Consider the following 57,671-nt stretch of genomic DNA (forward strand, 5'->3'; position numbering starts at 1 on the left):
CCGCGACGACAGCGGCCAGTGGTACCGCGCCTACGGCAACGAGAACTGGGAGTTCGCCGAGGACGGCCTGATGCGCAATCGCCACGCCAGCATCAACGAACAACCCATCAGCGAAGCCGAGCGCAAGTTCCGCTGGCCACTGGGGCGCCGTCCGGACGATCACCCGGGCCTGAGCGACTTCGGTTTCTGAAGACCGACACCGGAGCAGCGGGGCCGCTCCACGGCCCCGTTTCAGGTTTGGGAAACGGACTACGCGGTCTGGGGAAACAGTGAGCCCCGTGCAGTGCCAGTGGACTCGTACTTCGCCTCGGTGATCGCCGACTTCATCCGCCAGCGTCTGCTGGAAGCGAAGCAGAGTTTCACCTTCGAAAGCGTCATGTCGCACCCAAGCAAGATCGAATTCATGCGCATGGCACAAGCCCAGGGCTATCGCACCTACCTCTATTTCGTCTCGACCGAAAACCCGCGGATCAATATCGAGCGGGTCGCCATTCGCGTGCGGGCTGGCGGCCATCCCGTCAGGGACGATCTGGTGCGCAGCCGTTACGAGCGCTCCCTCGACCTGCTCCCGGAGGCCATGCCGCCAGCCATCGTGCCTATGTGTTCGACAACTCCGGGCAGAGCGCGGTGTGGCTGGCGGAAATCACCGATGGCGTGCAACTGGAGTACCGCAATGAAGATATACCCGACTGGTTCTTCGAGGCCTACGTGGATGAAGTGGAGCAACCGGCGGACGTATAGTGATGTTGGCGGGCAAGGCGGATTGTTTCGTCGAGCAGTACGCTGATCTCACCGCAGCGCAGCGCTTGCCGGCCAGCGCTGCAACTCTTCCCACAGGCTGGCGTAGCGCGCCTGTACCGCAGGCGGGCAGGCCAAGGTGAACTCAGCGTTGTCCAGCACCGCCTGAGGGATATTCAGCTCGGGCGCTGTCTTCAGGTGCTCGGGCAGAAAAGCATCGGCGCCTTCGATGCCTGTGGCATAGCCGTGAAACGTCGAATTGAGCGCGGCATTGCGCGGCTCGAGCACAAAGTCCATGAACAACCGCGCATTCTCCACATTGCGCGCCTGCGCCAGCAGTACCAGGCTGTCGCTGAACACCTGTGTCCCCTCGCGCGGCAGGCCAAAATGAATGTGGGCATTGGCCAGGCGCTGGCGCAGGGCCGCGCCGTTCCAGTCGATGCTTGCCTGGAAATGCCCGCTGGCCATCATTGCCACGCTGCCGTAGTCCAGCGCCTTCCAGGCCGGCCTCGCCTTGAGCAAGGTCGTCCGCACCTTGGCCATCAGCACGGGATCGGCCTCGCACATGCGCCCGCCATGCAGGCGCACCGCGGCGTAGATCACTTCGTTGAGGTCGGCGCCGATATTGATGGTGCCGACCAAGGCCGTCGGTGGGTCCAGGACCACCGACCAGGTATCGATGTCACCGCTGTAGCGGTCGGCATGCACCGTCACACCCACCACACCCCAGGCCCATGGCAGCGAATGCTCGCGCCGTGGGTCGAATGGCGGATCGGCCCAGGCGGCCTGGACATGCCGGAAGTTGGCCAGGCTAGCCGCCTCGCTTGGCCGCAGCAGGCGCGCCTCGCGCCAGGCGGGCAGAAAGTTGCTGGCGACCACCGCCAGGTCCGCCTCTATCTTGCCCTCGCGCAACTCGGCCAGCGCCGCTTCACTGGTGCGGTACTCGATCAGCCGCACCTTGATGCCGTGGGTCTGCTCGAACCTGGCCAGCAACTCAGGGCTGGTGTAACTCTCCCAGTTGTACAGCGTCAGGCTACCGGCAGCACTGGCCAGTCCGGTCAGCAGCAGGTTGCACACACCAGCCAGCAGGCCAGTGCACAGTGTGTTGAGCATGGTGCGCTTCCTTAGCGGGGTTCATGGGTCAGGCCATGGGCAGCAGGATACGGCCCAGCGCCACCTGCTCGGCGCGCTCGTCCGTCCCGTCCAGCGTGGAGTAGGCGATCGAGGCAGAAAACAGCATCAGCATCACCGAGGCTGTGCGCAGGAAAGTGCCAGCATGCATAGACCAGGCGCTGCGCAAGGTCAGCAGGTGGCCGAGGCAGGTCCACAGGCTGCCGATCGGGACCAGCACCAGCAGGAACACCCCCATGAACCAGGCAAACTGCTGCACCGAATGGAACGCCGACAGCGGAAAGACGCTACTGGCGAACAGAAAGGCCTTGGGGTTGAGCAAGGTCGCCAGGAACACCTCGAAACGCCCCGCGCTGCGTCGCTCCGCCACCAGGCGTGCCGCGCCACAACGCCATAGCTTGATCGCCAGCCACAGCAGGTACAGCGCGCACAGCCATTTCATGCCACTCAGCAGCCAGGGCCGATCAGCCGCAACCACCAGCAGGACGCTGCCCCAGGCCAGTATCGACAGGCCATAGCCTGCCGCCTCCGCGCCGACCAGGGGCAAGGCGCGGCGCAGGCCAACCTGCAGGCCAGCCGAGAACAGCAAGGTATTGGTAGGCCCCGGCACCACCAGGATCAGCGCGGCAAGCAGCGCCATGGGTAACAGTTGTTCGAGCGTCGGCATCGCAAGTCCTCGCTGAACTGGCCTAGGGTGCGGTGAAAGGTAGTGAGGTGCGCAGCGGCTCGACGCTGTCCAGCCCCAACCCCATGCGACACAAGCGCTCGATCCCGATGCCGAAACCGGCGCTGCGTGGCGGTACGCTGCCGTCGCGCATCAAGGCGCACATGATCGCGTCCTCAGGGCCGAAACTGGCCAGGTGACCGGCTTGGGACTCGAAGCGGTCCGGGTCGTCCTCGTCGGTATAGCCGTGGACCACTTCCACGCAATCGATGAGTATCTCGAAACGCTCGACGATCGCGCCAGCGCCGTCACGCCGCCTGGCACGTACCTCCGGCAGCAGCGGGAAGTCGGTCACCACCATGCAGCAGCCACGCGACAAAGGCTCGATCTGCTCGGTGATGTAGCGGTCGATCAACCACAGCGGCGAGATATCCGGCTCGTCATACAGCTGGCGGAACGTTCGCACCAGCGCATCCCCGGCCGCCGGATCGGCGAACAAGTCGATGCCCAGGTCATCACGCAAGTGGCTGGCGAACGACAGCACCTGGATCGGCCCCGGATAGAAGGCTTGCACCAGCCGGCAAGCCAGGTCCAACATTTCACCAAGGCTGGCATCCTGGCGATAGAGATCGAGCATGGTGAATTCGGGCAGGTGGGTGGCATCCAGCGCATCCGGCCGGAAGCACGCCGCCAGTTCGTAGACCGCCGGCGCGTATTGCAGGTTGCAACGCAAGGCAAAGGCCGAGGATTCCCGCAGCCAGCGACCATCGCTCAACTGCAGGCGAGGACGGTCGGCATCACCGGGATAACGCCGCAGGATGGGGGTCATGATCTCGAGGTAGCCTGCGCTGTCGAGCATCTGGCGGATACGCCGCAGCATCAGCGCCTTGTAGAGCACCGGATGGGTGTCGGGGGACATGCACACTCCTTGTGGCGGGCCGCACACGGCCCGCAGTCAGCTCAGGGTTGGGGGTCGATCTTCCACCAGCGTGGACGGGACGATGTGAACGAGTGGGAGGTCGGACGCAGCGCCTTGTCGCCCTTGGCGTCAAAGCAGCCCAGCAACAGGCCCACGGTGGGCGCGTCGTCGATGGCGCCGATGCTGCTACCGCACGTGGGGCAGAACGCCCGGCTCGAGTGCTCCGAAGAGCGGTACAGGGCCGGCATGCCACCCTCTCCCACCCACTCCACGGCGTCCTTGTCGTACTCCACCCAGCACAGCGTCAAGCTGCCCGAGTGGCGTTGGCACATGCTGCACGAACAGGTATGCGGAAAACGCGGCACGCCAGTGGCGATGAAGCGGATGCGGCCGCACAGGCAGCCGCCTTTGTAGACGGTGGTTTTCATCGGGCTACCGGCTCCTTGCCATCGCGTGCCGCGTCGACCATGGCACTGAGTTCCACCCACTGGTCGACGAAGGGGTTGAGCATCTGCAGGAAGCCGTCGATCACCTGCGGCTGAAGGAAGCCGAACAGCGGAGCCTGGCGAATGAAATGGGCAATGCCGTCCTGATGCCCCTGCTCCACCGCCACCTTGCCGTTGGCTGCGGCATGCTCTTCATCCAGGTGCATGCGGTAATAATCGTGCAACCGGGGGAGATCGGCGCCGCAGCCACGCCCCAGCACTAACCCGAGCCGGTCGGTGATGGCCTGCAGCAGGCGGGTCTCGGCGATAGCCACCGCCTCGGTGGCGTAGTACATGCCAAGGATGGTCGAGGGGCAGTGCGACCACGCCAGCACGTCGATCAACGAAACCAGGCTACGGGTGGAGGCCGCCCTGGGCATCCAGCCGTTGACACGCAGACCAAGGTCGGCGATCAACGCACCACTGAACACCACATAGTGTGCCGGCAGCTTGCCGCGCTCGCCGCCCTCCTCCAGGTAGTTGCGTGTCAGTTCCTGGGCCAGCTCCGGACAGAAGCCGCGCACTGTGTCGGCCGCCCGCAACAGCAAGGTCGAATTGTAGCGGGCGAACACCGACAGTTCGCCGATGTACAGGCGCGCCTCGTCCGCACTCAGTTGCAACGGGCCGACCCGCTGCCAGATCTGCTGGTAGACACGGGCAATCAATGGGTCGAAATGTTCGCTGATAAGGCTTTGCCCGGTGATGACTGCGTGGCCTTGGCCAATCGCTTGCTCGAACACCTGGCGGGTAGCGCTTGCCTGGTCGAGGTCATCATCCACCAGGCTGGGAAAGTCTCGGTACATGCTCAACGCTCCTTGTTCATGTTCAGAACGCTTCCAGGCAGCCGGTGCGCGAGAGCACCTGGCCGACCACACACTGCTGCTCGGTAAGCACCTGCAGGGCATCATGGTTGTTCAGTTGCTCCAGCCATGCCCCATGGCTGCCGTCAGGGTCGTCCAGCACCACGCTGCGCGCGGCAGCGAAGACCCGCCGCTGTCCAACAGCACAACCTAACGCCGCCTGCTGACTGATGCGGAACGGTTCGCGCAACCGAATATGCTGCCCTATCGTAAGCGCCAGCGGCTCGTGCAAAGGGCGTTCCTCGCGCACCTGGGCCGAGATGGCCCGCGGCAGCTCCCAACCACCATTGCTGACCAGGCGATGCCAGTGATAGCCGAGGTACTCCGGCAGCGCACCGTCGCTCCAGCGCCGCAATGTATCGTCGAGCAGTTGCCCGAGCGGTAACAGCAGCGGGTTGCGACTGCCGAATGGCAGCAGTGCCGAAATGCCTTCCTGATCGAACGGCAGGCTTTGCTCACTGAGGTCGGGGATCACCCGGCGAGCGAGAAACCGGGTCAGCGGATAGGTATAGAACGGCAGCGCCACCGACACGGAATACTGGTCCTGCCGGCCAATGTGATAGACCGAGGCAGGCAGATACAACACGTCACCAGGCTTGAGCACGAACAGCTTGCCGGTCTTGAGCAACGCCTCGTAGGCGCCGGCATCGGCAAAGGTCGGTGCACGCCCTCCGGCGAGGGCCAGGTATTCTTCACGGGTCCAGCAATAGAAGTCCTTCACCCCGGGGCCGAGGTGGCAAAGGAAGGCATGCTCGAAGCCTTCATGGATACCGAAGGCCGTGCCGGCATAGTTGCCACAGAATGCGGCCTGTTCCACGCCGCCAATCGGCATGCCGCGGAACTCGAAGAACGAGCGGATGAAGCGACCGAAGTCTGCCGCCAGTTGCGGGCTGATTTGTTCAAGGTTGTTGATCACCAGGCTGAAGCGTTGCTTGCCGGTGAGGCGCTGCATGAAGGCGACCAGCGACTCGTTGTCGAGGCGAGGCTGCTCATGGGCCTGGTCGATAAGTTCATCCCGGCGTGCTTCGCCATCATAGACCCGAATACGGCAGTCGGTACTTTCGCGCAAAGTCTGCTCGGCCAGGGCATAAAACGCTTGCTCTACTTTTTGCGGCCCGGCAAAGCCTTCACTCAATGGCAGGACCGATTCAAACAAGCAAGGCGCCCGCCCGTTTGCGGTCTTCTGGTCAAAACCATCCCACAACTTTACGTCAAACATAGACAGACATTCCCTTGCGCCAATGAATAACAACGTTACGGTTGTATAAGCCGGTCACCGGCGGTTCCCGGTGGCCGGCTCTGGCAGCAATCAGGCGTCAGGACGCACGCCTGCCTTCATCGCGTCTGGCCGAACACCAGCCTTCATGGCATCCGGCCGCTCCCCGGCCTTGAGCGCATCCGGACGAACACCGGCTTTCAGGGCATCAGGGCGTACACCAGCTTTCATCATGTCCATTTCGAAAGTCATCATGCATGTTCCTTCTTGATGATTGGCAAACTAAGGTTGCCCGCACGCACAGGTACAACACTGGCCCCGGCAAAACTTGGAAGTTGCATCCAGTTCCACCACGCCAACTTGCTCAGGCCATTTGTTTTTGTACTTGCTGGTACAGACAGTTGTTTCAAACACGCTGTCGAAGTGGGGTTCGGCGGCGTCGGAGAAAAACTACCTTTTGCGTAGGAAATTACCAGAGCGGAAAGTGTTTCGACTTGTTTTAAAGTGCTCAACACATTGATTCAGCATTGAAAAAAGTCAAAAAAAGATAAAAGTCGGCAGGGCATCGGCAGGTGTCGAAGATGAGCGTTGCAGGTCTGTTCCAGGGTTTGTACGCAAAGCCGCTCGGGCACTTTTCGTACAAACCCTGAAACGCGCCTGCTGTCACGGCATGCCTGGTCTTGCAGGAGCAGGCATGCCTGTGATGTGACACACCATCTTCAGGACGTCAGGATAAAGTCCGCCGCCGTCACGCTGGTCGCGTCCCCCACCCCAACCAGGCGGATGGAGTCAGGCCCACCGAAACTCACCAGCGTATCGGCACCCACATCGGCAATGCTGACACTGACGGCAAAGGTCGCCGCGGTAATGCTCAGTGCCGTGATATCCAGCCGGTCCTGGCCGCCTGCCGGGGCGGCGTCGAAACCGAACACCTGATCGGTGCCGAAGCCCGCCGCGAACTGGAAGATATCGTTGCCGTCGTTGGCGACCAGCGTGTCGTTGCCAGCCCCGCCACTGACGATGTCGTCACCGGCACCGCCATCGACGAAGTCATTGCCGTTGCCACCCTGCACCACATCGTTGCCGCCCCCGCCCAGCACCGTGTCGTCGCCATCGCCACCGGCCAGCACATCGATGCCGACGCCACCATCGAGGTTGTCGTTGCCGGCCCCGGCCTGCAGCGTATCGTTGCCAACGCCGCCATTGAGCGTGTCGTTGCCGTCACCGCCGTCGAGGCTGTCATCGCCACCACCACCGTTGAGGCTGTCCGCGCCAAGACCACCGATCAACTGGTCGTTGCCGGCATCGCCATTGAGCGTGTCGTTGCCCGCGTTGCCGATAAGGGTGTCGTTGCCGCCGTCGCCGGTGAGCGTGTCGTTGCCGCCACCGCCGGTGATGACGTTGTTCAGCCCGTTGCCGGTGCCGACGAAATTGCCGACGCCGGTGTAGGTCAGGTTCTCGACGTTGGCACCCAGGCTGTAGCTGGCCAGCGCGGTCAGCACGGTGTCGGTACCACCACCGCCTGCCTCGACCACCACATCCGAGGCAGAGTCGACAATGTAGGTGTCGTTGCCGGCACCGCCTACCATTCGGTCACCACCTGCCCCGCCATCGAGCCGGTCGTTGCCGGCAGCACCCGTGAGGGTGTTGGCCAGTGCGTTGCCTAAACCTGCGAAGTTGCCGTTGCCGGTGTAGGTGAGGTTCTCGACATTGGCGCCCAGTTGGTAGCTGAGCAGGCTGGTCTGCACCAGGTCGGTGCCGCCACCGGCCACCTCGATGACACTGTCGCCTACATTGTCGACCACGAAGGTGTCGTTGCCGAGGCCACCGTCCATGGCGTCCGCGCCAAGGCCGCCGTTGAGGGTGTCGTTGCCGTCCTCCCCGAACAGTAAGTCATCGTCGTCGCCGCCGTTGAGGATGTCGTTGCCCACCCCGCCGAACAGCTGGTCGACGGCCCCCAGGCCATTGAGCGTGTCGTTGCCGCCCAGGCCACGCAGCACATCGTTGCCGACGCCACCGGTGAGGGTATTCGCCGCATTGGTACCCACCAGCGTGACGCCACTCAGCAGGCGCACCGCGGTGGTCGCCGCGGAGGTCACCGTCTCCTGGGCGCCGAAGCCGTCGGTGTAGCGCACGATCACCCGCAGTTGCTGGTTGCCCTGGGCGAAGCCCGGGGTGTAGCTAGCTGCGGTGGCGCCGGCGATGTTGACGAAGTTGCCAGCCACGCCCTGCTGCCACTGGAAGCTGAAGGCCCCCAGCCCGTCGAGGTCGGCGATGCCGGCGGTTGAGGCAGTCAGCAGTTGCCCCTGGTCCGGCGTGGTATCGCTGATCAGCACCGCGCCGGTCGGCGCGTCGTTGACGTTGGCCACCGGGCCGAGGATGTCGCTGGCGGCGCGCTCGGCCACGCCGAAGGTGTCCACGTAGCCCACCTGCACCCGCACATGCTGGCCGACCTGGGGCTGGCCGAGGGTAAAGGTACTGGCAGTAGCGCCGCCGATGTCAAGCCAGCCCCCACCGTTGTTCATCTGCCATTGGAAGGTGAACGGCGCGCCACCGATACCATCGGCGTCGACGATGGTAGCCGGGTTGGCGGTCAGTACCTGGTTCTGCGCCAGCAGCCCGGCCACGGCGGGCCCGCTGCTGGGCGCGCTGTTGGCCGACGAATCGACAATCTCCAGAGTGCCCTTGGCGTCCTGGTAGACCGCACGTACACGAATGTTCAGGCCGGCGACATCGTCCGCCACCCGATAAGTGCTGCCGGTCACCCGCGAGGCTTCGCCGGCGGCAACGAAGGTGATGTCCTCATACACGCCCGTGCCGGGGATGCTCTCGACCTGCCAGTAGTAAGCCACCGGCCCGTTCAGCGCGCCGTTCGGGTTGCCCGCGCCCTGGTTGTCGGCATCGTGCACCGCCAGGTTGCTGACCCGCAGCAGTTGGCCCGCGACCGGTGTGTCATCGCGCAGGCCGCTGGCATCGTCGACGATCGCCAGGTGACCGGTAGGGCCGTTGTTGATGGCGCTGCCCACGCCCGAGGCCAGGGCGCCGTCGGCGAACTGCAAGCGCTCGATGCCAGTCAGGCGGTCGGCGCCGTCGCGCCCGACCACCGTGTCGGTGACGATCACGGTGTTGCCCTCGATGACGATACGGTAGTCGGTGGCAATGCCCGAGAACAGCGCGGTGTCGTACTGGTCGGTACCGCTGAGGATCTCCCGCACGATCACCAGCTGGCCGGGGTTGTAGGTGCCCTTGAGCATCAGTGGCACCATCGGTTCCATGCTGTCGAACGAAGCGATTTCCGCCCCGCTGCCGTCGTTGTTGGCACGCACGCTGATGCGCACGTTCAGCCACTTGTCGCCATCGAGGATGTCGTCGCCGCCACGCCCTTCGATCAGGTCGCTGCCGCTGCCGCCGAGGATGATGTTGCCGCCGTCGTAGAAGGTCGCGCCGGCGCGCAGCAGCCCGGCCAAGCCGTTGATCAGGCTGATGTTGGTGAGCACGCTGCCGGTGGCCCCGGCAGTCGGCAGCGAGGTGGCGTCCTCGTTGTCGCCGCGCAGGAAGTCGCCATGCGCCGAGCCCGAAAGGCCTTCCATGATGTCGAAGCGCACCAGCGCCGAGGCCCCCGAGCCCGGAACCGGCGGCACATCGAAGAAGCGGTCGCTGTAGTCGATGCTCACGCCCTGGGCCAGGCCCTTGAAGGTTGCCCAGTCATAGCCCGAGCCGCCGATGTAGCGATCGCCGAAGCCGAGGCTGCCGACCATGATGTCGTCACCGCCCTCGCCGTTGAACTTGTCGTTCTCGTTGCCGCCGACGAACACGTCGTTACCGATCACCGGGTCGTTGCCAAGCGGGTCGAAGTTGTCGCCGGGAGCCCCGTCCGAGGTACCCTTTTCGATCCAGTCATCGCCTTCGTTGCCCATGTCCTGCTCGTTGGCCTTGCTGCCGAGGATGAAGTCGTTGCCCTGGCCGCCGATGGCTTCGGAGGCATCCTCGCCGGTGACGATGAAGTCGTTGCCGAAGCCGCCGATGATCAGGTTGACGCCATTGCCACCATGCAGCACATCGTTGCCGTCTCCGCCCTGGATGTTGTCGTCGCCGCCCATGTCGCTGATGATGTCGTCGCCGGCGCCACCGCGCAGCTGGTCGTTGCCGTAGCCCCCTTCGATACGATCGTTGCCGCCATCACCCCAGACCGTGTCATCACCTTCGCTGGAAACGAGGATGTCATCGCCCTGGGTGCCGCCCAGCACGATGTGCTGGTCACCGGCATAGCGGATGTAGTTGCTGTCGGGGCCATCGGTCAGCGGGCTGTCGCGGAACACCACTTGCTGGCCGTTTTCACCCAGCGGGTCGGCGTTGCCCAGGCCATCGTTGTACTGCTTGTCGCGATCCAGTTCCAGGTAGAAACCGGGATCGGAGAACACCAGCCCCGGCAAGTGGGTGGCCGAGGTGTTGGCCATGATCAGCTTGGCGAACGAGTTGCTCTCAAGCTCCGCGTTCATCGACAGGCCGGCGGTGCGCTCCAGGTAGTAGAAACGGTCGCCGTCCTGGAGTTTCTCCAGCTGGTTCTCGAACACGAAATTGAAGGTGCTGCCGAGCATGCCGCCGAACGGCGTCTTGGCCTCGGCCAGACCGCCGATCCACAGGTCGATGGCATCGACGCCGGTCACCGTCACACCCTTGAGGTCATCGGCAGTGCCCATCACCCCATCCTTGCCGGCCAGGGCCACGTTGGCCCAGGTGCCGCTGCCGTTGAGGAAGTCCAGGCGGTCGCTCGGCGCGCCAGCGCCGCCGAATACCAGGGCCAGCGCCGCGGCACGCTTGTCGTCCAAGGTGATGGCCGAGGTGATGCTGCCGTGGGTGCCATAGGCTGCAATGAAGTTGATCAGCGACTCCGGATGCTTCAAGTGCTGCACCAGGTCGACCCAACTGGTATAGGGCTTGAGCTGGGTGTCTCCGGTCTGCCCGAAGATGTCGCGGCGCACGGCGTTGAGCGATGGGATGCCGACATCGCGGCCACGGGCGATGTTGATCGCCGGCAGGTCCAGTGGCAGGCCGAGCAGGTTGTTGCGCAGCGCCTCGGTGACGAACTCGTCGATCTCGTTGCCGGCCTGGCGGGTCACCCCACGCACGATGGCGCTGGTCGCCTCCTCCGGCGTCACGCCGCTGGCGGCATACGCCAACGGGTTGAGGAATGCCGCGATCAGGCCGAGCTGCTGCTCGGGGTTGGCGCTGGTCGGGTCACCGATCACTTTGAAGTCGATGTCGAAACGGTCGACGGTTTCGGTCAGCATCGAGTGACCGAAGCGGTACACGGTGTGCGCGAACTCGGCGACGATCGAGGCATCGAGGTCGACGTCGTAGACCTGGGTCGGGGCGAAGAACAAGTCCACGCGCGGCTGGATGGTACGGGCAAACTCCTCGAACACCAGGTGCTGGTACTGCATCTCGGTGCCGAACTTGGCCGCCTGGAACAACCGCTCGCCGTTCCACACCAGCGCATCGACCTCTGCCTGGCTGACAGGCAAGGCGCTGACCGGCGCGAGCAGCCATTCGTTGAGGAAGGCCAGGTCGCCCGAGTCGAGCACGGTGTCCTGGGTCTGCGCTACCAGCCGGTTGTGCTCGGCGTGGAAGATCGCATGCACCGCCGTCAGACCGATGTTCTCGTTGACCCGGCCATCGCCGGCGATGTAGTGGGCGTCCAGCAGTTCGTTGTCGTAGGCCAGGTTGGCGCCGGTGTGCGGGTTGACCGGCACGGCATTGCCGATGGCAGCGTCGGCGTCGGGAGCCAGCACTCCACCGGTGAACACTGGCACGGCATTGTGGGCGATATCGGCAAGGAACTGGTGGCCGGTGCGCACCGCGTTGGTCAGGTCGATCGGCGCCAGCGGGTTGCCTTCGACCAGCACGTCGTCAGCAGTGCCGCCCAGGCCGTCGGCGCCCTTCATCACCACCATCGGATAGCCATGCGGCCCTTTGATGAAGTTGCCATAGGCGTCAGTGGCCAGCAGCGGCACATTGTCGACGTCGGCGTCGGTCAGGCGGAGGCCGAGAATGTCGTTGGCCTGGGCCTTGACCACCTTCCAGGTGGCCATGCCACCGATCTCGCTGTCGTCGCCGGTACCGAACTTGCCGTCGCTACCCAGGTCGCGGTTGGTGATCAGCCGGCCAGTGGCGATGGGACCGCTGGCGGTGAGCTGGTAGCCACGCAGGAACACTTGGTGCGAGGGGTGCGAGCTGTAGGTCTGGTTCTGGTCCACGAACGGCGTGGTGGTGTTGCTGTGCTCATGGATGTCATCGGCGGTGCCGAGGATGCCGTCCGGCCCTGGCAGGTTGGTGGCTCGGGTCAGCACCATGAAGTTGGCGGCGCCGCCTGGCACGTACAGCGGATCGTCCGGCTGCAGGGGGATGAAGATGGTCCCCGAACCGCCCTTGGTGACCAGGTCCAGGCCATGGTCGAAGAACTGGCCGAAGAAGGTCATCCAGGCGTTGAACGGCGCCGACAGCCCGGCATCCGCCGAGGTGTTCTCGAACAGGAAGACATCATGGTCGTCGCTGGTGCCGAACTGGCCGTCCATGCCCGGGCTGGCGACCACCCGCACACCGTCCTTGAGCTGATCGTCATTGCCGGGGGTGCCGAAGTCCAGCACGCCGTTGGCGCCGGGGTCGTAGGCACTGGCGTATGCCGCCGGGTTGTTCGAGGTCTGGTCGACGATCAGGTTGCTGATGGTGCGTGGCTGCGAGTCGAACACGTAGCCGCTGGTCTGCTGGTAGGACGAGCCGGGAATGGCCGGCGAACCCGGACCGAAGAACCCGGCGGGCGCGCCCTCGGCAGCGTTGAACACAGGGTCGGTCAGACGCGGGAAGACATGGTCGGCGGCGCCGTAGCCGGTGTGGTCGTGGCCATTGAGGTTCATCAGGTTGTTGTTCGAGCCGTCGACCGCACGCAGGCCCAGGGGCGCGCGGATGTTGGGGATCAACGAGAGGATGTCGTGCCCGGCGGCGTCCGCCTCGGCGATCTTGATCTGGGCCAGGATGAAGTTGAGGTCGGAGCGGACCATGTGCAGGCCATCGCCCCCCGCACTGGCATCGACCACCGGCGTCGGCGCAGTCGGCACCACGGGGGCACCGGCCTCGACCACGCTGGTGGGCGCGCTGAACAGTACCTCGGTGGTGCCATGGCCATCCTGGTAGATCGCCTTGACCCGCAGCGACAGCCCCGCCAGGTCCGGCGACACCTTGAACGCGGTGCCATCGGCGCTCTGGAACGCCAGGTCGCCGGCCGGCAGCAGGATGATGTCCTGGAACACGCCGCTGCCGGGATCGGCCTCGAACTGCCAGTAGTAGGACACCGAGGCATTGGCCAGGGTGCCCAGCGGGTTGCCCGCCGTGACATTGTCGCCATCACGCACGCCGGCCATGCTCACGCTGAGGATATCGCCGACGGTGATCGCACCACCGTTGCCGTCGCTGAGGCTCGGGCTGCCGGTCGGCTGCGCGTTCAGCCCCGGCACCAGCACGCGCTGGGCATCGGCGAACTGCAGGCGCTCGATATGCAGCAGGGTATCGGTGCCGTCACGCCCGGCCACGGTGTCGGTGACGGTCCACACATCGTCCGCCAGGTCGGCGGTACCACGGGTGTCCTGGGTCACCGCGTACTCGGCCTGCACCCCGGAAAAGACCGCGGTGTCGAAGGCGGCGCCGCCGGTCGAGGTGCCGGGCAGGATCTCGCGGATGGCCTTGAGCTGGCCCGGGTTGTAGGTGCGATCGAGCATGAACGGGATCATCTCGACCATGCTGTCGAAGCTGGCGATCTCGGCCCCTGTGTGGTCGACGTCATCCGCGGCGTAGACCGCGATGCGCACGTTGAGCCACTTGTCACCATCGATCAGGTCGTCACCGCCACGGCCTTCGATCAAGTCGCTGCCATTGCCGCCCAGCAGGATGTTGCCGGTGGCGAAGCCGGTAGTCGGCAGCCCGGCGTCGGCAAGGAACTGCGCCAACCCGCGGATCAGCGCAACATTGCTCAGAGCACTGCCCGTCGTGCCGCCATGGTTGAGGATGGTCACCGCATCGACGTCATCGCCCTTGAGCACGTCGGCGAAGCGCGAACCGGACAGGCCCTCGACCTCGGCGAAGCGGTCGAGGATCGACGCCGGCGAGGCGCCGACCGGGTTGAACACCCCGGCGTTCTGGTTCGGCGCGTTGCCATGGGGCTGCGCCAACGCGGCCAGGCTCAGGTCGGCGGTGACGCCGACCTGGTCGTTCTTGTAGGTGACCCAGTCGAAGCCGGACATGCCGTCCATCTTGTCCTGGGCATCGCTGCCGACGAAGATGTCGTCGCCGCCCTCACCGATCATTTCGTCGAATCCGCCGCCACCGACGAAGATATCGTTGCCCACCACTTCATCGGTGAGCAGCGGCGCGAAGTTGTCGCCCGGTGCGCCGTCCTGGGTGCCCTTCTCGATCCAGTCGTCGCCCTCGTTGCCGGTGGGCGGCAGGTTGGTCTTGGCGCCAAGGATGAAGTCGTCGCCCTGGCCGCCGAAGGTGGTGCTGATGTCTTCGGTGGTGATGATGAAGTCCTGGCCATCGCCGCCAAGGATCAGGTTGCCGGCAGCAAGCATGCTGCCCGCCACGATTACATCGTTGCCGGCGTTGCCCTCCAGGCGGTTGTCGCCGAACGCATCGGTGATGATGTCGTCGCCTGCACCACCGAGGACGGCGTCGTTACCGGCGCCGCCCTCGAGATAGTCGTTGCCGCCATCGCCATACAGCGTGTCGTCGCCTTCGCCGGAGATGATGATGTCGTCGCCCGAAGTACCGCCGAGCACCACATGGTCTTCGCCGGTGTAGTGCAGGTAGTTGCCATCCGGCCCCACGGTATCTGGGTTGTCCCGAATCACCAGCGGCACGATCTCCACGCCGTTGATCTGCAGGCCGCCGGTAGGGTCGGCGCGACCGTCACCGCCCAGCCCGGTGAACTGGTTGGCCTGGTTTACCTCCAGGGTGAAGGTCGGCGTCAGGAACACAGTGTTGGACAGGTGGGTGACATCCGAGTTGGCCATGATCAGCTTGGCGAACGAGTTGTTTTCCAGCTCCGCGCCGAAGTTCAGCCCGGCGGTACGCGCCAGGTAGTAGAAGCGGTCGCCGTTCTGCAGGGCCTCCAGCTGGGTCTCGAAGACGAAGTTGAAGGACGAGCCGAGCATGCCGCCGAAGGGCATCTTCTGTTCGGCCAGGCCGCCCACCCAGAAGTCGATGGCATCGACCCCGGTGACCGTCACCCCGGTCAGGTCGTCCGCGGTGCCCAGCACGCCGTCCTTGCCGGCCTTGGTCACGTTGGCCCAGCTGCCGGTGCCATTGAGGAACTCCAGGCGGTCGGCGGGTGCGCCGCTGCCCCCCAGCACCAACGCCAGCGCCGCGGCGCGTTTGTCGGCCAGAGTCGCCGCCGAGGTGATGGTGCCATGGGTGCCATAGGCGGCGATGAAGTTGACCAGCGACGCCGGGTGCTTGAGGTGGTCGGCAAAGTCGACCCAGCTGATATAGGGCTTGAGCTGGCTGTCGCCGGTCATCGCGTAGAACTCGCGCCGCGCCTCGTTGAGCGAGGGGATACCGGTATCACGACCACGCGCCAGGTTCAGTGCCGGTAGGTCCAGGGGCAGGCCGAGCAGGTTGTTGCGCAGTGCCTCGGTGACGAACTCGTCGATCTCGTTGCCGAGCTGGCGGGTCACGCCGCGGATGATCGCCCCGGCCGCTTCATCAGCGGTGGCACCACTGCCGGCGAAGGCCAGCGGGTTGAGGAAGGCGGCGATCAGGCCCAGTTGCTGGTCCGGGTTGTCCGGGTCGCTGAGAATCGGGTTGAACGCCGGATCGAAGCGGTCGACGGTCTCGGTCAGCATCGAGTGGCCGAAGCGGTACACCACATGGGCGAACTCGGCGAGAATCGCCGGGTTGATCGAGGTGTCGTAGCCGTTGGGCGCGAGGAACTCGTCGATCTGCGGCTGGAGGGTACGGGCGAACTCCTCGAACACCAGGTGCTGGTACTGCATCTCGGTACCGAACTTGGCGGCCTGGAACAGGCGCTCGCCGTTCCACACCAACGCGGCCACCTCGGCGGGCGTAGCGGGCAGTGCGACCACGTCGATGGCCAGCCACGCGTTGAGAAACGCCAGGTCGCCGGAGGCAAGCACGGTGTCCTTGGTCTGCTGGACCAGGCGGTTGTGCTCGGAGTGGAACACGTGGTGCACGGCGGTCAGGCCGATGTTCTCGTTGACCCGGCCGTCACCGGCGATGTAGTGGGCGTCGAGCAGTTCGTTGTCGTAGCTCAAGTTGTTGCCACCCGGGCCCATGGGCTGGACATTGCCCACGGTAGTATCGGCGTCGGCCTGCAGCACTCCGCCCACCAGCACCGGCTCGGCGTTGTGGGCGATGTCGTCGAGGAAGCCGTGGCCCGTGCTCACGGCATTGGCCAGGCTGATGGGCGCGGCGCGGTTGCCTTCGACCAGCTGGGTGACGTCGTCGGCGGTCCCGGCAATGCCGTCGGCACCATTGCCCACGCGGATCACCACCTGCGGCATGCCGTTGGGCCCGCGCAGGAAGTTGCCATAGGCGTCGGTGGCCAGCAGTGGCACCCGATGCACGTCGGCGTCGGTCAGGTTGATGCCGAGAATGTCGCGGGCCTGGGCCTTGACCACGGCCCAGGTAGCCATGCCGCCATTCTCGGCATTGCCGTCGTCGCTGGTGCCGAACTTGCCATCGGCGCCCAGGTCGCGATTGGTAATCAGACGCCCGGTCGCCACCGGATGGCCGCTCGCGTCGAGGGCGTACTCGCGCAGGAACACCTGGTGCGAGGGGTGCGAACTGTAGGTCTGGCTCTGGTCGACGAAGGGCGAGGTAGTGTTGGGCTGGCCATCGTCGGCGGTGCCGAGCACGCCATCGGCGCCAGCCGTGCGCACGGCACGCGACAGCACCATGAAATTGGTCGGACTGTTGGCCACGTAAAGCGGATCATCAGGTTGCAACGGGATGAACACGATCTCGCTGCTGCTCTTGGTGACCAGGTCCAGGCCATGGTCGAAGAACTGGCCAAAAAAGGTCATCCAGGCGTTGAAACCGGCGGTCAGGCCAGCGTCCGGCGACTGGTTGGGGATGAAGAACACTGCTTTGTCGTCCGCGGTGCCGAACACCCCGTCGATGCCGGGGCTGAGCACCGGCGCAGCACCGCCGTTGGCCTCGACCGCGGCCGGGTTGCTGGCCGTCTGGTCGACGATCAGGTTGCTGATGATGCGTGGCTGGCTGTCGACCACCATGCCGGTGCCGGCATAGGCCGCCCGGTACTGGGCATCCATCAGGCGCAGGAAGGCGTTGTCGGCGGCGCCGAATTCGCTTTGCCCGGCCACCAGGTTGTTGTAGCTGCCATCGACGGTGCGCAGGCCAAACGGCACCTGGCTGTTGGGCAGCAGGTCGATGAGGCTGGCGCCGTTGGCATGGGCCTCGGCGATGAAGATCTGCTGGAGGATGAATTGCAGGTCGGACTTGCTGAAATTGGCCATGTTGGCTGACCTCGATCTGTCGGGCGGCGGGCAGGCGCAGGCGCTCGCCACGCCCGGTCATTGGCGTGCACGGTTATGCGGTTCGGTTGCCTAGTGGCGAACACGGGCGCAGCCCGCCGAGCGGGATACGAACCTGGAATTCGCGGGGTTCAGGGCTCGCCGACGATCAGGCGCGGCGCTCCCGGGCCCTGGGTGGGCCATGGTTTCGCGAGTAGGAGGGGAACATCCTGTAGAGCCCATTCACTCGGCACAAGAACAGGAAACGAGTCATGTTCTGCTCCTACAGGAATGTCGACGGAGGATTCGCGGAGGGGTCGGGGCGACAGCAGGCCTGCGGCGAAAGTTCCCACGAACTGATTAAGACTAAAGTTGCGCTGCAAAATCTTGTCAATATTTCGTCAGAAAAAAACCTTGCCAGCGATAATGGTTATCAACCCACTGTTTTTAATAGGAACTTGAAGGAATCCATAGAGCAAAAAGATATTACAAGATGTTTCTGAGGAACCTACTCTGCTGCTTGTGGGCTGCTTGCACTGTATTCGGAAAACGCGCCAAAAGAGCGACCAACCTTTCTGCAAACCAGCAACCACAAGGCTTCTAGCCCGACCGCCGCAACGGCGGACGGCTTTTGCGCAGAGGGAGGCTCCCCCCGATGACCAGGCATCCAGGTACCCGCTCAGAGCTGGCCGAGGCAGTGTTTCATTTGCGACGCAGCTTCTATGCCCTGGCGGTGTTCAGTGGGGTGATAAACGTCATGATGTTGACACCTGCGGTGTACATGCTGCAGGTGTACGACCGCGCGTTGGTCAGCCGCAACCTCACTACCCTGGGCATGCTGACGGTGCTGGTGACGGGCCTGTTCCTGCTGATGACCGCTCTGGAGCTGCTGCGCAGCCGAGTACTGGTGCGGGTTGGCAATCGCCTGGACATGGCGCTGAACCGGCGCCTGTTCAGTGCCGCCTTCGAGCGCAACCTCAGCCGTGCCGGCGGCAGCCCCGGCCAGGCCCTGCAGGACCTGGCACAGGTGCGCCAGTTCCTCACCGGCAATGGCCTGTTCGCCTTCTTCGACGCGCCCTGGACACCGATCTACCTGCTGGTCGCCTACCTGATCCACCCATTGCTGGGGCTGGTCACGCTGGTCGGCTCGCTGATCCTAGCGGCCCTGGCCTGGCTCACCGAGAAAGCCACCAAGCAACCGCTGTCCGAGGCCAACCACGCCGCCCTCGCCTGCGCCCACTACGCCAACAACAACCTGCACAATGCCGAAGTGATCGAGGCCATGGGCATGCTGCCGTCGATCAGCCAGCGCTGGTTCCAGAGCCACCTGCGCATCCTGCAGATGCAGACCCTGGCCTCCGACCGCGCCGCCGTCATCGGCAGCATCGGGCGCTTCGTGCGCATCACCTTGCAGTCGTTGATCCTCGGCACCGGCGCCCTGCTGGCCATCGAAGGCAAGATCACCCCCGGCATGATGATCGCCTGCTCGATCCTCACCGGCCGTGCGCTGGGCCCGGTGGAACAGGTGATCGCCGCGTGGAAACCGCTGCTCGGTTGCCGTCTGGCCTGGAGCCGCCTCAACGGCCTGCTGCAAGACTACCCGCAGCGCCCGCCGAGCATGTCGCTGCAACGGCCCGTGGGCATGCTTGCCGTGGAGAACGTCTACGCCGGGGCGCCCGGTACCAGCAACACCATCCTGCGCGGGGTCAGCCTGAGCCTGTTGCCGGGCGAAAGCCTCGGCGTCATCGGCCCCTCGGCGTCCGGCAAGTCGACCCTGGCCCGGCTGCTGGTCGGGGTATGGCCAGCCCAGGCCGGCAAGGTGCGCCTGGACGGCGCCGACATCTTCACCTGGAACAAACGCGAACTGGGCCCCTGGCTCGGCTACCTGCCCCAGGACGTGGAGCTGTTCGAAGGCAGCATCGCCGACAACATCGCCCGCTTTGGCGAGGTGGACAGCGACGCGGTCATCCGCGCCGCCAGGAGCGCCGGCGTGCACGACATGATCCTGCGCTTTGCGCAGGGCTACGACACCCGCCTGGACAGCGACGGCAGCCCGTTGTCCGGTGGCCAGAAGCAGCGCATCGCCCTGGCCCGCGCCTTGTACGGCGAACCCAACCTGATCGTGCTGGATGAGCCGAACGCCAACCTAGACGACGTCGGCGAAAAAGCCCTGGTCGACGCCCTGGCCGAGCTCAAGGGCCGCGGCGCCACCGTGGTGCTGATCTCGCACCGCCCCAACGTGCTCTGCGCCGTCGACAAGGTACTGATGCTGCGCGATGGCGGCGTGCAGATGTTCGGCAGCCGCGACGAAGTGTTCGCCGCCCTGCGCACGGCCAGCGTCATCCCCGCTGGCACCGCGCCCCCACTGGCCGCCGTCAAGGCAAGGGAGTGACCGATCATGTCCACCACCGCGCATACCGAACTGCTTGCCGCCAACACCGAGCTGCTCGACCTGGACGTTGGCAAACCCGTGCGCTGGGGCCTGTGGCTGGTGCTCGCCGGCTTCGGCGGCTTTCTCCTGTGGGCCTGGCTGGCGCCGCTGGACGCCGGCGTGGTCGCCACCGGCACGGTCAAGGTCACCAGCAACCGCAAGGCCGTGCAGCACCTGAGCGGCGGCACCGTGGAAGCGATTCTCGTGCACGAAGGCGAGCGGGTCGGCAAAGGCCAGCCGCTGGTGCGCCTGGATGCCCTGCATGCCGTGGCCGAACATGGCGCGGTCAGCGCCCAGTACATCGTCAGCAAGACCGTGGAGAACCGCCTGGAAGCCGAGCGAGATGGGCGCGACACGGTCATCTTCGCCCCCGAACTGCTCAGGCAATACGCAGGTGACCCGCGCCTGCTGGCGGCCATGGACCTGCAACAGCGCCTGCTCGATACGCGCCGCGCGGGGCTCGCCGGGGAGATCAGCATCCTCGAGGAAAACCTCGCCGCTTCGGCGGTGCAGCTCAAGGGCCTGCAGCAGGTGTACGGCGCCCGCGCCTCGCAGATCGGCTTCCTCGGCCAGGAGCTGCAAGGCACGCGCATGCTCGCGGCCGAAGGCTACGTGCCGCGCAACCGCTTGCTGGAGCTCGAGCGCAGCAATGCCGACCTCTCCGCCGGCCAGGCGGAGAACCTCAACAACATCGCCCGGGTGCGCAGCCAGGTCACCGAGCTCAAGCTGCGCGTCCTGCAACGTCGCCACGACTACCTCAAGGAAGTGCAGTCGCAGTTGACCGACACCGCCAAGGAGAGCACCACCCTGGCCGACCGCCTGCGCGCCCTGGACGACGAGGTGACTCACACAGTCATCCGCGCGCCCATCGACGGTATGGTCCAGGCCCTGGGCATCGCCACCGTTGGCGGGGTGGTGCAGCCCGGCGCGCGGATCATGGAGGTGGTCCCGCTCGACGAGCCGCTGCAGGTCGACGCGATGATCCCGGTGCAGGCTATCGACAAGATGACGCCGGGGCTGGCCGTGGACATCGCCTTCCCCGCTTTCAACCATGCCAGCACGCCGAACATCCCCGGGCGCGTGCTGACCGTCTCCGCCGACCGCCTGCTCGACGAGGAGAGCAAGCAGCCGTTCTACCTGGCCCAGGTGGAGGTCACGGCCGACGGCATGGACCTGCTCGGTAGCAACCATATCCGCCCGGGCATGCCGGCCACCGTCACCATCAAGACCGGCGAGCGCAACCTGCTCAGCTACCTGCTCAAGCCCCTGCTTGAACGCGTCGACGCTGCGTTCAAGGAGCAATGAGATGAATCGCCACTGCCTTGGCCTGTGCCTGCTGGCGCTGGCGTTGCCGGCCGCCGCCATGGACCTCAGGCAAGCTTGGGACCTGCTGCAGTACCAGGGTCCGATCTACCGCGCCGCGGTGCATGAACAGCAGGCCGGCCTGGAAAACCGCGCCCTCGGCCAGGCCGGCCTGCTGCCGCAGGTCAATGCCTCGGCCTACGCCAACCGCATCGACGGCAGCCAGCGTCAGCACGGCATCGACAATGACCTGGACTACGACGCCACCGGTGCCAACCTGCGCCTGCGCCAGCCGCTGTTCAACAAGCAGAAGATGGCCGAATACCGCCAGGGCCAGCAACGCGCCGACTACAGCGTGGCGGTGTTCGACGCCAAGAGCCAGGACGCCGCCGTGCGCCTGGCAGACAGCTACTTCGACGTGCTCCTGGCCAGCGAGACAATAACCCTGGCCCGGGCCAAGCTCGGCGCCTTCGAGGAGCAGCTCAGCTCGGCCAGGCGACGCATGCAGCTGGGTGCCGGCACCATCACCGACATCGACGAGTCCCTGGCCCGGCGCGACCTCGCCGAAGCCGAACTGATCGAGGCCCAGGACAACCTGGCCAATGCCAGCCGCAAACTGGCCGAATACATCGGCGAAACGCCCGCATCGCTGACCACCCTGCAAGCGGACTTCGCCACCCCGCCGCTGCTGCCGGACAACCTGCGCGACTGGCTGACCCGGGCCCAGGCCGACAGCCCCTTGATCCATGCGCGCCAGCACAGCTACGCGCTGGCTGAGGAAGAGGTCAAGCACGCCAAGGCTGGCCACTGGCCGACCCTGGACTTCGTTACCGGCTACACCGCCGGCAAGAGCCAGTCGATTTCCGAGCTCAACCAGCGTAACCACTACAGCTCGATCGGCCTGGAATTGAACATCCCGCTGTACAGCGGTGGCGGTGTCAGCGCACTGAGCCGCCAGGCCAGTGCCAACAGCGCCAAGGCCTTGGACGAACTGGACGCCACGCGCCAGGAGGTCATCACCGGCACCACCCGCGAGTTCCGCGGCGTACAGAGCGGCGCCCTGCGCGTGCACGCGCTGGAAAAGGCCGTGGCCTCAAACGAACGCTCGCTGCTGTCGGCACGCAAGGGTTTCAGTGCCGGCGGCACCAGCACCAATGCCGATGTGCTCAACGCCGAGGAGTTGCTGTTCGTGGCACGCCATGACCTGTTCGAGGCCAAGCTTCGCTACCTGATGTCGCGCCTGCGCCTGGCCTCGGCGGTGGGCAGCCTGGGGGACGACGACATCGACCAGATCAACCGGTACCTGGGGCCAGAGCTGTTGGTGAACAACTAGGTTGAGCTACACCCCCACGACATCCGCCCTCGGATTGGCGATACTACGCGGCCCTCATCCCTGAAAAGGACTTCGCTGATGAAGCGACTGCTTGCCCTCACCCTCCTCACCTTGGCCATCGCCGGCTGCGACAAGGCCGACCAGACCACCGCAGTGTCCGGCCAGTGCGCCAAGGACATCGACTGCAAGGGTGAGCGTATCTGTGACAGTGGCCAGTGCGTTAACCCGCAGCCTCAGGCCGCGCTACTGGCCAAGCCCGCCGTCACCGCGCCGCTGGCGCCGAGCATCGCCTATGAGCCGCTGCCGATCAGCGACGAAGGCGCCGGTCCGTTCACCGTCCAGAGCATGGAGCTGGGCACCGCGCTCAACTACCAGTCCCGGGCAGGGGTGATGAACGTCATGGAGTCCATCGTCGCCGACGCCGAAGGCACCGGCTACGTCGCCATAGAGAAGGCCTATGCCTTCGGCCCGAGCCGCTATGTGCTGGTGGTGTCCACGGGGGAAGGCGGCAATGCCTGCCCAGCGTCCACCTATGTCTTCAGCTTCGACACCAGCGGCGAGTACGTGGACGGCAAGACCGAGGTGGACGGTTGTTCGGAAATGGTCGAAAGCATGGCCGAGGGCAACAAGCTGACCATCAAGAAGGACGGCGCCGCGACCGTGGTGTACAACGGCCAGGTGAAGTGATCAAGGGCGGTCAGGTGGCCCGGCTCGCGCCAGCCGCAACGCACTGAAGTCGTTGATGATTCCGGCATGGGCCCGGCAGAACTTTTTCCGTTTTGCCGGTCTATTGAGTGAGTGCGCCACGCAGTTGTCCTGGCAATCGCTGGCCACACGCTCAATTGCCCACAGAGGTTGTCTTCACTGATGAAAATCCCTGCCCCATGCATGCTGCTCGCTGGCCTGTTCGCGCTCGCGGCAGCCGGCTCGGCATCCGCCGCACCGATGAAGACGTCGACACCTCCCGCCCAGGTCCTCGACACGGCGAGCCACCACTCGCCGGAAAACCCCTGGCCAAGCCTGGCAACCGCACCAACGGCACCGCTACTAGCCCATGACGACCGCTACCGCCACGACGAGCGCTGGCATGATCACCGTGACGACTGGCGCCGGGAGCAGTGGCGCCGCGAACAATGGCGCCGGGAGCAGCACCGCCGGGCAATGGAGCGGCAACGCTACTGGGACCGCCACCATGATCGCGCCCAGCACCATCGCTATGACGACGACCGCCGCTACTATCGCCGTTGAGCAGCAGCCCTGTGTATTCAGCCCCGCGCTAAAGCTCCACTGGGGCTGGAGGCCATCGCGACGCTTCGCTAGAACATCTTGAAAAATCCTGCAGGCCCGACCGGTTGGTGGCAATCTATGGCGCGCAGCAAACCCTCTTCAGGATATTCAAGGGAGTCATGCACTCATGCCTGCAATGGATCGCATTTTTCATGACCTTCACCAGCAAGAGCTGTTGATGCTGGCCAATGTGGCGGACGCCGGCGGTGCACGCCTGGTCGGGAGCGTTCGAGTAGCCGCCTTCGATATCCACGGTTTCCTCCACGGTGCCATGCGCGGCCTGATCCAGCGCTTCCTGCAGAGCGGGCAGCTCGAGACCAGCGGGTTGAAGGCCCACAGCAATGCAGAACTCAACGCACTGATGGCACCTCCCCAACGGTAGGGAAAGCCTGTAAATGCTGAAAAGCACCTGACCCTCATGGGTTCGTGTGAGCTGGTCAAGGCCTTGCTCTACCTGGACGGTGGCGGATGTTCTAAACGGAAGAGCAAGCGCTCCACTACCGTGGGCTGTTCACCTTCGGTCCCCTGGACGAATAGCCGGAATCGCCCTAGCATCGGCGCCCCCACGGCTTCACTCACGGACGATCATGCCCCCCATCGCTCACCTGCTTGCCCTGTTCGCACTGTCCGCCCTGGTCAGCGCCTGCAGTATCAATGGCACCTACATCGACAGCACCCGCCCGGATGCCGCCAAGCTGCGTTACATCTCGGGCAATGGCAGCGCCACCCTCGACCTGTTCGACAGCGCGCGCTGTGAAGCCCGAACCACCGGCATGCTCAACAACCTGTTCGTGCCCGACTCGCGTCGGCGGGCCGACATGAGCGTGCCGCCACCGGCAAACAGCAACAGCTACTACGAGATCCGCCTCGAACCCGGCCAGCCGGTACATGTTCGCGCCAACACCCAGGGCGCCACTACGGTCTGCTCGGCCTCGTTCACCCTGACACCGCAGGCAGGCTCCGAATATGAACTGCGCTTCGACCAGTCACCTGGCTACTGCCAAGCGGCACTGGTGCGTCTGCAACGCGTCGAGGGCAAGGACCAGCGCCAGCCCTATCCGATGATCGACACCATCCCAAGCGCCTGCCGGGGTACCTCAGCGTTGTTCCCGAAACAACCCACACCGCTGCCCGATACCCCCCGGCGCACCGCGTTGATCGATAGCATCATCCACGACAGCGTCACCCCGGAGATGGAGCAACTGACCACGTCGCGCACTGCCGTCGCCATCACTCGTCAAACCTCTCCCGAAGCCCAGGTAGCGGCACGCAAGCGGGAACTGGGCCTCGATCTTCCAGAGGCCTACTGGCAGCAGTACCAGCAGAATCTGCAGAGGCTCGCCGAGGCGCTCGCCAACCTCAAGGCACGTACGCTGGAGCGCTACGACGCCGACAGCCGCGCCTACCTGCGTAGCGTGCGCGACGAGCAGTTGCAGGTCTGGGCCGGTGGCAACAACGACGTAGGCCTGCGCAGCAAGGCCCAGCGCATGCGCGACATGGCGTACTACTACAACTATGTCCTGCAGGAGACGGTCGCGCAGATCAGCCTCGAACACTTGCGCAGCATGGCTGAACTGGATCAACGCGAAGGGGTTTGCAAGCGCTTCGCCGGATGCTGGAGGCTGTAGGCAGTCACCCGAGCGCAAGTCTGTCCCATGCTAGTGATCGCCGCCCCCTTGAACCTCGGCCTCAGCTCCCTGAGGCCAGCCACCAACCCGCCGGCTCCATCAGCCTAGGCGCAGCCCGGCACTTGCCTGCGCAAAGGCCACGCCCTGCGCCCGGTCACTCTCGCCTTGGGGGACAGGGTACGCGCCGCCAGACTGCACCATGCAGGCTTTGCTTGCTCACAGGTAGTGTGCCCCGCCCCCGACCCTGTGTATGCTGCACGGGCGCGGCAAGCGGCCCACGGCGGCTTGCAGGACATCGCGCGGCCGCCCTGCGTGATCGGACCATGACCGGGCTACCCGTATCGGATACCCCCGCCCTATGCCCGTCGACCTGCAAGCGCTGTACCCCAGGCTGATCCACCTGATGCTGGACACCGTGTTCGTGGTCGACCAAGACGACACCATCGTGTTCGTGAGCGATGCCTGCGAGGCCTTGCTCGGCTACCGCGCCGACGAGCTGACCGGCACCCCGATCACCCGCTACATGCACCCGGATGATCTGGAGGCCACCCGCGCCTCGATCGTGCGGGTGATGAACGGCAACGCCCACTGTGACTTTCGCAACCGCTATGTGCGCAAGGATGGCGAGATCGTGCACATTCTCTGGGCGGCCTCCTGGTCCGATGAAGTCGGCGCGCGGATCGGCGTGGCCCGCAACATCACCGCCCTCACCCAGGCCGAGCAGGAACTGCGTTTCCTGGCCCATCACGACCCGCTGACCAAGCTGACCAACCGCTCGCTGTTCAACGACCGCCTCGCCACGGCCCTGCGCATGGCTCGCCAGCAGCAGCGGCGGCTCGCCTTGCTGTTTCTCGACGTCAATGATTTCAAGGGTATCAACGATGTGCATGGTCATGCTGCTGGCGACCGCGTGCTGTGCACCATCGCCCGCCGGCTGCAGGACAGCGTGCAGGCGGCGGACACCGTGGCGCGGATCGGCGGCGACGAGTTCATCGTGCTGCTGACTGACGTGCCCTCGGAGGATGACGTGTACGAGATGGTCGAGCAGATCGCCAGGGTCATGGAGCAACCGCTCGGCGCCGAATTCGGTGAGGTCAGGATGCCCTCCTGCAGCATTGGCGTGGCCTGCTACCCCAGCGATGGCGAGGATGCCGACACCTTGCTCAGCCATGCCGATGGCCAGATGTACCTCAAGAAACGGCGGCGCGTACGCGTGGGGTGAGCCGACCTCATCGCGGGGCAAGCCCGCTCCCACGCGTTCGGATAATGGTCCGAGCGATTGCTCAGCCCTGCCAGGCGTCCACCACCACCCGCGTGGCTGCCGCGATCGTCTCGCTGTTCCAGGGCGCATCCGCCTTGGCTCCACGGCTGAACACCACCAGGATCCACGGCGCCCGGCCTTTGGGCCAGATGACCGCGACATCGTTGGCCACACCGTAGTCACCCGACCCGGTCTTGTCGCCCACCACCCAATCCTTCGGCACGCCGGCGCGGATACGGGCATCGCCCGTGGTGTTGCCCTTGAGCCAATCCTGCAGCTGTTGACGCTCGGCAGCAGCCAGGCCGTCGCCCAGCAACAGGCGCTGCAGAGTCACGCCCATGGCCAGGGGCGTCGTAGTGTCACGCGGATCGCCTGGCAAGGCGGTATTGAGCGTCGGTTCGTTGCGGTCGAGGCGGAACGTCGGGTCACCCAGGCTGCGGGCAAACGCCGTAAGCCCCGGCGGGCCACCGACCAGCTCGAGCAACAGGTTGCCGGCGGTGTTGTCGCTGTACTGCACCGCGGCGGCGCAGAGCCCGGCGACGGTCATGCCGGCGCCCACGTGCTTTTCAGTGACCGGGGAATACACCACCAGCTGTTCGGCGCCGTAGGCGATGCGCCGCTTCAGCAAGCCCGGCTCGGCCTGGCTGCGGTGCAGGATGGCGCCGGCGAGGACGGCCTTGAAGGTGCTGCAGAACGCGAAGCGCTCCTCGGCGCGCCAGGCCAGTTGCTGGCCGCTGCCGGTGTCCAGGGCCCACAGGCCGATCGTGCTGCCGGTGGTGGCCTCCATTTGCTGCAATGGCTTGCGCAGCGGGTCATCCGCCCAGGTTGGCAGGGCCAGCAGGGCCGAGCAGCCGAGCGCGCCCTGGAGCACGCGACGGCGGCTGAGGGTGGGAGTCATGCGGGTATTCCTTACGCCAATGAGCAAAACGCGAAGGCTAGAACGTTTTAGCATGCACGCCAAGCAGAGGAAGCGGCCAGGCCTGCCTGCGCGGCGCATGGCACGCGCTTGTGCTGCGAGCGAGCCTGGCCAACTGTTTTTCGCGCCACCGCCCTGACTACCCTTGCGCTGACCGGCAAAAGGCAGGACAGTAACCGGGTATTCCCGCAAAGAAACGGAGATTCGCCTTGACTACCGATCGCCTGAGCCTGCTCCAGTTCGAGCACCTCAGCCTGAAACCCGCCGCCGCCAGCCAGTTCGCCCTCTCGTTGAAGGAGCTTGAACAGCTGACCCTCCCCGAGCGCTATGCCTTCCGCGCAGCCCACTACCTCGGCGACCTGGCCGAAGCGGAGAACAGCCAGCAGCTGGCGGTTGCCAAGGACCAGGGCATCGGCTTTACCCAGGGCCTGCTCACTGCCGCGGCAATCGAAGACGCACTGGCGAAAAGACTGATCGAGGTCTTCAATAACGCCAGCGAACGCGCCCACAAGCTGTTGCCTCAGTAATACCTTCAAGAGCCCGGCGCCATGCCGGGCTCTGCCCTGCCCCGATCTTGCACTAGTGTGGTGTTTTGCAAATACGACCAATAAATCGCGAGCGTTTTTTGCGCTCAGGCAAGGCGTCGCGACGAGTCGTAGCCCAGCTACGGCGAGGAGCGACAACGCCGCATGAGCGCAAAAAGCGCCGCGAGTTATGGTCGTTATTTGTGAAACACCACACTAGCGATCAACATCTGCCCCAGTAACTGACGTCACCGTGCAGAAAGAACGTCCTGTTTGGGCATGAGGAACCGGGCGAACAATTCCGATTGTGAACGGACATTCAACTTGGCATAGAGGTTACGCCGATGAACCTTGATGGTCTCCACCGAGAGCGCCAGCTTGCCGGCCACTTCCTTGTTGGAATAGCCACTGAGCAACAACCTGAGCACATCGCTTTCGCGCGAGGTGATCTGCGTGGCCAGCTGAGCAACCGTTTCAGGCCATGACAGTGGCTCGGCGAGGTGTTCGTTCGCGTCGACTTCAAAGGCCATGCGCTGGTGCATGAGCGCAGTTACCCAGGGCTTGATGATATCGAGCAGGGTAATTTGCTCCTGGCTGAAACGTACCTTGCTCCCGATGGACATGCACAATGTTCTATCGGGGTCGAGCTGGACATTGTATTGGACTTCATCCGCCGAAATATAATGAGCGAAATACTGCTGATAGTATTCAGTTTCGACGAAGTATTCCGGCGCTATGTCCAGCAGATGAAAGAAGCCACTCTGCGGGTTTTCCCGATTGGCGATATAAAACGGGTCCAGCAGGTAAAGCCCCTTCACATAGCGATGAATGAACGCATCGACCTCCTGCGCATCCGCCACCTCAGGAAGAGCCACCACGTCCACCTGCTGCTGGCTGAAGATCAACACCACCCAGTTGTCGATCTGCACGTACTCATTCAATACCCGCACCAACGAACTCCAGAACGCGGGGCGGTCCAGCTGCATGATCAGCTTGCCGATCGAACGGTGCCACGCCAGGCCATGAAGGTCGAACGGCATTTTCTACCCCTTTTGGGTTAGGAATCAGCAGGTCAGCGCTACGTAATCGGAGGTATTTACTATCCGGGCCTGCCCGGTATAGTCGCTGTCTGGGCTCAGGACGGGCCAGAAGATACATCGTTTCGATAAGGATGTTGCATGAGAACGTCACGTTTGCGAACCCTTTTTGCCGCCTCGCTGCTCGGTGCGGCAATCAGCACCTCGGTGGCCGCGGCCCAGCCCGGCATGCACCTGTACAACTGGTTCGGGCTGCTCGCGCCAGAGACCCCCAAGGCCTTCGAGCAGGCAACTGGCACGCGGATGCGCATGGATGCGTTCGACAGCGCCGACATCATGCAGAGCAAGGTAATGGCCGGGCGCACGGGGTATGACGTGGTCGTGGCCACCTCCAACGTATTGCCCAGCCTGATCCAGGCGGGCGTGCTGCAGCCCTTGGACCGTGAGCAACTGAGCAACCTGGCACATATCGACCCGGCGCTGCTGGCCCAGGTCGCGGTCAATGACCCTGGCAATCGTTACGCGGTGCCCTACCTGTGGGGCACCACCGGCATCGGCTATGACGTCGACAAAGTCAAAGCGGCATTGGGTGAACAGGCGCCGGTGGACAGCTGGGACCTGATCTTCAAGGAAGAGAACATCAGCAAGCTGCAATCCTGCGGGGTGGCGATGCTGGATTCCCCGAGCGAGATCATCTCGATTGCCTTGCATTACCTGGGGCTGCCCAGCAACAGCAAGAACCCGGACGACTACCAGAAGGCCCAGGCGCTGCTGTTGAAGATACGCCCCTACGTCCTCTACTTCGATTCCTCGCGAATCGACACCGACCTGGCTGACGGTAATATCTGCGCGGTTGTCGGTTGGGCCAATGGTGCCCTTGCGGCAAAGGCCCTGAACGAAAAGACCAACACCGGGCGCCGGATTTCCTACAGCCTGCCGCGCGAGGGCGCGCTGGTCTGGTCGGAGAACCTGGTACTGCTCAAAGACGCCCCTCACCCCAAGGAAGGCATGGCGTTCATCAACTACATGCTGCGGCCAGAAGTCATTGCCAAGACCTCGAACCACACGCTGTACCCCAACGCCAACAAAGACGCCACCGCGTTTGTCGAGCAGAAGCTGCGCGACAATCCCTGGATCTACCCGGACGCCACGACGATATCCACGCTGATCCCACTCGAGCCACTGCCGTTGAAACTGGAGCGGATCCGCACCCGGGTCTGGACCAAAGTGAAGAGCGGTGTTTGACCTGAGGTAATGGGGTGTCTGCTGCCCCCTGCCAGCCCTTGATCGTGTCCATTGGCGTGCAGCGCGCTGCGCGCCAATGCCTGTTGCTCAATTGAGTCCGACCTTGAAAAGAGAACAGTGGATGTTCAGCCCAGCCCAACAAACTCGATTCAGTTTGACGATCGACGGTATCGATCACGCTTTCCACGTGCTCGCATTCAAGGGGGAGGAAGCGCTCGGCAGGCCGTACTACTTCAATGTGGATCTGGTCGCCGAGCGGGCTGACCTGGATCTCGAATGCCTTTTCGACCGTGAGGCTTTCCTGTCCTTCGACAACAATGGCAACGGCATTCATGGCCGGGTCTACCACATCGCTCAAAGCGGTAATGCACAAGGCTCGAAGCACTACAGCATGACCCTGGTACCGCACCTGTCCTACTTGCGCCATCGCATCAACCAGAGAATCTATGAACAGTTCTCGGTACCGAACATTGTTGCCTTGATCCTGGAAGAGCACGGGATCGTCGGCGACGCTTATCGGTTTCATCTAGGCTCGAGCTACCCCGAGCGCGACTACTGCACCCAGTACGACGAAACGGATTTGCACTTCATTCAGCGCCTGTGCGAGGAAGAAGGCATCCACTTCCATTTCCAGCACAGTGCCGAGGGCCATGTGCTGGTGTTCGGTGATGACCAGGCGGTGTTCCCCAGGTTGGGGCAACCTGCCGCCTGCAACCAGGACGGCGACAATCCGCTCGATTTTCGTGGTCTGGCAGATCATCAAGCTGAAGGGCAAAGTGTCCAGACCCATTTGGCCAGTGGCCATGTGCTGGACGTTTGCGGGCATCCGCACCAGGCGTGGAACGCCCCGTGGCTCCTGACACGGGTCATTCACCAGGGCAGGCAACCCCGGATAGCCGGTGAGCGCGGCGCCACTGACCACGTGGATGACGTTACTCAGGGATACCGCAACCACTTCATGGCTATTCCCTGGGAAGCGCCCTACCGCCTGCCTTTGACTCACCGCAAACCTGAGCTACCCGGCAACCAGACCGCTGTCGTCATCGCGGTGGAAGACGAGATGTCCCAGCGTGACCGGCGCCTGGCAAAGATACAGGTCAAGTTCCCCTGGGACCGCGAAGACAGGTTCGACGACAAGAGCAGTTGCTGGCTGAGCGCGTCCTCCAGTTGGAGCTGTGCGAGCACGCCACCGCACACGGGCATGGAAGTCATGGTCACCTTTGTGGAAAACGACCCCGATCAACCGCTGATCAGCGGTTGCCTGTGTTGCCGCTGACCGAGCCCGCGACAATTGGTGTACCGTTGCCGCGCCGAACCGATGTTCAGCCCTTACCCTGATCGATGGAGCACGCTCGATGGCCAACGCGCCGTTCTTTCCCCTGCAGCCCCTGGCGGACGAACTGCTGCCCTGCCTGCCCGGCGCCTGTACCGACGGCTCCCACGACCTCGCCCATGTGCAGCGGGTGTGGAGTAACGTCCGGCGCATCCAGGCCAAGGAAGGTGGCGACCTTGAAGTGCTGCTCGCCGCCACCGTGCTGCACGACTGCGTGGCGGTGGAGAAGAACTCGCCTCTGCGTAGCCAGGCCTCGACGCTCTCGGCCAAGCGGGCCGCCGCGATCCTCACCGACAAGGGCTGGCCATCGGCACGCGTCGAGCAAGCGGCCCATGCGGTGCAGGCCCACAGTTACTCGGCGGGTATCGCGCCGCTGAGCCTGGAGGCGAGGATCCTCCAGGACAGCGACCGCCTCGATGCCCTCGGCGCGGTGGGCGTCGCTCGTTGTTTCTATGTCGCAGGGCGCATGGGCTCGTCACTGTACGACTTCGAGAATCCCACTGCCGAAGGGCGGGACCACCAGGATAACCGGTACGCCATCGAGCATTTCCACACCAAGCTGCTAAAGCTCGCCTCGGGGTTCCAGACCACCGAGGGGGCTCGCCTGGCGACGCTCCGGCATGAACGGCTGGCGTCGTTCCTGGACGACTTCATGGATGAGATCGGTGTGGCCTGAGCTCAGGTCGCCGGCACCTGCAACCCGGTCTTCACATTGCTCATCGCCACCAGCGTCTTGAAGTGCTTCACATTGTTGCTCTGGAAGAACAGCTCCCGCGTCAACTGGGTGTACTGCGCCATGTCCCGCACCAGCAGGATCAGCACGAAGTCGCATGCCCCCGCCACGTGATAGCACTGCTGAACCTGCGGGCAGGCCATGAAGGTGCGCTGCATGGCGTCGAGCAGTGCGCGGTCGAAGGGGTCAAGGGTCATGGGAGTGGGCCCTGTCAGGCGTGTGTCAGCGCCACCGACGGCAACAATGGCCGCGCCCTGGCCGCCGCCGCGCAGAGCGTGGGTTGTCGCTGCGTCAGCGTCCTGCACGCCCACGTCAGCGTGGAGCGCGGTCACGGCAGCAGGCGTGGAATTGAGTATCCCAGGCATGCAAACGTCAGAACCATGAAGGCCGGCAGTCGTCTGGGGTTATCATGCCGACACGCTGAACCCGCCCCAGGACATGGAGTCGCCATGAACATCGAAAAACTGCAGAACCGCCTGGACTTCCTGCGCCAGGCCGAACAACTCAAGAGTGTGCTGCGCAGCGCCCATACCTCCACCGGCCGTGCCGAAAGCACCGCCGAGCACACCTGGCGGCTGTGCCTGATGGCCATCACCTTCGCCGACGAACTGGGCGACCTCGACCTGCTCAAGGTCCTGAAAATGTGCCTGGTCCACGACCTCGGCGAGGCCATCAGTGGCGACGTGCCCGCCGTCAGCAAGCAGGGCTTCCCCGACAAGAGCCAGCAGGAGCGCGACGACCTGCTGCAATTGATGGCGAGCCTGGATGCGCCCCTGCGCGAGGAGATCATGGGGCTGTGGGAAGACTACGAAGCCGCGACGTCCGCAGAGGCCCAGGCGGTCAAGGCCCTGGACAAGCTGGAGACCCTGTTGCAGCACAACCAGGGCCGCAATCCGCCGGGCTTCGACTATGCCTTCAACCTCAACTACGGCAAGCGCTACACTGCCGCCACACCGCTGTTCGAGGCCCTGCGCGACCTGATTGACGCCGACACGCGCAGGCACCTGGACAATGGCATCGCCCTGCGCGACGAGCGCCCCGAAGACATCGACGCCATCGGCCAATTGACCGAAGCCGCCTTCGCCGACGCCGAACACAGCAGCCACACCGAGCAGTTCATCGTCACGGCGCTGCGTCGGGCGGGGCAGCTGACGGTTTCGCTGGTGGCCGTGGAGGCCGGCGCTGTCGTCGGCCATGTGGCGATTTCCCCGGTCACCCTGGCGTCGGGCGCCAGCGGCTGGTTCGGCCTCGGGCCGGTTTCGGTGTCGCCGGCACGCCAGGGGCAAGGCATCGGCTCGGCGCTGATCAATGCCGCGCTGGCCCGGTTGCATGGGTTGGCCGGCCAGGGCTGCGTGGTGCTGGGCGACCCGCGCTACTATGCCCGCTTCGGCTTCAAGGCCCAGCCGGGCCTGACCTTGCCGGGCGTGCCTGCCGAGTACTTCCAGGCCCTGGCCTTCACTGGGGACGTACCGCAAGGCGACGTGCAATACCACGCCGCGTTCGAGGCAACCTCCAACGCGTAAAACGCGGTCACTGCAGGCGCGGGGCAAGCCTGCGCCTGCAGGTCACGCATCATCACAGGAATCAACGCCGGCAGATGTGCTCCGCAGCCAGCGACCATCGTCTACCTGAACGTTTTCGACCGCGTCTTTCCTCCGCACCAGGTTTTCCGATGCAAGCACTCCTGCAAGAGATCCTCGACCACGTCCGCCCCCTGCTCGTCCAGGGCCAGGTGGCGCAGTACATTCCCGCCCTCGCCCAGGTCGACCCCAACCAGCTGGGCATCGCCGTGCAGAGCCTGGACGGCCAGTTGCACTGCGCCGGGGATGCGCGAACGCCGTTCTCGATCCAGAGCATCTCCAAGGTGTTCAGCCTGGTGCAAGCGATCAACCACAGTGGCGAAGACATCTGGTCGCGGCTGGGCTACGAGCCTTCGGGGCAGGCGTTCAACTCGCTGGTGCAGCTGGAGGTGGAAAAGGGCCGGCCGCGCAACCCGTTCATCAATGCCGGGGCGCTGGTGATCTGCGACATCAACCAGTCGCGCTATGCCACCCCCACCCTGTCGATGCGCGACTTCGTCCGCCGCCTGGCGGCCAATCCGCGTATCGTCAGCGACACGGTGGTGGCCGAGTCGGAGTACCAGCACCGCGCACGCAATGCGGCCATGGCCTACCTGATGCAGGCCTTCGGCAACTTCCACAATGATGTCGACGCGGTGCTGCGCAGCTACTTCCACCACTGCGCGCTGTCGATGAGCTGCGCCGACGTCGCCCGTGGCTTCGCCTTCCTGGCCAACAGCGGCTACTGCCCGCACAGCGGCGAACAAGTGCTCAGCCCGCGCCAGGCGCAGCAAGTGAATGCGATCATGGCCACCAGCGGGCTGTATGACGAGGCCGGCAATTTCGCCTACCGCGTCGGGCTGCCGGGCAAGAGCGGCGTGGGCGGCGGCATCGTCGCGGTGGTGCCGGGGCGCTACAGCATCTGCGTGTGGTCGCCGGCGCTGAACGCCTCGGGCAACTCGCTGGCGGGGTTGCGGGTTCTGGAGCTGTTGAGCGAACGGATTACCGGGTCGGTGTTTTCGGCGGTCTGAACGTTCGCGGGGCAAGCCCGCGCCTACAGGGATAGCAATCGCCTGTAGGCGCGGGCTTGCCCCGCGATGGGCCGCAGAGCGGCCCCGTCAGCCTTTGTTGGTCAGATCATCAAGCTGCCCCTCGACCGTCACCGGCCCGACCTTCAGCTTGCCGTCATCCAGCGACACGCTGGGCAGGCCGGCTTCAGGCAGCTTGGGCAGGTCGAGGGTGGCCTTGACCTGGTAACCGAGTGGTTTCACCTCGGCCCCGACCGTGTTCCCGCCCTGCTCCACGCCCTTGACCTGCAGCCCCAGCTCGCGCTGCGCCGTGATCTGCGACGTTTCCTGGACCCCGGCCTTGCGCACGAACTCGCCCTGGGCATTGAACGACGGCGTGTAGCCGAAGGCGGGCTTGGCTTCGCCGTCCTTGGCCTCGCCTGGTTTGCCGACAAGGCCGGCGCCCAGGTCGAGACGTACCGAGGTGGTGGTGTCCTGACGCTCCTGGATACTGAGCCCGCCGTCGAGCTTGCCGCCGATGTGCTGGCCTTCGACACGGGCGCCGCTCAGTTGCGCCGCGCCCGTGCTGTTCAACGCCACCGTGTCGGCGGCGATCCGGCTGTTCTGCTGGGTGGTGCCCTGCAGATGATCCACGTGCACCTTGCCGCCGAGGTCGAAGTCTTGGGACGCAGTGGCCTGCTTGCCGGCGTCGACCGGGATATTGCGGCTCAGGTTGCCGCCGGCCTTCAGCTCGACGCCCCAGTTGTTGCGGCTCTGGGTGGACTGCGCCGACTCCAGCGCCAGGCCACCCTCGCCTGCGCCGACGTTGACGCCCGCAGCAGCGACCTGCGTGCCCTGCAGATGCACCGACTGGCCGGCCAGGTCCACATTGGCGCGGCTGTTCAGCTGGCCGCCGCTCAGGGTCTGCGAGCGTTCGTTGGTCTGGCCCACATTGAAGTTGCCGCCCAGCTTGCCGCTCAGGTCGCGGCCCTGCTCACCGGTGGCTACCTTGCCGCCGAGGTTGAGACCGCCGCCCAGGTGGCTGCCGCTGACAGTCCGGGTGTCGCTGGCGGCCTGCAGGTCAAGAGCGCCACCGGCCTTGAGTTCGACCGGGCCCGTCGCGTCGATGCGCGTACCTTGCAAGGTCTGGTCGCCACCGCTGCCCAACCGCACCGGGCCGCTGCCGCTGATGCTCGCCACCTGGGCCTTGCTGTCGGCACTGTGTTCGCCGGCATGGTCGAGTTGCAACCCGGCGCCCAGGTCGACCTTGTCACCCACCGGCAAGGTGCCCACGGTCAGCGAAGCGCTGCCACCGAGGCTGCGGGTGTCGCGACGCTCATGGTTGCTGGCCTGCTCCAGGGCCAGCTTGCCGCCAGTGTTGACGGCCACCGCGCCCTGGCCACCGTCGAGGCGGCTGCCTTCGAAGCGGGCATCGCCGCCGACCTGGATGTTAAGGCCCTGATTGCCACTGAAGGTGCCGACCACGGCAGTGGAACGGTCTTCGGCCAGGCTCTTGCTTCCCCCCGAACCACTGGCGGTCACATTCAGGTCCTCGCCGGTCTTGGTGTAGACCCGGGCGGATACATCGGCATTCACCTGCTGCTCGCTGCGGCTGTGGGTGTTGCTGGCGGCCTCGGCCTGCAACGCGCCGGCCTTGACGTTCAGCGCGCCGCCGTTGGCGTTGTACTGGGTGCCCTGGTCCTTCAGCGCACCAGCCACATCCAGCTGGACGCCCTGGCCGTTGAACTGGCTGACCACCGCGGTGCCGGTCTGCTCACCCTGCTGCTGGCTGGCATGGCCCACGGCCAGGTCGACGCCCAGGTTCGGCGTGCCGAGCTTGCCCAGGGCGTCGGTCAGCGAGGTCTTGCCGGCAAGCACGTCCTTGACATCGCCCAGCGGCAGCTTGCCGTCGAGCGCGTCCTTCACCGACACCTTGCCGTCCACCACATCCTTGACCACCCCGGCGATCGGCCGGGCGATGTCCTTGTATTCGACATTGACGCCGACATCCGCCGTCCAGTTGCTCTGCTGGTGGCTGCTGCTGGTGGTGTCGCGAGCCGCGCGGTTGTCCACCTGGTTGGCGCTGACGCTCAGGGTGCCGGCGCTGTTGACCTGGGCGCCTTCGCTGGCCAGGGTGTCGGCCTTGATGGTCAAGCTGCCGGCGCTGTCGATGCCGGTGGTCTTGGCAGTGCTGCTGCTTGCGGTGTCCTGCTGGGTGCCATGGGCGAAGTCGACCCCGGCGCCGGCACGGTCGAGGCCGGCGGTGAGGTAGACGCCACCCCCGGTGTGGCTGCTGTCGCGGGACTCGCTGCGGCTGTCCTGCTCGGCCAGCAACGACACCTGCTTGCCGGCCAGGGTGGTGTCGCCTGCCGTGGACTTCACCGCTGCGCCCTTGACGGTCAGGTCAGCGCCGGCGGTCAGCTGAACCTCGCTGCCGCTGAGGCTGGAACCCTGCTGGCTGACCTGGCTGCCAGTGGCGCTCTGGCGATCGCTCGCATAGCCGACGCCGGCGCGATACTGCCCCGAGCCCGGCGCGGTCTCCTTGGCCGAGGCCACGAAACCACGGCTGCTGCTGGCGCTGCCGTGCTCGCGGGTGTCCTGGGCCGAGGCGACCTTCAGGTTGCCCGCCGCGTCGGCGTTCAACGCGCCGGTGGCCTTGACCGTGGAGCCGACCACCTCGATGCCTTCGGCGCTGTTCAGGCCAACGCTGCCACCGGCCACCAGCTCGCTGCGCACGGCGGTGCTTTCCCGGCTGTTCTGCTTGGCTTCGTTGTGGCTGACGCCGAAGAACTTGCTCTGCTGGTTCTGGCTGTCGCGCTGGTCGGTGCGCGAGGCGTTGCTGATCTGCACCTGCTTGCCGGCAATGCGGATGTCCTGGCCGCTGGTCAGCTGGGCACCTTCGGCCAGCACCGAAGCCTTGGCCCGCAGTTCGATATTGCCGCCCTTGAGCTGGCTGGTGACGCTGCGCTGGGTTTCGCTGCGATTGTCCCAGTCGGCCTTCCAGAAGCCCTTGGTGTGCTTGCCCTGGTCGCTGTTGACCTGGCGTTCGGTGGCAGCGGTCAGGCGCAGGTCGCCCCCGCTGTTCAGGCTCAGTTGGCCGGGCGCCTCGATGCTGGCGGCATTGACGGTGACATCCTGGCCGGCGTTCGCCCGAGCATCACGCTGGGCCACGACCTGCACCCCATGCTCGCGGGTATCGCTGTCGGTCTGGGTGCGCTGGTAGGTTTCCCAATCGATGCCCAGTGCACCGCTGCGCCAGCTCTCGCGTTTTTCCTGGAGCTTGCGGCTTTGCACGGTGCTCAGGGTGAGGTTGCGCCCGGCGTCGAGCTTGACGTCGCGCCCGGCCACGTCGGCGGCGGCCAGGGTCAGGTCCTGGGCACCATGCAGTTGCACATCGCCCTGGCTGCTGCGCACGCCCGCACGGGTCGCTTGCAGCGAGTCGGCCACGGCGGCGCCGCTGATGTTCAGGTTACCCGCCGAGTCGATGCGCACGCCGTCGCGGCCTTCGATCTGCCCTGGCCCGACCCGCACCCCGGCACCCTGCGCGGTGCTGACGATATTGATGCGCCCGGCCTGCATTGCGCCGAACAGGCTGGCGTCGATACGCTGCTCGCCGCTGGCCGCGCCGCCGTCGAGCACCTTGACCTGGCCGCTGGCGTAATCCACCTGGTTGCGGCCCACGGTGAGGTTGAGCTGGTCCCGGGCATCCAGTCGGCCCTGGCTGTCGATGCGCGGGGCGATCAGGTTGACCGAACCGCCGTCGTTGCGCAGGCCGGCGCCCTGCACCTGCAACTGGCCGTTGGCGTCCTGGGTGCCCAGGGCCTTGAGCCGGCCCGCGTCCAGCTCGGGTCGGCCCACCACCAGGCTGGCATTGGGCGCGTTGATGAAGCTGGCACCATTGACCGAGATGCCGTTGGGGTTGGCCAGCACGTAGTCGGCGGCACGGCCGAAGATTTCCTGGGCGCCATTGATGGCGGAGGCATTGCGGCTGACCACTTCATTGAGGATCACGCTCGCCGCCTGGCCCTGGAACTGCGGGTTGGCCGCCAGCTCGCCGGCCAGCTGCGAGTGCCCGGCCTGCAGGGCGTTGTTCAGTACCAGACCCTGGCGGTCGACGTTGTAGTCGAGGAACTGGTTATGCGACAGGCCCGCGCCGTTGGGGGCGACGATATTGACGATGGGCACGCCGCCCTGGGTCTGCAGTTGCGCCGTGCCCCCGGGCCCGGGGGCGACCACCACACCGCCGGCCAGCGCCTGGGGCAGGCTGGTGGCCAGCAGCAGGCTGGCGATCGCCCAGCGCAGCTTGCCTTGCGGGGACAAATTGAAGGTAAAGGGGGTCTTGGGCATAGGTCACTCTCCATGTAGGTACTGCTAAATCGGTGCGCTCAGATCTGCACGGCGGCCCTGAACAGCCAGACTTCAGGCTCGCGCTGGTAACCGCGGGGAGTGTTGAGGCTGCGCTGGTAGTCGAGGTCCAGCTGCAGCGCCTTCCAGCCCAGGTTCACGCCCAGGCTCGCGCCGCTCAGGCGCTGGCTGGCGGCGCCGTGGTCGGCCTTGATCCAGCCGTGGTCCAGGCCCAGCCGTGGGGTGACGCTCAACGGCCCCTGCGCCCGCCACGGCAGGCGGAGGGTGTTGCGCCATACCGCCCCACTGGCCCCGGACAGGCTGCTGATGCGGTAGCCGCGCACGGCCGAATCGTCGGTGCCGAGCAACTGCTCGATGGCCGGCAGCGGGTCGGGGCTGTACTGCAGGTTGAGCTGGCTCTGCCACTGCCAGGCCTGACCCAGCAGCTGGCCATTGCGCCACTGGCTGAGCCCGGCGCGGTACCTGTGGAACTGCGCCCTGGGCAGGTCGGGCACCGGGCGATCGGCGTCATCGTCGGCACCGAACCAATGCAGCCCCTGGGCATAGTTGAGGTCCAGGTTCCACACCGCGTGGTCGAGCCAGAACAGGTTGAGCCCGGCCTCGGCCACGGTCAGCGTCGGGCTCTGCACGTCCAGGCGCACCTTGGCGAACTCGCTGTCGACATCCTTGTGCGCCAGTTGCAGGCTGGCGCTCAGTTGATGGCGCTGGTCACGCCACAGCACGCGCTCGCCGCGCAGGCTGAGCTGGTCGGTGATGCCGCGGCTATGCAAGGTCAGCGTGCTGAGCTTGACCGGCGAGCGGTACTCGGCATGGCTGGCGAACAGGCTGAAGGTCCAGTAGCCATAGGGGATCGCGTAGTACAGGCTGGCGTTGCGGCTGTAACGGTCGCCCTGGTTGAGGGTATCGCTGGCCGACAGGCTGAGCAGGTCGTTGAGTGCCAGCGGGTTGTCCAGGCCCAGGCTGAGCACGCGACGATCGCGCCCGGTGCTGGCGCTGCCGAAGTTGTCCAGGCCCAGGCCCACGGCCACCCGTGGCTGGCCGGCGCTGCGCGGGCGCAGGATGATCCGCGAGGCGCCCGGCTGGCTGCCGGGGGCGATGTCGGCGGTCAGGTCGACCGAGCGCAGGCGGTTAAGCTGGTCCAGGCCCTGCTCCAGGTCACGCAGGTTCAGCGGCTCGCCGAGCATGCCGGGGAAGGCCCCGGCCAGCGACACCGGCAGGCGCTGGTCGGCCAGTTCGATGGCCTCCAGGTAGCCCTCGTCCACCAGGATGTCCAGCGACTGCCCGGCTGTCGGGGCGCTGCTCAGGTAGGGCCGGCTGGCGATATAGCCCTTTTCCAGGTACAGCGCGGTGATACTCGCCAGCAGCTGGTTGATCTGCCCCACGCCCATGCACGCCGCCACCAGCGGATCGATGCGCGCATCGAGGGTGGCACGGTCGATCAGGGTGACGCCGCCCACCCGCACCCCGGCCAGCGGCCAGCAGTGCGTATCCGGAGCCGCGGCCTGAGGGACCTGCGCGGATGTATCGGGCCCTGTGAACGCACCGCGCTGTAGTTGGCGGCGGCGTTGCTCCAGTTGCAGTTGCTGCAGGTCCTGTTGTTGCTGTTGCTGTTGGCGCAACACTTCCTGGCCAGGCACGAACGTCTCAGCCCGCACGTTGCCCAGGGACAGGCAAGCCAATACGACACACAGCGATACGCGACGGCAATCAATAGCAGACAGGTACGACATACAACACCCATTCGCAGGCAAAGGCACAGCGAGAATCGCAGCACTTGGAACTTCCCGGCACGGTTACCGAGAGTTATCGGCACACGTGCAATAACTTTAGAAAGTTGAGCGTTATTCACTGAAACGCTCACGGAAAAGTTAATGACTGCCAATTACCACCCGAAGCCTGGCATGACCACCTGGTCACCCGACACCCCGTATTGCAGAGGCTAGAGGGACTGACGCGCGAGATCGTCCAACAATCAAACTTGCCGACTGTTTGAGCCAACGGTACTTCTAGACACGAGCGGGAGACACCGGACTTTAGTCGCATGCCGCCTACGTACAGCAACTTGGAAACACACAAGAGGATTCTACCTCGGTGAAACGCGCCGAAACTAAGCCGAATAATTGGCCCGTGCGGCGACGATTCGTGCTGAACTTTCGACTCTATTGAAGCGACTGCCCTCGAATGCACTTGCAACTCGAGTACGCGTTAGAGGCCTGGTGTATGCTCGCGACATCACAGCCCACCGCACTGAAATGCCCCTCGACAAGGACAACAGCATGCCCCGCCTGGACTGGCTTGAACACCACATGGCCCACAGCGATACCCTCGCCCAGTGGCTGCACCAACAGTTCCACTACGAGTACGCGGACGTGCCGATTAGCGACTGGCAACGCGAGTTCGCCGAAGGCCAGCGCAACGGCCAATGGCGATGCCTGGTCGCCCTCGACGGCGACCGCCTGCTGGGCAGCACCGCCCTGGCCAGCGACGACCTGCCCGGGCGCAGCGACCTTGGTCCGTGGCTGGCCTGCGTGTTCGTCACCCCGCAAGCACGAGGGCAAGGCCTGGCGGAACAACTGATCGAAGGCATCTGCGACCATGCACGCAGCAGCGGGGTCTCCACGCTCTATCTGCACACCCACGACCAGAGCGCCTACTACGCCAAGCGTGGCTGGGCACTGCTGGAACCCTTCGAGGCCTGGGGGCAGCAGCACTGGCTGATGTCACGCACGCTCTGATCGCTTGCCCGATGGCCTCTGTAGAAGCGGGCTTGCCCCGCGCCAGGGCCATCCGTGCCGCACACAAATGATCCAGCAGGGAATTATTTAGCGCGCCGTTGTATCTGACCCTAGGTACAAGGCTGGCCAAACCATGGCCATGCCCCCAAGCCTTCAAGGACAACGGCCCATGAAATCACGCAGGAAACCCGTCAAGCCCATCGGCCTGAAGGACATCACCATCGTCGACGACGCCAAGATGCGCAAGGCCATCACCGCAGCCGCCCTGGGCAACGCGATGGAATGGTTCGACTTTGGCGTCTACGGCTTCGTCGCCTATGCCCTGGGCAAGGTGTTCTTCCCCAACGCCAGCCCCGGCGTGCAGATGATCGCGGCGCTGGCCACGTTCTCCGTGCCCTTCCTGATCCGCCCGCTGGGCGGGCTGTTCTTCGGCGCCCTGGGCGACCGCTACGGGCGCCAGAAAGTGCTGGCCGCGACCATCGTGATCATGTCCCTGAGCACCTTCGCCATCGGCCTGATCCCCTCCTACGCCAGCATCGGCATCTGGGCGCCGATCCTGCTGTTGCTGGCGAAGATGGCCCAGGGCTTCTCGGTGGGCGGTGAATACACCGGCGCCTCGATCTTCGTCGCCGAGTACGCCCCGGACCGCAAGCGCGGCTTCCTCGGCAGCTGGCTGGACTTCGGCTCGATCGCCGGCTTCGTCCTCGGCGCCGGCGTGGTGGTGCTGATCTCGACGCTCCTCGGAGAGGAACAGTTCCTCGAATGGGGCTGGCGCCTGCCGTTCTTCCTGGCCCTGCCGCTGGGCCTGATCGGCCTGTACCTGCGCCACGCGCTGGAAGAAACCCCGGCCTTCCAGCAACACGTCGAAAAACTCGAGCAAGGTGACCGCGAAGGCCTGGCCAGCGGCCCGAAAGTGTCGTTCAAGGAGGTGGCGACCCAGCACTGGCGCAGCCTGCTGACCTGCATCGGCGTGGTGATCGCCACCAACGTCACCTACTACATGCTGCTCACCTACATGCCCAGCTACCTCTCGCACAACCTGCACTACAGCGAAGACCACGGCGTGCTGATCATCATCGCGATCATGGTCGGCATGCTGTTCGTGCAGCCGATCATCGGCCTGCTCAGCGACAAGTGGGGGCGCAAGCCGTTCATCATCATCGGCAGCGTCGGCCTGTTCGCCCTGGCGATCCCGGCGTTCATGCTGATCACCAGCGGCAAGCTGGCGGTGATCTTCGCCGGCCTGTTGATCCTCGCCGTGCTGCTGAACTTCTTCATCGGCGTGATGGCCTCGACCCTGCCGGCGATGTTTCCCACGCATATCCGCTACAGCGCCCTGGCCAGCGCCTTCAACATTTCGGTGCTGATCGCCGGCCTGACCCCGACCCTCGCCGCCTGGCTGGTGGAAACCACCGACAACCTGTACATGCCGGCCTACTACCTGATGGTGATCGCCGTGATCGGCCTGCTCACTGGCCTGACCATGAAGGAGACCGCCAACCGCCCGCTGCGCGGCGCCGCCCCGGCCGCCTCGGATATCGACGAGGCCCGCGAACTGCTGCAGGAGCACCACGACAACATCGAACAGAAGATCGAGGACATCGACGCGCAGATCGCCGAGCTGGAGGCCAAGCGCAAGACCCTGGCCCAGCAGCACCCGCGCATCGATTGAGGAGGCTTGCGCATTCCACCGGATTGCTTGCCTGATCCTCTGGACCTGCGGGGTGCATCGATTGCGCAACGGGGCCATGTGCTAGCGTTTCTGGATTGGGGAACAGCGTATTCCCCGCTTCCAGAACCGATGATCAGCAGGTGAGCCCATGGAACTAAGAATCAACCAGCAGACCTACCAGGTCGAGGCTGACGCCGACACGCCCTTGCTCTGGGTGATCCGTGACGACCTCGGCCTGACCGGCACCAAGTACGGTTGCGGCCTGGCCCAATGCGGCGCCTGCTCGGTGCTGGTGGACGGCAATGTGGTGCGCGCCTGCGTCACCCCGGTGGCCGGCGTGGTCGGTCGTGAAGTCACCACCATCGAGGCCATCGAAGCCGACGCCGTGGGCAAGCGCGTGGTCGCCGCCTGGGTCGAGCACCAGGTGGCCCAGTGCGGCTACTGCCAGTCCGGCCAGGTGATGGCGGCCACCGCGCTGCTCAAGCACACCCCCAAACCCAGCACCGAACAGATCGACGCGGCCATGGTCAACCTGTGCCGCTGCGGCACCTACAACGCCATCCATGCCGCCGTGCAAGAACTGGCCCAAGGGGAGAACGCCTGATGAACGCGCGTATCGACACCCCTGACGACCTGGCACGGCTGCGCAGCGGCGAAACGGTCAACCTGTCGCGTCGGCGCTTTCTTGCCGGCAGCGCCATCGGCGCACTGGTGCTGGGCTTCGGCCTGCCGCTGGGCTCGGCGCGGGTACAGGCCGCAGCCGCGACCACTGAGCGCGGCACCCAGGTGCCGGCCTTCCTGGAAATCCGCGCGGACGGCAGCGTGCACCTGCTCAGCCCGTTCATGGAGGGCGGGCAAGGGGTCAACACGGCCATGGCGCAGATCATCGGCGAGGAACTGGACGCCGACCCAGCCACCTTCGTGGTCGAAAGCGCGCCAGCGGGCGAGGCCTACGTGGTGATGGAGAACGGCCTGCGCATCACCGGCGGCAGCATGTCGGTGCGCATGAGCTACCCGACCATGCGCCGCCTCGGCGCCCTGGCCCGCGCCATGCTGCTGCAGGCCGGCGCCGAGCAGTTGGGCGTGCCAGTTGGTGAATTGAGCACCGAGCCTGGCAAGGTGGTGCACGCGGCCTCGGGCCGTGCGCTGGGCTACGGCGAACTGGCCGCCAAGGCCATGGACCTGCCGGTGCCCGACCCTGCCAGCGTCAAGCTGCGCGACCCCAGCCAGTTCCGCTGGATCGGCAAGCCGGTGCAGCGCCTCGACGCCTACGACAAGTCCACCGGCAAGGCCGTCTACAGCATCGACGTCAAGGTCGACGGCATGCTCCACGCCGCCGTGCAGCATGCCCCGCGCCTGGGCATGACCGTAGACAACCTGCGCAACGAGGAACAGGTCAAGGCGATGAAGGGCGTGCACTCGGTGCATCAACTGCCCGGTGCGGTCGCCGTGGTCGCCGAACGCTGGTGGCACGCCAAGCGCGCGGTGGAAGCGCTGCAGGTGGACTGGAAGGAAGTGGCCGCCGACAGCCAGGTGCGGCCGATGCCTGCCGATTTTTCCAGCGATGGCTGGCGCGAACACCTGGCCGCCCAGACCGGGCCGAGCCGCGACGAGGAAAACCAGGGCGATGTCGCCGGCGCCCTGGCCGGGGCCAAGACCAAGGTCGAGGCCACCTACCACAACCAGTTCCTCAACCACGCGCAGTTGGAGCCGCCCTCCGCCACCGCCCGTTTCAACCCCGACGGCTCGCTGGAAGTGTGGCTGCCCAACCAGGCCCAGGACATGTTCCGCGCCGACATCGCCAAGCGCACCGGCCTGGACCCGGCGCGGATCACCCTGCATTCGCCACTGCTCGGTGGTTTCTTCGGCCGGCACTTCCTGTATGACTCGGCCAACCCCTACCCGCAGGCTATCGCCCTGGCCAAGGCGGTCGGCAGGCCGGTGAAACTGATCTGGAGCCGCGAGGAGGAGTTCCTGCGCGATGCCATGCGCCCCATGGCCGTGGTCAAGTTCCGCGCCGCGCTGGACGAGAAAGGCCTGCCGGTGGCCATCGAGGCGATCAGCGCCACCGAAGGCCCGACCGAGGCCATTGCTGGCAAGCAGGGCGACACGGTCGATCCCACAGCCCTGGAAGGGCTGTCGGGCAAGGCCTACGCCATCGCCAACAAACGCATCGCGCAGATCTATGTCAAAGGCCCGGCCATGCTCGGCTACTGGCGCTCGGTGGGCAATTCGCTGAACGACTTCTTCTACGAGTCGTTCCTCGACGAGCTGGCCGACAAGGGCGGCCACGATCCCTTCGAGCTGCGCCTGCAGCTACTGCGGGACAACCCACGCCTGACCGCCCTGCTGCAGGCGGTGGGCGAGCTGTCCGGCGGCTGGAAGCGCGGCCCGTTCACCGCCGAGGACGGCAGCAAGCGCGCCCGCGGCGTGGCCATGGCCTCGCCGTTCGGCTCGGAGGCGGCGGTCATCGCCGAAGTGTCGCTGGAGGGTGGCCAGGTCAAGGTGCACGACATCTGGCAGGCCATCGACCCGGGCAGCATCGTCAACCCGGCGATCATCGAGGCCCAGGTCAACGGCGCGGTATCCCTGGGCCTGTCCCAGGTGCTGCTGGAAGAATCGGTGTGGCTGAACGGCATGCCACGGGCGCGCAACTACGACCTGTACCCGATGCTGCCGCCATCGCGCATGGCCCGGGTGCATGTGCGCATCGTCGAGAGCGGGGCGAAGATGGGCGGCATCGGTGAACCGCCGCTGCCGGCGGTGGCGCCCGCGGTGGCCAACGCCGTGGCGCAGCTTACCGGCCAGCGCGTGCGCAGTATGCCCCTGAGCCGCCATACCTTCAGCTGACACGACAAGGACAGCCCATGAACAACAGCCGATTCGCAAGAACCGCAGGCTGGCTGGCCTTGCCGTGCCTGGTCGCGGCAGGCCTGCTGGCCTGGTACGTCACCCGCGAGCCTGCCTCGCCCTTCAGCGCCTCGGACAGCGCCGACGCCGCCCTGGTCAGCCGCGGCGAATACGTCGCCCGCCTCAGCGACTGCGTGGCCTGCCACAGCCTGCCGGGCAAGGCGCCCTTTGCCGGAGGCCTGGAAATGGCCACGCCGCTGGGGGCGATCCATGCCACCAACATCACCCCGGATCGCGACCACGGCATCGGCGCCTACAGCCTGGCCGACTTCGACCGTGCCGTGCGCCAGGGCGTCGCGCCGGGAGGGCGACGGCTGTACCCGGCCATGCCCTACCCGTCCTATGCCAAGCTCAGCGATGACGATGTGCGGGCGCTCTACGCGTTCTTCATGAAGGGCGTGCAACCGGCAGCCGAAGCCAATATACCCAGCAGCATTCCCTGGCCATTGAACCTGCGCTGGCCCATCGCCCTGTGGAACGGCCTCTTCGCACCGACCACCGCCTATGCGCAGAAACCCGACCAGGATCCGCTGTGGAATCGCGGCGCCTACATCGTCCAGGGCCCCGGCCACTGCGGCAGTTGCCATACGCCTCGGGGCCTGGCCTTCAACGAGAAAGCCCTGGACGAAAGCGGCGCGCCGTTCCTCGCCGGGGCCCTGCTCGATGGCTGGTACGCGCCGAGCCTGCGCCAGGACCACAACACCGGGCTCGGGCGCTGGAGCGAAGCCGAGATCGTGCAGTTCCTCAAGACCGGGCGCAATCGCCATGCGGTGGTGTACGGCTCGATGACCGAGGCGTTCAACAACTCCACGCAGTTCATGAGCGACGACGACCTGGGCGCGATCGCCCGCTACCTCAAGGCATTGCCCGGTGACCCTCGACGTGATGGTGCGCCCTGGCAGTACCAGGCGACGGCCGCCGCACCTGATGCGCCCGGCGCGCACACCTACGCGACCCGTTGCGCCAGCTGCCATGGCGCGGATGGCAAGGGCCAGGCCGAGTGGATGCCGCCGCTGGCGGGGGCCACCTCGATGCTGGCCGCAGAGAATGCCTCGGCGATCAACATCACCCTCAACGGCTCGCAGCGCATCGTCGCCGCCGGGGTGCCGGACGCCTACCGCATGCCGGCGTTCCGCGAGCAGCTGTCGGACCGGGAGATCGCCGAGGTGCTGAGTTTCGCCCGCAGTGCCTGGGGCAATCAGGGTGGCGCGGTGCAGGCCAAGGCGGTGGGCGAGCTGCGCGGGCATACCGACCCTGCCAGCAGCAGCCCGATCATCCTGCATATGCGCTGATACCGCCATCGCGGGGCAAGCCCGCTCCCACGTGTGAAGCGTGGAGCACAGACAACCGAGGACACCATGGAAAGCATCGACCTGCTGGTCCTGCGCACCACCCACGACTGGCTCCAGGCCGGGCACCGCGTGCTGCTCGCCACTGTCGCCCGCACCTGGGGCTCCTCCCCTCGCCCGGTCGGCTCGATGATGGCGCTGCGCAACGATGGCCGGGTGGTTGGCAGCGTGTCCGGCGGCTGCATCGAAGACGACCTGATTCATCGCTACACCACCGCCTATGGCGGCCCCGGCCTGCCTCAGGGCAGGCCCGAGGTGATTCGCTATGGCGTCAGCGCCGACGAGGCCCACCGCTTCGGCCTGCCCTGTGGCGGCACCCTGGAGCTGATCCTGGAATTCGAACCGGCCGCGTTGCCCCTGCTGCAACTGCTGGAGCACCTCGACCAGGGCCGGCTGATGCGCCGCCGACTGGCCCTGCAAAGCGGCGCGGTGAGCCTGGCAGCCACCGCCACCCCCGAGCAGTTCAGCTTCGACGGCCAGCACATGGTCAACACCCTCGGTCCCGGCTACCGCATGCTGCTGATCGGCGCCGGGGCACTGGCCGAATACCTGGCGACCATGGCCTTGTTCAACGGTTTTCGGGTGGCGGTGTGCGACCCTCGCCCCGAACACATGGCCACCTGGGCGGTGGCCGGCGTCGAGCACCTCAAGGGCATGCCGGACGATGCGGTACGCGCCTTCAACGCAGACCTGCGTACCTGCATCATCGCCGTCAGCCATGACCCCAAGCTCGACGACCTGGCGCTGCTCGAGGCCCTGCACAGCCCGGCGTTCTACATTGGCGCCATCGGCTCGCGGCGCAACAGCCAACTGCGCCGCGAGCGCTTGATTGACCATTTCGGCGAGAGCGAGGTTTCGCTGCAACGCCTGCATGGCCCCATCGGCATCTACATCGGCAGCAAGACCCCGGCGGAGATCGCGGTGAGCGTGATGGCCGAAGTGCTGGCCGCCAAGAATGCCGTGACACTGCCCGGGGCGGTGAGCGTATCCGGCGCCAAGGCCCTGGAACAGCCAGCCTTGTAAGCGGGCCACACACCGGCCAACTACTGTCTATGCTTGCTCAACGCGAACCACCCATCGGTATCGACCACAAGGAAGACAGGCCAATGAACTCGACTCTCGCCCGCGCCATCGCTTTCACCTCGCTCATCGGCGCGGCCAGCCTCACCGCCCACGCGGCCGAACTGCCCATCGCCAGCGAGGCGCTGGAAAGCCATATCACCACCGAAGTGACCAAGATCGACCTGCCCAACCGCCAGGTCACGGTCAAGGGTCCCCACGACAAGGACGTGACCTTCCAGCTCACCGAACAGGCCAAGGCCCTGCCCAACCTCAAGGTCGGCGACCAGGTCGACATCAAAGTCACCCGTGCCATCGCCTATGTACTGAACACCAATGTCGGCGGCGCGCCCAAGGCCTCCGAGGAATCGGGCACCATCCGCGCCACCGCGGCCAACCCCAACCCAGGTGGCGAGGCTTTCCGCCAGGTCAAGGTCACCTCGCAGATCAAGAAGATCGACCTGAACACTCATGAAGTCACCCTGCTGCCGCCCGAAGGCAAACTGCAGGTGGTCAAGGTCGAGAATCCCGAACTGCAGGCACGGATGAAAAACCTCAAGGTCGACCAGACCGTCGAAGCCATCTTTACCGAAGTACTGAGCGTGGAAACTTCCCGCCCAGCCCAGTAAAACCTTTGGCCGGCCCGCGCATCGAAAGCCATGTGAGCCTTTCCCCCCTTCAGGAGGTTTCCCATGGCGATGCGCCTGGCCGTGCCGTTTTGCTGCTGCCTTACCCTCGCGCTCACGGGCTGCACCAGCGCCCGCGACGAGCAGCCACCGCCCACCACGCAACAGGTCGAGCTCCAGCGCTATCAGGGCACCTGGTATGAACTGGCGCGCCTGCCGATGTTCTTCCAGCGCAATTGCGTGCAGTCCGAGGCCCGTTATGGCCTGCGCGAGGACGGGCGCATCGACGTCACCAACCGCTGCCTGGAAAAGGACGGCCAATGGAACCAGGCCAATGGCATCGCCGAGGCGCAGGTGCCCGGCCGCACCGACAAGCTCTGGGTGCGCTTCGACAACTGGTTCAGCCGCCTGGCACCGAACCTGACCAAAGGCGAGTATTGGGTGCTGTACCACGATGCGGATTACCGCGTGGCACTGGTCGGCCACCCGAACCGCGAATACCTGTGGCTGCTGTCGCGCACCGCGACCGTCAGCGACCAGACCCGCGACCAGCTACTGGCGCTGGCGCGCAAGCAGGGGTATCCCACCGAGCAATTGATCTGGCGCCAGGCCAGGCCCTAGCCGCCCACTCCCGTGCACGGTAAGGTGAGCCTCCCCGGCTCACCCAAAGGATTGCGTGCAATGATCACCTGCCACCTCAAGTACATCATCGACCCCTACCAGGTCCCCGCCTTCGAAGCCTATGGCAAGCTGTGGATCGGCCTGGTCAACCGCATGGGCGGCAGCCACCATGGCTACTTCCTGCCCAGCGAAGGCGCCAACAATGTCGCCTATGCCCTGTTCAGCTTCCCCAGCCTGGCGGCCTACGAGCAGTACCGCAAAGCTTCGGAAACCGACCCCGAGTGCATCGCCGCCTTTGCCCTGGCCACCGAGCAGCGTTTCATCCTCAGCTATGAGCGCAGCTTCCTGCGGCCCGTGCTCGACTGAATTTCCCAGGCAAGACCCAGGCTCCTGCAGGCGCCCGTAAAGCCAACGGCAAACGCCACTGAACTATTGCACCTCGATCACGATCCTCACCTAAGCACCCTCGACCCAGGATCGTCGATCGACAAGGAGCCTAGCCAGTGACCACTACCACCCTCCCCCGTTGCACCCCAGGGCCGCTGCACGCGACCCTGCTCGCCGGCAGCGTGCCGCTGTTTCTCGGCGCCCTGCTCAGCGACATTGCCTACTACCAGAGCTACCAGATCCAGTGGAGCAACTTCGCCGCCTGGCTGATCGCCGGGGCCCTGCTATCCAGTGGCCTGGCGCTGCTGTTTGCCCTGGCCAACCTGATCCGGGCGCCACGCAAGGCCGGTCGCCCGCTGCTGTACGTGCTGTTGCTGCTGGTCACCTGGGTACTGGGCCTGGTCAACGCCTTCGAGCACGCCAAGGACGCCTGGGCCGTGATGCCCGCAGGCCTGGTGCTGTCAGTAGTGGTCACGGTGCTGGCCATGATCGCCACCTGGGCCGGCCTGACCCGCCTGCGCACGGAGGGCGAAGCATGAAGCACGCATTGAGCGCCCTGAGCATGGCCCTGCTGCTCAGCGCCTGTGGCGGCGACGGCGAGAAGACCCAGGCCCATGGTCCGGACCCGAAATTGCCGGCCCCCGAACGCGGGCTGCTGCCAAGCATGAAGATCGCCCAGCCGGCCGCCTGGGGTGAGCAAAAACCCCAGGTGCCCCAGGGCTACCGCATCAGCGCCATCGCCACCGACCTGAAGATCCCACGCCAGACCCTGGTGTTGCCCAATGGCGACATCCTCGTTGCCGAAGGCCGTGGCGGCAACGCCGCCAAGCTCAAGCCCAAGGACGTGATCGCCAGCCAGATCAAGGCCAAGGGCAACACCCAGGTCAAGGGCGGCAACCGCCTTACCCTGCTGCGCGACGCCGACGGTGATGGCCGCTACGAACTGCAGACGGTATTCGCCGAACACCTCAATGCCCCCTATGGCCTGGCCTATGCCGACGGCAAGCTGTACGTGGCCAACCAGGACGCGCTGGTGCGCTTCGATTACCAGGACGGCCAGACCCAGGCCGGTGGCCCGCCGACCAAGGTCACCGACCTGCCCGCCGAGATCAACCACCACTGGACCAAGTCGCTGGCCATCAGCCCCGACGGCCGCTACCTGTACGTCGGCATCGGCTCCAACAGCAATATCACCGAGCGCGGCATGGAGGCGGAGGTCGACCGCGCCATGGTCTGGCAGGTGGACGCTGCGACCGGTGCCCACCGGCCTTATGCCACCGGCCTGCGCAACCCGACCGCGCTGGCCATCCAACCACGCGACGGCAAACTGTGGGCAGTGGTCAACGAGCGCGACGAGCTGGGCCCGGACCTGGTGCCGGACTACCTGACCTCGGTGCAGGAAGGCGCGTTCTATGGCTGGCCATACAGCTACTGGGGCCAGAACGTCGATGACCGCGTGCGGCCGCAGAACCCGGACAAGGTGAAAGCCGCGATCAAGCCCGACTACAGCCTCGGCTCGCATGTGGCGGCGCTGGGCGTGGCCTTCTCCAACCCGGCCATGGGCGACACCTTCGCCGACGGTGTGTTCGTGGGTGAACACGGCAGCTGGAACCGGCCGAACCCGGTGGGCTACAAGGTGATCTTCGTGCCGTTTCGCGACGGCAAGCCGGCCGGCAAGCCGGTGGATTTCGCCACGGGCTTTCTTGGCGGGGACGGCAAGACCCGTGGCCGGCCCGTGGGGGTGACCGTCGACCCGAAGGGGGCGTTGATCATTGCCGACGACCTGGCCAACACCCTGTGGCGGGTGACTCGCGAGCCGTAGGGGCGCCAGGGCTTTTCAGGTGCTCAACACGAGCGTGCAGCGCTCGCGTTGAGCACCTGGCTAGCGCCATGCACATTTTGCAAGGCGCGTTCAGGCCTTGCCTGCAAACGACTCCAAGGCTTTGATGAAATCCTGCAACGGCAGGTGTACGGCCGGCCAGCCTTCGATGTAATAGTGCTCGATCACCACCGTGTCCTCTTCGAACGCAACATGGTAGGCATTGCCACTGTAGGGCTCCACCACTCGGTTGAGGCGCGCGGCAAGGGCCTTTTCCAGCAAATGCTCGCGTGCCACGGCCGTCACCTCATCGTCCAGGAACTGCTGCAGACTGCTGGATGGGATGTTGGACATCAGCAAACTCCTTTGTTGTGCTGACGAAAAGAGCCGGGCATCACGCCCGGCCCTGCAGAGAGTGACGCAGAATCAGTAGTCAGGATAGGCGGTGGTCACCACCGTGCCACTGGCGTTCATATAGCCGACGATGTTGAAGGACGCCGCCGGGTTGCCCGCCTGGCAACTCGCCCCCGACGGCCCGTGGAACTCGCCGTTTACCAGCCCGGTGCGGTTGTTGTACGCGTTCTGGATGGCCGCCACCACGTTGGCTTGTGAGCAAGTGTCAGGAAACATCGTGGAGACGGTCTTGGTGCCGGTCGCGCCATTTTGGGTGATGTTGAAGTTGCGCAGCACGTAGATCCCGGCCGGACCACGCGGGGTATTGGTGGTGGCAGCGGTAAAGGTCACGGTGGCAGGCGACTGGCCGTTCGGCCTGCTGTGAAAGCCCTTGGCCCGGTTGCCGGCAGCCTGCACCTGAACCTCACCACAGAACACATGCTGCTGGTTGACCGCGGGCGCGCCGCCCGAGTTGGGTTGCGGGCATTGCACGGCGGCCTGGGCAGGCGCCATCGGCACCAGGGTGAAGGCCAAGCTGCCGATAATCGCCAGACCAGCCAGCACGGCACGTGCAGGGGTTGCTACGAAAGTCTTTTTCATCTTGAAGCTCCTTTTTGCAGTGACAGGACGTTGTTGTCCTCTGGCTCCGCCGCTGCCGGCGGAAAGCGGGAGTGGGGTCAGCCGAGCAGCAGCCACTTGGCCCGGGCTAGATAAGCGGCACGATCATCGAGGCCGTTGAAGCCGCCGTTGACGCGCCGGGTGACTTCGCGCAGGTCATCCTTGTCGGCCCAGTCGTTGAGCTTGCGGTTGGCCCAGAACCAGCCGGCGACATCCACCGCCAGGGCCGGGTCGCTGCTCACCAGGGCGGGGTCGTCCTTGTTCTCGAAGTCGCGCGTGCAGTACTGGCCGTACTGGCGATAGTTGGCGCGGCCGGTGAGCTGAATCAGGCCACGACCCTTGAAGCGCGGGCCGTCGCCCGGCTGCAGGTTGCCGAGGTCCTTGCGCCCTTCGTAGGCACTCCCGCTGGCCAGCTCTTCGGTGTATCGAAGGCAGCCACTCTCATGGGCGATCTGGGCGAGGAAGTGAGCAATACGCAGTGGCGTGTCGATGCGGTAGCGGGTCAGCACCTCCAGCAACGGCTGATGGAACGCCGTGATGCGTGCGCTGCTGGCATTGATCAGCGCCAACCACAGCTTGGCCACGCCGAGCCCGCCGGGCAGCCCGACCCGCAAGGCGGCCAGGGTCGTGTCGCCCGGCGCTACCGGTTTGCCGGCCGGGCTGCCGATGATTTGCTGGAAGCTCTCAAGGGCGCTGCGCGTGCCTGCGCCCCAGAGGCCATCGGTGCCGAGCGCGCAACTGAAGCCGCGTTGCCCGCTGTTGAGGTTGAGCAGCAGTTGCAGGCTGCGCACATCGGCGGGCGCATTGCTACCGCCGGTTCCTACGGTGTTGGTGATGCACATGGTCTGCTCCTTTTTCGGGCAAGCCGCTCCCCGTGGGGCAGCGGGCAGGCCGTGCCTTGGTGTCGAAGCGAGAGGTGTCGTGGGGGTTGGCGCTACTTACCGGATGGCAAGAGCGTCAGGCTGTAAGCCAGCTTGTTGCGTTGGGTAAACAGTTGCACCTGCAAGCCACCGCCACCCTGGCTGCTCTGCAGGTAGCCCTGCGCCAGTTGCCCGCACAGGCCAGCGCCTGCGCCATCCAGGCCATAGCTGTTGACCTGCCCGTTGGCCCCGCTGTACTCCAGGTCGAAGCCGCATTTCCAATTGCCGTTGAAACGCACCTTGCCGGCGCGATCCCCCAACCCGGCGGCGGGTTCAATGTCCAGGACGACGGGGATGTCGCGGCCATCGTCCTTGAAGGTGCCGCGGTACTCGACGGCCCAGGCCGTTGCCAGGCTGGTGAGGGCCAACGCCCCCACCAGTGCAGTTGCCAACTGTTTCATGGTGACTCTCCTTGTTGGTTGAATGCAGGGTTCAGAACGCCAGCACCAGCCCCGCCCACTTGGCGATGCTCAGGGCCAGGTCAGGCTGGATCGCGCCCAGAGCCACCAGCGCAGACAGCACCGCAGCACCGATGGCGCACAGCACGCGTCTGGTGGTGGACATACGCGCCGGTTGCGCGGTTTTTTTCTTCAGGATCGTGCGCATGGTTCGAGTCTCCTGGGTTGACAGCAGCAGCCGCATCGAGCGGTCAGTTCGCCTGGCCATCAGCGGGCCTCCGGTAGTGCCCGAACAGCTCGCCATCGAGGCGCACGACGATCGCCGCATGGGCATCGCCGGGCACGACAATGCTCAGTTCATGCAAGGTCTGCTTACCGCGTGGCGGGCGGCCGACCCGCAACGCCAGGCAGCCCGAGACATCGCCTGGCTCGACGGTCGCGGCCAGCGACACCTCCATCTGGGCGATGCGGATGCCCGGCCAACGCGCCCCTGTGACCTGCTGGGCGCCGGCCATGGCACCGCCGAGGGCCTGGACGAATTCTTCGAGGTGGTTCATCACGAGGCCTCCTGCTCGTCAGGCAGCCAGAACGGCCGACGGGCGAAGCCCACGTGGTAGATGAGCGACTGCAGCACCACCTGGTGCTCGCCGATGTTGAGCAGGTTGAAGCTCTTCTCGATGCCGACGATGCGCCCCTTCGGCGGCTCGCAGAGACAGCGGTTGAGCAGCGCGGTCTGCGCCTGGATCACATCCTGCGACGTCAGCTTCTCCGGATCGGTGCTGCCGACGACGATGCGTTTCACATATCCCACGTCCGTTAGATCGAACATCACGGAACTCCTTTCCGGAAAAGACTGACGGCCAACCCCCGGTCAAGGCTCAGGCGAACCCAGGGCTGACGCTGGGCCGCTCACCCTTTACTGCTGGGTGATGGCTTTTGGCGCAACCGACTGCGAGATCATGTCCAGCACCCGGGCCAGCCCTTCCGGCATTCCGTCGTCGGCGGCGTGCACCTCGACGTGGTACTTGGCCGACTGGTCGGTGGAACGGGTGTTCTCCTTGTGCGAGGACACCGAGCCTGAGATGTTGACTTTGGCGCTGAACGGCCCCCAGCCCACACTGGCCTCGGCCGACATCGCCGCCTGGGCGTCGGTGGCTTCGCGCGATTGCTCGGAGTTCTTCACCTCCATGTCGAAGGTGATGTCGACCTTGTTGATCGACAGGTTCGGCACCTTGACCACCGCCAGCAGCGGTACTTCCAACTCGACCCGTTCCATGGGGATGGTGCCGTCGTCGGGCTTGCTGGTGGAGGGACGGTCGAAGCGGAAGCTGACCGTACGCACATCACCCACCCGGTTGGGGTCGGTGTTGTTCGGGTCAGGCGCCGGTGGCAGGAAGCCGATCACCTTGATGAAGTCGGCGGTAGCGTTGGCCAGGCGGACCTGGGCGTCGCAGGCGGCGGTCAGCGGACCACCGATCAGGTCGCCCATGGGCAGGCCGCGGAACTGGTCACCCATCGAGAAGTTAGCCATTTCTGTGTCTCCTAGATCAATTTATCGAGGTTTTGCAGCAGCCGAGCCATCCCCTCCGACGGGGGCTGGGTTTCGACTTTGAGGGTGACGCGCGCCAGTGGCCCGCCTTCACCATTGCGGCGAACGCCCAGGTCGACGTTCAGAGCCTTGTGGTTCTCGCTCGGCCAGCCCGAGCCATCGGCGCCGGCATTGGCCGGCCCGACGTTCGCAGCCGAGCCGTCATCGGCGTTCAGCCCTACCTCGAACGAGATTTCCATGTCCTTGACGGCCATCAGCCGTGCCCCCACCAGCGACAGCAGCGGCACACGCACCACGCGCTCCTCGCCTTCGCGCGCTTCGGGCGAATGGGACGGCAGGCGCACATCGATGCTCACCGGTCGGTTGTCTTCGTCGAAGTACTGGCGCACGGTCGATACCTGAAAACGCTGGATCTTGTCCTGCGCCTCTGCGACCGCGCCGGCGATGCTCTGGATGAGGTGGTGGAGGGATTGATTCGCCACGTCCGACGCTCCTTGTCTGTTGCGGTGCCGATGCCGTCCGGGTGGCTTCGCAGTTCGTGCGTTGCAGGTTCAGGCCCTGACGACGGCACCGGATTGAAGGGTGGTTGGGTTACCCGTTGAATCCAGATTACGGTCAGGGCCACGCACTGTCCGGGGCTGGGCGTCCCAAAAACCTGGTCAGCCGTCCCAGGATGCGGGGGTTACTGGCCAGCCAGTTCATGCAGCCAACGGGCCAGTGAAGGCGGGGCGTGCGCGCCGCTCGCCGCGGCGTAACTGGCACTCAGCTCACCGCGCTGCAGCGCCCTCCGGGCGGCACGGGGCGACAGGCCGAAGGCCTTGCGAAACGCCTTGCTGAAATGCCCTTCGTCGGTGAACCCGTAGACATAAGCCAGGTCGCCGATACGCCGCCCGGCATTGGCGGGCTCGCCCAACGCCAGCAGGCAACGCCGCAGACGCCGTTGCAGCAGATAGCGCGCTACCCCGCCGAACGGTTCGAACGCCCGGTACAACTGGCTGCGCGAGGTACCCAGTGCCTTGGCCACAACGGCCGGGGTAAGGTCGTCACGCTGCAGGTTGCCCTCGATGTAACGACGGGCGCGCCGCCCCAAGGTCTCGG

General features: G+C 65.4%; 49 protein-coding genes and 4 pseudogenes (2 of these 53 only partly in view). 30 read left to right on the top strand and 23 right to left on the bottom strand.

Annotated features, from left to right (window positions below; translation table 11 throughout):
- The 3 genes and pseudogenes from ACVWY1_RS05075 to ACVWY1_RS05085 form a co-directional block, all read left to right on the top strand.
- Positions 1-190: the end of a nuclear transport factor 2 family protein gene (locus ACVWY1_RS05075; protein ID WP_046856235.1), read on the top strand. The gene continues 275 nt to the left of window position 1, outside the view; only the last 190 of its 465 coding nucleotides appear in the window; the start codon falls outside the window, past its left edge; it ends in the stop codon at positions 188-190.
- A gap of 120 nt (positions 191-310) precedes the next feature.
- Positions 311-451 (top strand): annotated as a pseudogene (locus ACVWY1_RS05080) (hypothetical protein); the annotation flags it as partial.
- A gap of 149 nt (positions 452-600) precedes the next feature.
- Complete coding sequence (locus tag ACVWY1_RS05085) at positions 601-741, top strand: hypothetical protein (protein WP_457377974.1); 141 nt, start codon at positions 601-603, stop codon at positions 739-741.
- A gap of 48 nt (positions 742-789) precedes the next feature.
- Here ACVWY1_RS05085 and ACVWY1_RS05090 read toward each other — a convergent pair whose 3' ends face one another.
- From ACVWY1_RS05090 to ACVWY1_RS05125, 8 genes are all read right to left on the bottom strand, one after another.
- Complete coding sequence (locus ACVWY1_RS05090) at positions 790-1,851, bottom strand: extracellular solute-binding protein (RefSeq protein WP_457377874.1); 1,062 nt, start codon at positions 1,849-1,851, stop codon at positions 790-792.
- A gap of 28 nt (positions 1,852-1,879) precedes the next feature.
- A complete protein-coding gene (locus ACVWY1_RS05095) occupies positions 1,880-2,536 on the bottom strand; it encodes a LysE family translocator (RefSeq protein ID WP_457377875.1) in 657 nt (218 codons plus the stop codon).
- A gap of 22 nt (positions 2,537-2,558) precedes the next feature.
- On the bottom strand, positions 2,559-3,452 hold the full coding sequence (locus ACVWY1_RS05100; protein ID WP_457377876.1) for an amino acid--tRNA ligase-related protein: 894 nt from the start codon (positions 3,450-3,452) through the stop codon (positions 2,559-2,561).
- A 41-nt stretch (positions 3,453-3,493) separates the two neighbouring features.
- On the bottom strand, positions 3,494-3,880 hold the full coding sequence (locus tag ACVWY1_RS05105) for a GFA family protein (RefSeq protein WP_102683342.1): 387 nt from the start codon (positions 3,878-3,880) through the stop codon (positions 3,494-3,496).
- Positions 3,877-4,740, bottom strand: a complete 864-nt coding sequence (locus ACVWY1_RS05110) for a DUF3865 domain-containing protein (RefSeq protein ID WP_277503400.1) — start codon at positions 4,738-4,740, stop codon at positions 3,877-3,879. Before ACVWY1_RS05110 ends, ACVWY1_RS05105 begins: the two co-directional genes overlap by 4 nt.
- Before the next feature lie 22 nt (positions 4,741-4,762).
- Entirely contained in the window at positions 4,763-5,953 is a 1,191-nt protein-coding gene (locus ACVWY1_RS05115) for a cupin domain-containing protein (protein WP_277503399.1), read from the bottom strand.
- A 153-nt stretch (positions 5,954-6,106) separates the two neighbouring features.
- Positions 6,107-6,268 (bottom strand): hypothetical protein, encoded by a 162-nt coding sequence (locus tag ACVWY1_RS05120; RefSeq protein WP_173862437.1) that lies wholly within the window; start codon positions 6,266-6,268, stop codon positions 6,107-6,109.
- A 464-nt stretch (positions 6,269-6,732) separates the two neighbouring features.
- Positions 6,733-17,559, bottom strand: a complete 10,827-nt coding sequence (locus tag ACVWY1_RS05125) for a peroxidase family protein (protein WP_457377877.1) — start codon at positions 17,557-17,559, stop codon at positions 6,733-6,735.
- A gap of 269 nt (positions 17,560-17,828) precedes the next feature.
- On the opposite strand from ACVWY1_RS05125, the gene ACVWY1_RS05130 reads away from it, so the two are divergent.
- From ACVWY1_RS05130 to ACVWY1_RS05170, 9 genes and pseudogenes are all read left to right on the top strand, one after another.
- Positions 17,829-18,059, top strand: a complete 231-nt coding sequence (locus tag ACVWY1_RS05130; RefSeq protein ID WP_457377878.1) for a hypothetical protein — start codon at positions 17,829-17,831, stop codon at positions 18,057-18,059.
- 152 nt (positions 18,060-18,211) lie between these two features.
- Positions 18,212-19,948 carry a type I secretion system permease/ATPase gene (locus tag ACVWY1_RS05135; protein WP_457377879.1) on the top strand — a complete coding sequence of 579 codons (1,737 nt, stop codon included), beginning with the start codon at positions 18,212-18,214 and terminating at the stop codon, positions 19,946-19,948.
- Between the two features lie 6 nt (positions 19,949-19,954).
- Complete coding sequence (locus ACVWY1_RS05140; RefSeq protein WP_457377880.1) at positions 19,955-21,292, top strand: HlyD family type I secretion periplasmic adaptor subunit; 1,338 nt, start codon at positions 19,955-19,957, stop codon at positions 21,290-21,292.
- Between the two features lies 1 nt (position 21,293).
- Positions 21,294-22,622 carry a TolC family outer membrane protein gene (locus tag ACVWY1_RS05145; protein WP_277503395.1) on the top strand — a complete coding sequence of 443 codons (1,329 nt, stop codon included), beginning with the start codon at positions 21,294-21,296 and terminating at the stop codon, positions 22,620-22,622.
- Between the two features lie 78 nt (positions 22,623-22,700).
- Positions 22,701-23,309, top strand: coding sequence for a hypothetical protein (locus ACVWY1_RS05150; protein WP_102683350.1), 609 nt, complete (start codon positions 22,701-22,703; stop codon positions 23,307-23,309).
- Between the two features lie 180 nt (positions 23,310-23,489).
- Positions 23,490-23,870 (top strand): hypothetical protein, encoded by a 381-nt coding sequence (locus tag ACVWY1_RS05155; RefSeq protein WP_457377881.1) that lies wholly within the window; start codon positions 23,490-23,492, stop codon positions 23,868-23,870.
- A 166-nt stretch (positions 23,871-24,036) separates the two neighbouring features.
- Positions 24,037-24,129 (top strand): annotated as a pseudogene (locus tag ACVWY1_RS05160) (isocitrate lyase/PEP mutase family protein); the annotation flags it as partial.
- A gap of 367 nt (positions 24,130-24,496) precedes the next feature.
- A complete protein-coding gene (locus ACVWY1_RS05165) occupies positions 24,497-25,537 on the top strand; it encodes a hypothetical protein (protein WP_457377882.1) in 1,041 nt (346 codons plus the stop codon).
- A gap of 358 nt (positions 25,538-25,895) precedes the next feature.
- Entirely contained in the window at positions 25,896-26,759 is an 864-nt protein-coding gene (locus ACVWY1_RS05170; protein WP_110698535.1) for a sensor domain-containing diguanylate cyclase, read from the top strand.
- A gap of 61 nt (positions 26,760-26,820) precedes the next feature.
- Here ACVWY1_RS05170 and bla read toward each other — a convergent pair whose 3' ends face one another.
- A complete protein-coding gene (bla, locus tag ACVWY1_RS05175; RefSeq protein WP_457377883.1) occupies positions 26,821-27,696 on the bottom strand; it encodes a class A beta-lactamase in 876 nt (291 codons plus the stop codon).
- 227 nt (positions 27,697-27,923) lie between these two features.
- On the opposite strand from bla, the gene ACVWY1_RS05180 reads away from it, so the two are divergent.
- Positions 27,924-28,241 carry a hypothetical protein gene (locus tag ACVWY1_RS05180; protein ID WP_046856247.1) on the top strand — a complete coding sequence of 106 codons (318 nt, stop codon included), beginning with the start codon at positions 27,924-27,926 and terminating at the stop codon, positions 28,239-28,241.
- 245 nt (positions 28,242-28,486) lie between these two features.
- On the opposite strand, the gene ACVWY1_RS05185 is transcribed toward ACVWY1_RS05180, so the two are convergent.
- Positions 28,487-29,278 carry a response regulator transcription factor gene (locus ACVWY1_RS05185; RefSeq protein WP_102683356.1) on the bottom strand — a complete coding sequence of 264 codons (792 nt, stop codon included), beginning with the start codon at positions 29,276-29,278 and terminating at the stop codon, positions 28,487-28,489.
- A 138-nt stretch (positions 29,279-29,416) separates the two neighbouring features.
- On the opposite strand from ACVWY1_RS05185, the gene ACVWY1_RS05190 reads away from it, so the two are divergent.
- The 3 genes from ACVWY1_RS05190 to ACVWY1_RS05200 all read left to right on the top strand — a co-directional run bounded on the left by ACVWY1_RS05190 (position 29,417) and on the right by ACVWY1_RS05200 (position 32,529).
- Positions 29,417-30,520 (top strand): polyamine ABC transporter substrate-binding protein, encoded by a 1,104-nt coding sequence (locus ACVWY1_RS05190; RefSeq protein ID WP_457377884.1) that lies wholly within the window; start codon positions 29,417-29,419, stop codon positions 30,518-30,520.
- Positions 30,521-30,641: 121 nt separating this feature from the next.
- Complete coding sequence (gene tssI / locus ACVWY1_RS05195) at positions 30,642-31,796, top strand: type VI secretion system tip protein TssI/VgrG (protein WP_457377885.1); 1,155 nt, start codon at positions 30,642-30,644, stop codon at positions 31,794-31,796.
- Positions 31,797-31,875: 79 nt separating this feature from the next.
- Entirely contained in the window at positions 31,876-32,529 is a 654-nt protein-coding gene (locus ACVWY1_RS05200) for an HD domain-containing protein (protein WP_139672032.1), read from the top strand.
- A 2-nt stretch (positions 32,530-32,531) separates the two neighbouring features.
- Here ACVWY1_RS05200 and ACVWY1_RS05205 read toward each other — a convergent pair.
- Positions 32,532-32,753, bottom strand: a pseudogene (locus ACVWY1_RS05205) (Lrp/AsnC ligand binding domain-containing protein); the annotation flags it as partial.
- A 282-nt stretch (positions 32,754-33,035) separates the two neighbouring features.
- On the opposite strand from ACVWY1_RS05205, the pseudogene ACVWY1_RS05210 reads away from it, so the two are divergent.
- The 3 genes and pseudogenes from ACVWY1_RS05210 to glsB all read left to right on the top strand — a co-directional run.
- Positions 33,036-33,593, top strand: a pseudogene (locus tag ACVWY1_RS05210) (HD domain-containing protein); the annotation flags it as partial.
- 9 nt (positions 33,594-33,602) lie between these two features.
- Positions 33,603-34,109 (top strand): GNAT family N-acetyltransferase, encoded by a 507-nt coding sequence (locus ACVWY1_RS05215; protein ID WP_277505584.1) that lies wholly within the window; start codon positions 33,603-33,605, stop codon positions 34,107-34,109.
- 149 nt (positions 34,110-34,258) lie between these two features.
- Positions 34,259-35,176 carry a glutaminase B gene (glsB, locus tag ACVWY1_RS05220; RefSeq protein ID WP_038705799.1) on the top strand — a complete coding sequence of 306 codons (918 nt, stop codon included), beginning with the start codon at positions 34,259-34,261 and terminating at the stop codon, positions 35,174-35,176.
- Positions 35,177-35,263: 87 nt separating this feature from the next.
- Here glsB and ACVWY1_RS05225 read toward each other — a convergent pair whose 3' ends face one another.
- Positions 35,264-39,499, bottom strand: coding sequence for a hemagglutinin repeat-containing protein (locus ACVWY1_RS05225; protein WP_457377886.1), 4,236 nt, complete (start codon positions 39,497-39,499; stop codon positions 35,264-35,266).
- Positions 39,500-39,537: 38 nt separating this feature from the next.
- Positions 39,538-41,247: a ShlB/FhaC/HecB family hemolysin secretion/activation protein gene (locus tag ACVWY1_RS05230; RefSeq protein ID WP_457377887.1), complete on the bottom strand. Its 1,710-nt coding sequence runs from the start codon at positions 41,245-41,247 to the stop codon at positions 39,538-39,540.
- A gap of 546 nt (positions 41,248-41,793) precedes the next feature.
- Between ACVWY1_RS05230 and ACVWY1_RS05235 the strand changes: the two genes are divergently transcribed.
- The 11 genes from ACVWY1_RS05235 (at position 41,794) to ACVWY1_RS05285 (ending at position 52,698) form a co-directional block, all read left to right on the top strand.
- On the top strand, positions 41,794-42,252 hold the full coding sequence (locus tag ACVWY1_RS05235; RefSeq protein ID WP_457377888.1) for a GNAT family N-acetyltransferase: 459 nt from the start codon (positions 41,794-41,796) through the stop codon (positions 42,250-42,252).
- Between the two features lie 169 nt (positions 42,253-42,421).
- A complete protein-coding gene (gene proP / locus ACVWY1_RS05240) occupies positions 42,422-43,924 on the top strand; it encodes a glycine betaine/L-proline transporter ProP (RefSeq protein WP_023631310.1) in 1,503 nt (500 codons plus the stop codon).
- Between the two features lie 148 nt (positions 43,925-44,072).
- Positions 44,073-44,528 carry a (2Fe-2S)-binding protein gene (locus ACVWY1_RS05245; RefSeq protein WP_457377889.1) on the top strand — a complete coding sequence of 152 codons (456 nt, stop codon included), beginning with the start codon at positions 44,073-44,075 and terminating at the stop codon, positions 44,526-44,528.
- Complete coding sequence (locus ACVWY1_RS05250; protein ID WP_457377890.1) at positions 44,528-46,774, top strand: molybdopterin cofactor-binding domain-containing protein; 2,247 nt, start codon at positions 44,528-44,530, stop codon at positions 46,772-46,774. The genes ACVWY1_RS05245 and ACVWY1_RS05250 overlap by 1 nt, the downstream gene beginning before the upstream one ends.
- Before the next feature lie 17 nt (positions 46,775-46,791).
- Entirely contained in the window at positions 46,792-48,126 is a 1,335-nt protein-coding gene (locus ACVWY1_RS05255; RefSeq protein ID WP_457377891.1) for a c-type cytochrome, read from the top strand.
- Between the two features lie 66 nt (positions 48,127-48,192).
- Positions 48,193-49,206 (top strand): XdhC family protein, encoded by a 1,014-nt coding sequence (locus ACVWY1_RS05260; protein WP_457377892.1) that lies wholly within the window; start codon positions 48,193-48,195, stop codon positions 49,204-49,206.
- Between the two features lie 83 nt (positions 49,207-49,289).
- Positions 49,290-49,871, top strand: a complete 582-nt coding sequence (locus ACVWY1_RS05265) for a hypothetical protein (protein WP_102684430.1) — start codon at positions 49,290-49,292, stop codon at positions 49,869-49,871.
- Positions 49,872-49,934: 63 nt separating this feature from the next.
- On the top strand, positions 49,935-50,489 hold the full coding sequence (locus ACVWY1_RS05270) for a lipocalin family protein (RefSeq protein WP_457377893.1): 555 nt from the start codon (positions 49,935-49,937) through the stop codon (positions 50,487-50,489).
- 60 nt (positions 50,490-50,549) lie between these two features.
- Positions 50,550-50,855 (top strand): NIPSNAP family protein, encoded by a 306-nt coding sequence (locus tag ACVWY1_RS05275; protein WP_110698570.1) that lies wholly within the window; start codon positions 50,550-50,552, stop codon positions 50,853-50,855.
- Positions 50,856-50,992: 137 nt separating this feature from the next.
- Complete coding sequence (locus ACVWY1_RS05280; RefSeq protein ID WP_102684433.1) at positions 50,993-51,415, top strand: DUF2231 domain-containing protein; 423 nt, start codon at positions 50,993-50,995, stop codon at positions 51,413-51,415.
- Positions 51,412-52,698: a PQQ-dependent sugar dehydrogenase gene (locus ACVWY1_RS05285; protein WP_457377894.1), complete on the top strand. Its 1,287-nt coding sequence runs from the start codon at positions 51,412-51,414 to the stop codon at positions 52,696-52,698. The genes ACVWY1_RS05280 and ACVWY1_RS05285 overlap by 4 nt, the downstream gene beginning before the upstream one ends.
- Before the next feature lie 90 nt (positions 52,699-52,788).
- Here the strand turns inward: ACVWY1_RS05285 and ACVWY1_RS05290 are convergent, their stop codons facing one another.
- The 10 genes from ACVWY1_RS05290 to ACVWY1_RS05335 all read right to left on the bottom strand — a co-directional run.
- Entirely contained in the window at positions 52,789-53,049 is a 261-nt protein-coding gene (locus ACVWY1_RS05290; protein WP_110698574.1) for a hypothetical protein, read from the bottom strand.
- A 72-nt stretch (positions 53,050-53,121) separates the two neighbouring features.
- Positions 53,122-53,688: an EndoU domain-containing protein gene (locus ACVWY1_RS05295; protein WP_110698576.1), complete on the bottom strand. Its 567-nt coding sequence runs from the start codon at positions 53,686-53,688 to the stop codon at positions 53,122-53,124.
- Positions 53,689-53,765: 77 nt separating this feature from the next.
- The gene (locus tag ACVWY1_RS05300) at positions 53,766-54,548 is read right to left on the bottom strand and encodes a glycoside hydrolase family 19 protein (protein ID WP_139672073.1); all 783 of its coding nucleotides are present in this window, start codon (positions 54,546-54,548) and stop codon (positions 53,766-53,768) included.
- 92 nt (positions 54,549-54,640) lie between these two features.
- Complete coding sequence (locus ACVWY1_RS05305) at positions 54,641-55,027, bottom strand: hypothetical protein (RefSeq protein ID WP_457377895.1); 387 nt, start codon at positions 55,025-55,027, stop codon at positions 54,641-54,643.
- A gap of 31 nt (positions 55,028-55,058) precedes the next feature.
- Positions 55,059-55,232, bottom strand: a complete 174-nt coding sequence (locus tag ACVWY1_RS05310; RefSeq protein WP_250888410.1) for a hypothetical protein — start codon at positions 55,230-55,232, stop codon at positions 55,059-55,061.
- A gap of 43 nt (positions 55,233-55,275) precedes the next feature.
- A complete protein-coding gene (locus ACVWY1_RS05315) occupies positions 55,276-55,581 on the bottom strand; it encodes a hypothetical protein (protein ID WP_110698584.1) in 306 nt (101 codons plus the stop codon).
- On the bottom strand, positions 55,581-55,853 hold the full coding sequence (locus tag ACVWY1_RS05320; protein ID WP_110698586.1) for a hypothetical protein: 273 nt from the start codon (positions 55,851-55,853) through the stop codon (positions 55,581-55,583). The genes ACVWY1_RS05315 and ACVWY1_RS05320 overlap by 1 nt, the downstream gene beginning before the upstream one ends.
- Positions 55,854-55,940: 87 nt before the next feature.
- On the bottom strand, positions 55,941-56,555 hold the full coding sequence (locus ACVWY1_RS05325) for a DUF2589 domain-containing protein (protein WP_110698588.1): 615 nt from the start codon (positions 56,553-56,555) through the stop codon (positions 55,941-55,943).
- Between the two features lie 11 nt (positions 56,556-56,566).
- Positions 56,567-57,055 (bottom strand): DUF2589 domain-containing protein, encoded by a 489-nt coding sequence (locus ACVWY1_RS05330; RefSeq protein WP_110698590.1) that lies wholly within the window; start codon positions 57,053-57,055, stop codon positions 56,567-56,569.
- Positions 57,056-57,255: 200 nt separating this feature from the next.
- Positions 57,256-57,671 carry the 3' portion of a helix-turn-helix domain-containing protein gene (locus ACVWY1_RS05335; RefSeq protein ID WP_110698592.1) on the bottom strand. Its footprint extends 604 nt past the window's final position, so 416 of the gene's 1,020 nt are visible here — the last part of the coding sequence; the start codon falls outside the window, past its right edge; the stop codon is at positions 57,256-57,258.

It is taken from the genome of Pseudomonas sp. TE6288 (genome assembly GCF_054062095.1).

Coding starts and splice junctions, on each gene's coding strand:
- ACVWY1_RS05090 (WP_457377874.1), bottom strand. CDS start 1,851: ATGCTCAACACACTGTGCACTGGCCTGCTGGCTGGTGTGTGCAACCTG.
- ACVWY1_RS05095 (WP_457377875.1), bottom strand. CDS start 2,536: ATGCCGACGCTCGAACAACTGTTACCCATGGCGCTGCTTGCCGCGCTG.
- ACVWY1_RS05100 (WP_457377876.1), bottom strand. CDS start 3,452: ATGTCCCCCGACACCCATCCGGTGCTCTACAAGGCGCTGATGCTGCGG.
- ACVWY1_RS05105 (WP_102683342.1), bottom strand. CDS start 3,880: ATGAAAACCACCGTCTACAAAGGCGGCTGCCTGTGCGGCCGCATCCGC.
- ACVWY1_RS05110 (WP_277503400.1), bottom strand. CDS start 4,740: ATGTACCGAGACTTTCCCAGCCTGGTGGATGATGACCTCGACCAGGCA.
- ACVWY1_RS05120 (WP_173862437.1), bottom strand. CDS start 6,268: ATGATGACTTTCGAAATGGACATGATGAAAGCTGGTGTACGCCCTGAT.
- ACVWY1_RS05125 (WP_457377877.1), bottom strand. CDS start 17,559: ATGGCCAATTTCAGCAAGTCCGACCTGCAATTCATCCTCCAGCAGATC.
- ACVWY1_RS05130 (WP_457377878.1), top strand. CDS start 17,829: ATGTTCTGCTCCTACAGGAATGTCGACGGAGGATTCGCGGAGGGGTCG.
- ACVWY1_RS05135 (WP_457377879.1), top strand. CDS start 18,212: ATGACCAGGCATCCAGGTACCCGCTCAGAGCTGGCCGAGGCAGTGTTT.
- ACVWY1_RS05140 (WP_457377880.1), top strand. CDS start 19,955: ATGTCCACCACCGCGCATACCGAACTGCTTGCCGCCAACACCGAGCTG.
- ACVWY1_RS05145 (WP_277503395.1), top strand. CDS start 21,294: ATGAATCGCCACTGCCTTGGCCTGTGCCTGCTGGCGCTGGCGTTGCCG.
- ACVWY1_RS05150 (WP_102683350.1), top strand. CDS start 22,701: ATGAAGCGACTGCTTGCCCTCACCCTCCTCACCTTGGCCATCGCCGGC.
- ACVWY1_RS05155 (WP_457377881.1), top strand. CDS start 23,490: ATGAAAATCCCTGCCCCATGCATGCTGCTCGCTGGCCTGTTCGCGCTC.
- ACVWY1_RS05165 (WP_457377882.1), top strand. CDS start 24,497: ATGCCCCCCATCGCTCACCTGCTTGCCCTGTTCGCACTGTCCGCCCTG.
- ACVWY1_RS05170 (WP_110698535.1), top strand. CDS start 25,896: ATGCCCGTCGACCTGCAAGCGCTGTACCCCAGGCTGATCCACCTGATG.
- bla (WP_457377883.1), bottom strand. CDS start 27,696: ATGACTCCCACCCTCAGCCGCCGTCGCGTGCTCCAGGGCGCGCTCGGC.
- ACVWY1_RS05185 (WP_102683356.1), bottom strand. CDS start 29,278: ATGCCGTTCGACCTTCATGGCCTGGCGTGGCACCGTTCGATCGGCAAG.
- ACVWY1_RS05190 (WP_457377884.1), top strand. CDS start 29,417: ATGAGAACGTCACGTTTGCGAACCCTTTTTGCCGCCTCGCTGCTCGGT.
- tssI (WP_457377885.1), top strand. CDS start 30,642: ATGTTCAGCCCAGCCCAACAAACTCGATTCAGTTTGACGATCGACGGT.
- ACVWY1_RS05200 (WP_139672032.1), top strand. CDS start 31,876: ATGGCCAACGCGCCGTTCTTTCCCCTGCAGCCCCTGGCGGACGAACTG.
- glsB (WP_038705799.1), top strand. CDS start 34,259: ATGCAAGCACTCCTGCAAGAGATCCTCGACCACGTCCGCCCCCTGCTC.
- ACVWY1_RS05225 (WP_457377886.1), bottom strand. CDS start 39,499: ATGCCCAAGACCCCCTTTACCTTCAATTTGTCCCCGCAAGGCAAGCTG.
- ACVWY1_RS05230 (WP_457377887.1), bottom strand. CDS start 41,247: ATGTCGTACCTGTCTGCTATTGATTGCCGTCGCGTATCGCTGTGTGTC.
- ACVWY1_RS05235 (WP_457377888.1), top strand. CDS start 41,794: ATGCCCCGCCTGGACTGGCTTGAACACCACATGGCCCACAGCGATACC.
- proP (WP_023631310.1), top strand. CDS start 42,422: ATGAAATCACGCAGGAAACCCGTCAAGCCCATCGGCCTGAAGGACATC.
- ACVWY1_RS05245 (WP_457377889.1), top strand. CDS start 44,073: ATGGAACTAAGAATCAACCAGCAGACCTACCAGGTCGAGGCTGACGCC.
- ACVWY1_RS05250 (WP_457377890.1), top strand. CDS start 44,528: ATGAACGCGCGTATCGACACCCCTGACGACCTGGCACGGCTGCGCAGC.
- ACVWY1_RS05255 (WP_457377891.1), top strand. CDS start 46,792: ATGAACAACAGCCGATTCGCAAGAACCGCAGGCTGGCTGGCCTTGCCG.
- ACVWY1_RS05260 (WP_457377892.1), top strand. CDS start 48,193: ATGGAAAGCATCGACCTGCTGGTCCTGCGCACCACCCACGACTGGCTC.
- ACVWY1_RS05265 (WP_102684430.1), top strand. CDS start 49,290: ATGAACTCGACTCTCGCCCGCGCCATCGCTTTCACCTCGCTCATCGGC.
- ACVWY1_RS05270 (WP_457377893.1), top strand. CDS start 49,935: ATGGCGATGCGCCTGGCCGTGCCGTTTTGCTGCTGCCTTACCCTCGCG.
- ACVWY1_RS05275 (WP_110698570.1), top strand. CDS start 50,550: ATGATCACCTGCCACCTCAAGTACATCATCGACCCCTACCAGGTCCCC.
- ACVWY1_RS05285 (WP_457377894.1), top strand. CDS start 51,412: ATGAAGCACGCATTGAGCGCCCTGAGCATGGCCCTGCTGCTCAGCGCC.
- ACVWY1_RS05290 (WP_110698574.1), bottom strand. CDS start 53,049: ATGTCCAACATCCCATCCAGCAGTCTGCAGCAGTTCCTGGACGATGAG.
- ACVWY1_RS05295 (WP_110698576.1), bottom strand. CDS start 53,688: ATGAAAAAGACTTTCGTAGCAACCCCTGCACGTGCCGTGCTGGCTGGT.
- ACVWY1_RS05300 (WP_139672073.1), bottom strand. CDS start 54,548: ATGTGCATCACCAACACCGTAGGAACCGGCGGTAGCAATGCGCCCGCC.
- ACVWY1_RS05305 (WP_457377895.1), bottom strand. CDS start 55,027: ATGAAACAGTTGGCAACTGCACTGGTGGGGGCGTTGGCCCTCACCAGC.
- ACVWY1_RS05310 (WP_250888410.1), bottom strand. CDS start 55,232: ATGCGCACGATCCTGAAGAAAAAAACCGCGCAACCGGCGCGTATGTCC.
- ACVWY1_RS05315 (WP_110698584.1), bottom strand. CDS start 55,581: ATGAACCACCTCGAAGAATTCGTCCAGGCCCTCGGCGGTGCCATGGCC.
- ACVWY1_RS05320 (WP_110698586.1), bottom strand. CDS start 55,853: ATGTTCGATCTAACGGACGTGGGATATGTGAAACGCATCGTCGTCGGC.
- ACVWY1_RS05325 (WP_110698588.1), bottom strand. CDS start 56,555: ATGGCTAACTTCTCGATGGGTGACCAGTTCCGCGGCCTGCCCATGGGC.